The organism is Seohaeicola zhoushanensis, from assembly GCF_014656415.1.
GTDB classification, from domain to species: Bacteria; Pseudomonadota; Alphaproteobacteria; order Rhodobacterales; family Rhodobacteraceae; genus Seohaeicola_A; species Seohaeicola_A zhoushanensis.
Genome location: NZ_BNCJ01000001.1, coordinates 760,114 through 816,571, shown reverse-complemented (window position 1 = coordinate 816,571; position 56,458 = coordinate 760,114). Strand labels below are relative to the sequence as shown.

General features: G+C 65.9%; 54 protein-coding genes, 1 tRNA gene and 1 pseudogene (2 of these 56 running past the window's edge). 34 read left to right on the top strand and 22 right to left on the bottom strand.

Annotated elements, in window-relative coordinates; genetic code table 11:
- The 3 genes in view from IE266_RS04025 to IE266_RS04015 are tightly spaced (each overlapping or abutting the next) and all read left to right on the top strand, a layout consistent with a single transcriptional unit that may run on beyond the window.
- Positions 1–113, top strand: the 3' end of a protein-coding gene (locus IE266_RS04025) for an SIR2 family protein (protein WP_189678734.1). It extends 1,645 nt beyond the left edge of the window; 113 of the gene's 1,758 nt are visible here — the last part of the coding sequence; its start codon lies beyond the left edge, outside the window; the stop codon is at positions 111–113.
- Complete coding sequence (locus tag IE266_RS04020) at positions 110–745, top strand: hypothetical protein (RefSeq protein ID WP_189678733.1); 636 nt, start codon at positions 110–112, stop codon at positions 743–745. The genes IE266_RS04025 and IE266_RS04020 overlap by 4 nt, the downstream gene beginning before the upstream one ends.
- Positions 742–3,174 (top strand): AAA family ATPase, encoded by a 2,433-nt coding sequence (locus IE266_RS04015; RefSeq protein ID WP_189678732.1) that lies wholly within the window; start codon positions 742–744, stop codon positions 3,172–3,174. The genes IE266_RS04020 and IE266_RS04015 overlap by 4 nt, the downstream gene beginning before the upstream one ends.
- A gap of 356 nt (positions 3,175–3,530) precedes the next feature.
- Here the strand turns inward: IE266_RS04015 and IE266_RS04010 are convergent, their stop codons facing one another.
- The 4 genes from IE266_RS04010 to IE266_RS03995 form a co-directional block, all read right to left on the bottom strand.
- Positions 3,531–4,802, bottom strand: a complete 1,272-nt coding sequence (locus tag IE266_RS04010; protein ID WP_189678731.1) for a TRAP transporter large permease — start codon at positions 4,800–4,802, stop codon at positions 3,531–3,533.
- Positions 4,802–5,377: a TRAP transporter small permease gene (locus IE266_RS04005; RefSeq protein ID WP_189678730.1), complete on the bottom strand. Its 576-nt coding sequence runs from the start codon at positions 5,375–5,377 to the stop codon at positions 4,802–4,804. The genes IE266_RS04010 and IE266_RS04005 overlap by 1 nt, the downstream gene beginning before the upstream one ends.
- Positions 5,378–5,442: 65 nt before the next feature.
- Positions 5,443–6,384, bottom strand: coding sequence for a TRAP transporter substrate-binding protein (locus tag IE266_RS04000; protein ID WP_189678729.1), 942 nt, complete (start codon positions 6,382–6,384; stop codon positions 5,443–5,445).
- 135 nt (positions 6,385–6,519) lie between these two features.
- Positions 6,520–7,422 carry a cupin domain-containing protein gene (locus IE266_RS03995; protein WP_189678728.1) on the bottom strand — a complete coding sequence of 301 codons (903 nt, stop codon included), beginning with the start codon at positions 7,420–7,422 and terminating at the stop codon, positions 6,520–6,522.
- A gap of 342 nt (positions 7,423–7,764) precedes the next feature.
- Here IE266_RS03995 and IE266_RS03990 point away from each other — a divergent pair, with 342 nt between their 5' ends.
- From IE266_RS03990 to IE266_RS03980, 3 genes are all read left to right on the top strand, one after another.
- Complete coding sequence (locus IE266_RS03990; protein WP_189678727.1) at positions 7,765–8,496, top strand: IclR family transcriptional regulator; 732 nt, start codon at positions 7,765–7,767, stop codon at positions 8,494–8,496.
- Positions 8,497–8,648: 152 nt separating this feature from the next.
- The gene (locus IE266_RS03985) at positions 8,649–9,569 is read left to right on the top strand and encodes a DUF6282 family protein (RefSeq protein ID WP_189678726.1); all 921 of its coding nucleotides are present in this window, start codon (positions 8,649–8,651) and stop codon (positions 9,567–9,569) included.
- Positions 9,570–9,578: 9 nt separating this feature from the next.
- Positions 9,579–10,361: an HpcH/HpaI aldolase family protein gene (locus tag IE266_RS03980; protein ID WP_189678725.1), complete on the top strand. Its 783-nt coding sequence runs from the start codon at positions 9,579–9,581 to the stop codon at positions 10,359–10,361.
- A 54-nt stretch (positions 10,362–10,415) separates the two neighbouring features.
- Here IE266_RS03980 and IE266_RS03975 read toward each other — a convergent pair.
- Positions 10,416–10,517, bottom strand: a pseudogene (locus IE266_RS03975) (IS5/IS1182 family transposase); the annotation flags it as partial.
- Between the two features lie 848 nt (positions 10,518–11,365).
- Between IE266_RS03975 and IE266_RS03970 the strand changes: the two are divergent.
- Positions 11,366–12,211, top strand: a complete 846-nt coding sequence (locus IE266_RS03970) for a hypothetical protein (RefSeq protein ID WP_189678724.1) — start codon at positions 11,366–11,368, stop codon at positions 12,209–12,211.
- A 147-nt stretch (positions 12,212–12,358) separates the two neighbouring features.
- On the opposite strand, the gene IE266_RS03965 is transcribed toward IE266_RS03970, so the two are convergent.
- Positions 12,359–12,445, bottom strand: a tRNA-Leu gene (locus IE266_RS03965).
- Positions 12,446–12,637: 192 nt separating this feature from the next.
- Here IE266_RS03965 and IE266_RS03960 point away from each other — a divergent pair.
- The 9 genes from IE266_RS03960 (at position 12,638) to IE266_RS03920 (ending at position 23,548) form a co-directional block, all read left to right on the top strand.
- The gene (locus IE266_RS03960) at positions 12,638–13,627 is read left to right on the top strand and encodes a complex I NDUFA9 subunit family protein (RefSeq protein ID WP_189678723.1); all 990 of its coding nucleotides are present in this window, start codon (positions 12,638–12,640) and stop codon (positions 13,625–13,627) included.
- A gap of 3 nt (positions 13,628–13,630) precedes the next feature.
- Positions 13,631–14,434 carry an undecaprenyl-diphosphate phosphatase gene (locus IE266_RS03955; RefSeq protein ID WP_189678722.1) on the top strand — a complete coding sequence of 268 codons (804 nt, stop codon included), beginning with the start codon at positions 13,631–13,633 and terminating at the stop codon, positions 14,432–14,434.
- Positions 14,435–14,598: 164 nt separating this feature from the next.
- Entirely contained in the window at positions 14,599–16,038 is a 1,440-nt protein-coding gene (locus IE266_RS03950) for an NAD(P)-dependent oxidoreductase (protein ID WP_189678721.1), read from the top strand.
- A gap of 126 nt (positions 16,039–16,164) precedes the next feature.
- A complete protein-coding gene (locus IE266_RS03945; protein WP_189678720.1) occupies positions 16,165–16,716 on the top strand; it encodes a Spy/CpxP family protein refolding chaperone in 552 nt (183 codons plus the stop codon).
- The gene (locus IE266_RS03940; RefSeq protein ID WP_189678719.1) at positions 16,709–17,122 is read left to right on the top strand and encodes a GFA family protein; all 414 of its coding nucleotides are present in this window, start codon (positions 16,709–16,711) and stop codon (positions 17,120–17,122) included. Before IE266_RS03945 ends, IE266_RS03940 begins: the two co-directional genes overlap by 8 nt.
- Positions 17,119–17,559, top strand: a complete 441-nt coding sequence (locus IE266_RS03935) for a GFA family protein (protein ID WP_229863879.1) — start codon at positions 17,119–17,121, stop codon at positions 17,557–17,559. The genes IE266_RS03940 and IE266_RS03935 overlap by 4 nt, the downstream gene beginning before the upstream one ends.
- Positions 17,556–17,981 (top strand): GFA family protein, encoded by a 426-nt coding sequence (locus IE266_RS03930; RefSeq protein ID WP_229863878.1) that lies wholly within the window; start codon positions 17,556–17,558, stop codon positions 17,979–17,981. Before IE266_RS03935 ends, IE266_RS03930 begins: the two co-directional genes overlap by 4 nt.
- The gene (gltB, locus tag IE266_RS03925; RefSeq protein WP_189678718.1) at positions 17,978–22,510 is read left to right on the top strand and encodes a glutamate synthase large subunit; all 4,533 of its coding nucleotides are present in this window, start codon (positions 17,978–17,980) and stop codon (positions 22,508–22,510) included. Before IE266_RS03930 ends, gltB begins: the two co-directional genes overlap by 4 nt.
- Before the next feature lie 147 nt (positions 22,511–22,657).
- A complete protein-coding gene (locus tag IE266_RS03920) occupies positions 22,658–23,548 on the top strand; it encodes a Hint domain-containing protein (RefSeq protein WP_189678717.1) in 891 nt (296 codons plus the stop codon).
- 3 nt (positions 23,549–23,551) lie between these two features.
- On the opposite strand, the gene IE266_RS03915 is transcribed toward IE266_RS03920, so the two are convergent.
- Complete coding sequence (locus IE266_RS03915) at positions 23,552–24,337, bottom strand: AraC family transcriptional regulator (protein WP_189678716.1); 786 nt, start codon at positions 24,335–24,337, stop codon at positions 23,552–23,554.
- A gap of 86 nt (positions 24,338–24,423) precedes the next feature.
- On the opposite strand from IE266_RS03915, the gene IE266_RS03910 reads away from it, so the two are divergent.
- The 5 genes from IE266_RS03910 to IE266_RS03890 all read left to right on the top strand — a co-directional run bounded on the left by IE266_RS03910 (position 24,424) and on the right by IE266_RS03890 (position 30,265).
- Entirely contained in the window at positions 24,424–25,620 is a 1,197-nt protein-coding gene (locus tag IE266_RS03910; RefSeq protein ID WP_189678715.1) for an MFS transporter, read from the top strand.
- Positions 25,621–25,679: 59 nt separating this feature from the next.
- Positions 25,680–26,411, top strand: coding sequence for a monofunctional biosynthetic peptidoglycan transglycosylase (gene mtgA / locus IE266_RS03905; RefSeq protein ID WP_189678714.1), 732 nt, complete (start codon positions 25,680–25,682; stop codon positions 26,409–26,411).
- Positions 26,412–26,467: 56 nt separating this feature from the next.
- Positions 26,468–27,133 carry an FtsZ-binding protein FzlA gene (gene fzlA / locus IE266_RS03900; RefSeq protein ID WP_189678772.1) on the top strand — a complete coding sequence of 222 codons (666 nt, stop codon included), beginning with the start codon at positions 26,468–26,470 and terminating at the stop codon, positions 27,131–27,133.
- A gap of 81 nt (positions 27,134–27,214) precedes the next feature.
- The gene (gene queG, locus IE266_RS03895) at positions 27,215–28,255 is read left to right on the top strand and encodes a tRNA epoxyqueuosine(34) reductase QueG (protein WP_189678713.1); all 1,041 of its coding nucleotides are present in this window, start codon (positions 27,215–27,217) and stop codon (positions 28,253–28,255) included.
- Between the two features lie 3 nt (positions 28,256–28,258).
- On the top strand, positions 28,259–30,265 hold the full coding sequence (locus IE266_RS03890; RefSeq protein ID WP_189678712.1) for a hydantoinase/oxoprolinase N-terminal domain-containing protein: 2,007 nt from the start codon (positions 28,259–28,261) through the stop codon (positions 30,263–30,265).
- A gap of 128 nt (positions 30,266–30,393) precedes the next feature.
- Here the strand turns inward: IE266_RS03890 and IE266_RS03885 are convergent, their stop codons facing one another.
- Together IE266_RS03885 and IE266_RS03880 are read right to left on the bottom strand one after the other, a co-directional pair.
- Positions 30,394–31,542 (bottom strand): WD40/YVTN/BNR-like repeat-containing protein, encoded by a 1,149-nt coding sequence (locus IE266_RS03885; protein ID WP_189678711.1) that lies wholly within the window; start codon positions 31,540–31,542, stop codon positions 30,394–30,396.
- 90 nt (positions 31,543–31,632) lie between these two features.
- Positions 31,633–32,076, bottom strand: coding sequence for a hypothetical protein (locus tag IE266_RS03880; protein ID WP_189678710.1), 444 nt, complete (start codon positions 32,074–32,076; stop codon positions 31,633–31,635).
- A 137-nt stretch (positions 32,077–32,213) separates the two neighbouring features.
- Here IE266_RS03880 and IE266_RS03875 point away from each other — a divergent pair, with 137 nt between their 5' ends.
- A complete protein-coding gene (locus IE266_RS03875; RefSeq protein WP_189678709.1) occupies positions 32,214–33,362 on the top strand; it encodes a Fic family protein in 1,149 nt (382 codons plus the stop codon).
- A gap of 26 nt (positions 33,363–33,388) precedes the next feature.
- On the opposite strand, the gene IE266_RS03870 is transcribed toward IE266_RS03875, so the two are convergent.
- The 11 genes from IE266_RS03870 to IE266_RS03820 all read right to left on the bottom strand — a co-directional run bounded on the left by IE266_RS03870 (position 33,389) and on the right by IE266_RS03820 (position 41,585).
- Positions 33,389–34,060, bottom strand: coding sequence for a hypothetical protein (locus tag IE266_RS03870; protein WP_189678708.1), 672 nt, complete (start codon positions 34,058–34,060; stop codon positions 33,389–33,391).
- 22 nt (positions 34,061–34,082) lie between these two features.
- Positions 34,083–34,859: a succinate dehydrogenase iron-sulfur subunit gene (locus tag IE266_RS03865; protein ID WP_189678707.1), complete on the bottom strand. Its 777-nt coding sequence runs from the start codon at positions 34,857–34,859 to the stop codon at positions 34,083–34,085.
- A 22-nt stretch (positions 34,860–34,881) separates the two neighbouring features.
- Complete coding sequence (locus IE266_RS03860) at positions 34,882–35,196, bottom strand: hypothetical protein (RefSeq protein WP_189678706.1); 315 nt, start codon at positions 35,194–35,196, stop codon at positions 34,882–34,884.
- A gap of 2 nt (positions 35,197–35,198) precedes the next feature.
- Positions 35,199–37,004, bottom strand: a complete 1,806-nt coding sequence (gene sdhA, locus IE266_RS03855; protein WP_189678705.1) for a succinate dehydrogenase flavoprotein subunit — start codon at positions 37,002–37,004, stop codon at positions 35,199–35,201.
- Positions 37,005–37,020: 16 nt separating this feature from the next.
- A complete protein-coding gene (gene sdhD, locus IE266_RS03850; RefSeq protein ID WP_189678704.1) occupies positions 37,021–37,392 on the bottom strand; it encodes a succinate dehydrogenase, hydrophobic membrane anchor protein in 372 nt (123 codons plus the stop codon).
- Between the two features lie 11 nt (positions 37,393–37,403).
- Entirely contained in the window at positions 37,404–37,793 is a 390-nt protein-coding gene (gene sdhC / locus IE266_RS03845; RefSeq protein WP_189678703.1) for a succinate dehydrogenase, cytochrome b556 subunit, read from the bottom strand.
- Positions 37,794–38,099: 306 nt separating this feature from the next.
- Positions 38,100–38,741: a TorF family putative porin gene (locus IE266_RS03840; RefSeq protein ID WP_189678702.1), complete on the bottom strand. Its 642-nt coding sequence runs from the start codon at positions 38,739–38,741 to the stop codon at positions 38,100–38,102.
- A gap of 182 nt (positions 38,742–38,923) precedes the next feature.
- Positions 38,924–39,955 (bottom strand): MaoC family dehydratase, encoded by a 1,032-nt coding sequence (locus tag IE266_RS03835; RefSeq protein WP_189678701.1) that lies wholly within the window; start codon positions 39,953–39,955, stop codon positions 38,924–38,926.
- Complete coding sequence (locus IE266_RS03830; protein ID WP_189678700.1) at positions 39,955–40,161, bottom strand: DUF1737 domain-containing protein; 207 nt, start codon at positions 40,159–40,161, stop codon at positions 39,955–39,957. The genes IE266_RS03835 and IE266_RS03830 overlap by 1 nt, the downstream gene beginning before the upstream one ends.
- Positions 40,158–40,721: an NnrU family protein gene (locus IE266_RS03825; RefSeq protein ID WP_189678699.1), complete on the bottom strand. Its 564-nt coding sequence runs from the start codon at positions 40,719–40,721 to the stop codon at positions 40,158–40,160. Before IE266_RS03825 ends, IE266_RS03830 begins: the two co-directional genes overlap by 4 nt.
- A 6-nt stretch (positions 40,722–40,727) precedes the next feature.
- Positions 40,728–41,585 (bottom strand): HpcH/HpaI aldolase/citrate lyase family protein, encoded by an 858-nt coding sequence (locus IE266_RS03820; protein ID WP_189678698.1) that lies wholly within the window; start codon positions 41,583–41,585, stop codon positions 40,728–40,730.
- A 335-nt stretch (positions 41,586–41,920) separates the two neighbouring features.
- Here IE266_RS03820 and IE266_RS03815 point away from each other — a divergent pair, with 335 nt between their 5' ends.
- Positions 41,921–42,235, top strand: coding sequence for a hypothetical protein (locus IE266_RS03815; protein ID WP_189678697.1), 315 nt, complete (start codon positions 41,921–41,923; stop codon positions 42,233–42,235).
- Positions 42,236–42,542: 307 nt separating this feature from the next.
- Here the strand turns inward: IE266_RS03815 and IE266_RS03810 are convergent, their stop codons facing one another.
- Positions 42,543–43,298 (bottom strand): sulfite exporter TauE/SafE family protein, encoded by a 756-nt coding sequence (locus IE266_RS03810; protein ID WP_229863877.1) that lies wholly within the window; start codon positions 43,296–43,298, stop codon positions 42,543–42,545.
- 159 nt (positions 43,299–43,457) lie between these two features.
- Between IE266_RS03810 and mdh the strand changes: the two genes are divergently transcribed.
- The 11 genes from mdh to IE266_RS03755 all read left to right on the top strand — a co-directional run bounded on the left by mdh (position 43,458) and on the right by IE266_RS03755 (position 56,328).
- Positions 43,458–44,420, top strand: a complete 963-nt coding sequence (mdh, locus tag IE266_RS03805; protein ID WP_189678696.1) for a malate dehydrogenase — start codon at positions 43,458–43,460, stop codon at positions 44,418–44,420.
- A gap of 84 nt (positions 44,421–44,504) precedes the next feature.
- Complete coding sequence (locus IE266_RS03800) at positions 44,505–45,701, top strand: hypothetical protein (RefSeq protein WP_189678695.1); 1,197 nt, start codon at positions 44,505–44,507, stop codon at positions 45,699–45,701.
- A gap of 170 nt (positions 45,702–45,871) precedes the next feature.
- Positions 45,872–47,065, top strand: a complete 1,194-nt coding sequence (gene sucC, locus IE266_RS03795; RefSeq protein WP_189678694.1) for an ADP-forming succinate--CoA ligase subunit beta — start codon at positions 45,872–45,874, stop codon at positions 47,063–47,065.
- A 77-nt stretch (positions 47,066–47,142) separates the two neighbouring features.
- Positions 47,143–48,027, top strand: a complete 885-nt coding sequence (gene sucD / locus IE266_RS03790) for a succinate--CoA ligase subunit alpha (protein ID WP_189678693.1) — start codon at positions 47,143–47,145, stop codon at positions 48,025–48,027.
- Between the two features lie 247 nt (positions 48,028–48,274).
- A complete protein-coding gene (locus tag IE266_RS03785) occupies positions 48,275–51,232 on the top strand; it encodes a 2-oxoglutarate dehydrogenase E1 component (RefSeq protein WP_189678692.1) in 2,958 nt (985 codons plus the stop codon).
- 4 nt (positions 51,233–51,236) lie between these two features.
- A complete protein-coding gene (gene odhB / locus IE266_RS03780; RefSeq protein ID WP_189678691.1) occupies positions 51,237–52,739 on the top strand; it encodes a 2-oxoglutarate dehydrogenase complex dihydrolipoyllysine-residue succinyltransferase in 1,503 nt (500 codons plus the stop codon).
- Between the two features lie 82 nt (positions 52,740–52,821).
- Positions 52,822–53,064, top strand: coding sequence for a hypothetical protein (locus IE266_RS03775; RefSeq protein WP_189678690.1), 243 nt, complete (start codon positions 52,822–52,824; stop codon positions 53,062–53,064).
- A gap of 113 nt (positions 53,065–53,177) precedes the next feature.
- On the top strand, positions 53,178–53,564 hold the full coding sequence (locus tag IE266_RS03770; RefSeq protein ID WP_189678689.1) for an MAPEG family protein: 387 nt from the start codon (positions 53,178–53,180) through the stop codon (positions 53,562–53,564).
- 84 nt (positions 53,565–53,648) lie between these two features.
- Positions 53,649–54,038, top strand: coding sequence for an MAPEG family protein (locus IE266_RS03765; RefSeq protein ID WP_189678688.1), 390 nt, complete (start codon positions 53,649–53,651; stop codon positions 54,036–54,038).
- A gap of 95 nt (positions 54,039–54,133) precedes the next feature.
- Positions 54,134–55,522 (top strand): dihydrolipoyl dehydrogenase, encoded by a 1,389-nt coding sequence (gene lpdA, locus IE266_RS03760; RefSeq protein ID WP_189678687.1) that lies wholly within the window; start codon positions 54,134–54,136, stop codon positions 55,520–55,522.
- Positions 55,522–56,328 (top strand): arylamine N-acetyltransferase family protein, encoded by an 807-nt coding sequence (locus IE266_RS03755; RefSeq protein ID WP_189678686.1) that lies wholly within the window; start codon positions 55,522–55,524, stop codon positions 56,326–56,328. The genes lpdA and IE266_RS03755 overlap by 1 nt, the downstream gene beginning before the upstream one ends.
- Here the strand turns inward: IE266_RS03755 and IE266_RS03750 are convergent, their stop codons facing one another.
- Positions 56,329–56,458: the final stretch of a pyridoxamine 5'-phosphate oxidase family protein gene (locus IE266_RS03750; protein WP_189678685.1), read on the bottom strand. It continues 488 nt past the right edge of the window; only the last 130 of its 618 coding nucleotides appear in the window; its start codon lies off the right edge, out of view — the gene reads right to left on this strand; it ends in the stop codon at positions 56,329–56,331.

Below are 56,458 nucleotides of genomic sequence, written 5' to 3'. Positions count from 1 at the left end.
CGGGTCGAACCGGGCATGTCGGCGAGACACATGTCAGCCTTGGCGACCTGCTCACACGCTGCGGCGATGCCGCGACGCTCCAGCGTGAATTCATTGCGGAGATGATGCTATGAGCAGTTCGCCCCTTGTCCATGCGATCCAAGAGCGCCTCCGTGAAGCCGGATACAGCGATCTGCCGACGCCATTCAAAGTTGCGGGCGTCGAATTTGCTTTCACCGGCGCGATGCGCGGACGCGACGGTCGGGCGCTCGACCTCGTGCTTCTAGTCGACACCACAACTGGCGACTATGGCGACCGCGACGGCGGCCGTGTTCGCCAACGCCTAGAAGCCTTGAGCCGAGCGCTCGACGTTACCGGCTCGCGCTACGTAGTAACCGCGGTTCTCGCCGGTGCCGTGCTGGCGGAAGGGATCGAGGCTCTGTCGGAGACATGCCGGGTACTTCAGGTCGAAGGTATCAACCTCGAAGATCAAGGAAAGCCTGCAGACGACGAGGCCAAACGCCAGCTCGATGATCGAATCCGAGTGCTTCTTCCTCTCACTCTGCCCCCTTCCGTGGTCGAAGCCCAGAACGGCAGCGGCTCCGCTATGGATCAACTCGTTCGCGCACTTCCCGCAGATACCGACGCCGCCCTCCTTGATGCCTTGATCAACGCCTCCAATGACGGGGAGCAGGCAGTGACCGATGCGGTTGCACTGGCGATCGACAGTGCGTTTCAGCCCGTTCCAGAAGAGGACCAATCGTGAGTGACCTCATCCTCAGAAGCCTCGATATCAGCAACTTCCGAAGCATTCGGGGGCAAATCCATGCGCCCCTCGACGCCAAGGTGGTTCTCGTTCATGGCGAAAATGGCGCGGGAAAGACGAGCCTATTGTCAGCTTTGGAATTCGCGCTTACCGGAATGGTTCAGTCGTTGGAGCGTGCTGACCCTGGCTATGAGAAGCAGTTGCTGCATCGTTCTGCGACCGAAGGCAGAGTCTTCCTCAAGGCTTTGGCCGGCACGGCGGAACAGAGCTTCAGTGCAGTGCTGAGCGGAACTGGTCCACAGTCGATCAGTGCGCTTGACGATCAGCGAGCCTCCTTCTTCCGGGAGCGGGTATTTCTGCCGCAAGCACTGCTCGGCCAGTTGCTGCAGATCTATCAAGATGCAAGCAACGACGCAGAATCACCACTGGCGAAGTTCGTGACTAAACTGCTCGGGCTTGATAGGCTGGATGCTCTGGAAGCTGGGTTGAAGCCTCTGGCGGATGTGCGCAATGTCCGCAAGATCATCGACGGCTGGGCGGGTGTCGAGGCCGACAAATCTCGATTGGACCGGCTTCTCTCCGATGAACGCAAAATACGCGAGGGGTTAAGTGAGCAAATCCGGAGTGCGCTGAGCGACCTTGCCTCGCTCTGCTCCAAGCTCCAGCTACCCACTGATGTGCGGGAGGATACGCTAGACAACGTGGCGGCGGTTCTTTCGGAAGGCAGCGATACGGACGCGTTCGCGCGCCTGACGGATCAGCAGCGAAGACTTGCCTCTATCAGACGCGAAATCGACGCGGCACAACGCGCGTCGCTCTCCAATGGCGCCGCCACTCCGACCGGATCGGAGGAGGCTCGCGCGGCGTTTGCACGCTGGGAAACCGATCACGGCGCGCGCGTCGGCAATGTTCGCGGTCGTATTGAGGCCTTCCTACCCGACATCTCGCTGCCAAGCGATCCGGAACGGTTTGCTGAGGTGACGCTAGCGCGCCTGCGCACCGAGAAAAAGCAGTTGGGTGATCGCACATCGCAAGCGCGTGCCGACATAGCGCGGTACGCTTTGGCGCAAAATGAACGCGATGTTTCGCTGCGCCAACGCGATACCATCGATCAAGAACTCGCTCGCATGCCCAGCAGTGCCGGCAGTCTCGGTTCGGCACTGGCGGAGTTGACGTCGTTCATTACCGACAACGTCTGCCCAGTTTGTGATCGAGATTTCGGAGAACAAGGCGAAGGATCGCTCAGCGACCATGTCCACAATAAAGTAAGGACATTATCCGCTTCGGCGGAGCGGCTACTTACTTTGGGGCGGACCCGCAGTGAAGTGCAGATTATGGTCGAGCGTTTAGAACGTGAGATCGAGGCCATTGGAACTCGAAGACTTGACGAAGAAGCGCTGGCCGACCTCGATCGGCGAACGGCGTCAGCGGACACGCTCATAACCGAACTTGAAAGTCTGCATGATGCGCTACGCGAGGGAACGCAATTGCGTGCGGCCGATGTTGCGGCGCGACGCGCTTTGAGCGAAGCGCAGTCACGCAATGTCGCGCTTGCGGCTGCACGCGACACGCTGAGCGACTTTGCCGGTTCGATAGGTGCGCCTGAACTTGAGGACGATGAATCATTCGAAGCGGCCGTAGTGCGGCTGGAAAACCTGTTGGCAGCCGGCGCGACACACCTTGAGCAACGGCTTGCCATGCGGCGCGAAGGCTCTGATCACGTCGCTACAATCCGCACGGCAATCTTACGCTGCGGGGAGGTCGACCAGCGGATTGCGGAAGATCTTGCATCCTGGCAACACGCTGATCAGGCGTTGGCGCGAGCCCAGATCCTTCGCGATCAGGGTAACGCAATTCGCAACGCGGTCGACAAGGTGCGTTCAGCCATCATTCGACGCGAGTTTAATGACCGGCTCAATCGCGTGTGGCGCGACCTGTTTGTGCGGCTGGCGCCGGGAGAGCCTTTCGTTCCCGCGTTCAGAATCCCCCAATCGTCTACCCAGAAACTTCAGCCTAGGCTAATCACCGAGCATCGGGATGGCGGCGAGGCTGGTGGAACTCCGGGCGCCATGTTGAGCGCGGGCAACCTCAATACCGCAGCGTTGACCCTGTTCACCGCGCTTCATCTCTCCGTGCCCAAAGAACTTCCCTGGCTGATCCTCGACGATCCGGTACAGTCGATGGATGACATTCATATTGCTCATTTCGCGGCCTTGCTTAGGACGCTGTCCAAGGAGCATGGACGGCAGGTGATAATTGCTGTGCATGATCGACAACTCTTTGAGTACCTCAAGCTCGAGCTAAGCCCAGCGTTTTCGAATGACAGCTTGCTGACCCTTGAACTATCGCGGGGCCCCCGGAGGGACACCGTCTGCATCTCGAGGCGTTTCTCGTACAAGGAAGAGACAGCGCTTTTCTCGGCAGCATGACCGGTCGCCATTCCACGTCCGCTTCCGGAATGCACGAACGTGCTGCGTAATGACTGAAATGGGCGTAAAGCGGACGTTGCATTTGAAGAGGTCGTGTGTCCGCATTGGGCCGGAAGCGTCATATTGCTCCGCCTGGATGGTCACGGAGTCTGCCGCGGCGCGGCATGACCGCTTCGAGCCCACTTCAACCGATGCTGCAATTTGCACCAATGTCTGCCAAGCGCAGTTGGCGACCTTGCTTTCCGGTTCATAGCTCTCGGGACACTCGAAGATTTCTGCCCTGAGCGATCTATCTGGCCCGCGGGCAAAACAGGTGATCCTGGCTTTCTAATAACCAGTCCTTCGTTGCGACCGCGTCAAAACAGCGCTCGCGGGAAGAACAATGTAAGCTGCGGGACCAGCGCGATCAGCGCCAGAACGACCAGGCAGATCCCGATCAGCGGCAAGGCTTCGCGGATCACCCGCGTCACCGGCTCGCCGGAGATGGCCGAGGCGATGAACAGCAGGATGCCCACCGGCGGCGTCGCCATGCCGATCACGACGTTCAGCACGACCACGGTGCCGAACTGCACCGGGTCCATCCCGATCATCGCCTGGAACTTCAGCAGGATCGGCATGGTCAGGATCAGGATCGAGATCGGCTCGAGGAACATGCCGAGGATCAGCAGGAAGATGTTCAGCAGCAGCAGGATCATCCAGGGGTTATCGGTCAGCGACAGCATCGCGTCGGCGATCAGCTGCGGCACCTGTTCCAGCGTGAAGACGAAGGACACGATGCTCGCCATCGACGTGATGAACAGGATCGAGGCCGAAACCAGCGCAGTGGCGATCAGGGACTCCCAGACCCGCGCGACCGTCAGGTCGCGGTAGATGAACCCGATGACCAGGGCATAGGCAACCGCGACCGCGGCGGCCTCGGTCGGGGTGAAGATCCCCGCCTTGATGCCGACCAGGATGATCAGCGGCAGGATCAGCGCCGGCAGCGTGCGCTTGGTCGCCGCAAGCCTTTCGCGCGCATTGACGCGCGGGGTCACGGGAAAACCGTCTCGCTTGGCCCGATAGGTGGCATAGATCAGCAGCCCCGCAGCGATGCCGATACCGGGCACCACCCCGGCAAGGAACAGCTGCCCGATCGAGGCCCCCGACAGCACACCATAGATGATCATCGTGATCGACGGCGGAATGATCGGCCCCATGACCGAGCTGACCGCGATCAGCGCCGCCGCATAGGCAGGGGGCATCCCCTGCTTCGACATCGAGGGTATCAGGATGGCACCGAGAGCCGAAGCCTCGGCGGTCGCGCTGCCCGAGATGCCGGCGAAGAACCCCGACGACAGGATCGAAACCGAGGACATGCCACCGCGCCGGTGCCCCACCATTGCGCGGGCGAAGGTGACGATGCGCTCGGTGACGCCGCCCACGTTCATCAGGGCGCCGGCCAGCAGGAACAGCGGGATGGTCAGCAAGACGAACTGGTCGATTCCGGCGATCATCCGCTGCGGCAGCATCAGCAGCATCATCGCGTTGCCGGAGAGGTAGAGATAGGCGGTTCCCGCGATGCCAAGCGCCAGGGCGATCGGGATGCCGGACGCCAGGAACCCGGCGAAGAGAATGAAGAAACTGGCCATCAGGCTGCTGCCTCGGTGTTGGGAGTGCTCGGAGTATCGGGCGCGTTTTCGACGAACTGGCGGCGGAAGGTGACGACAAGATCTGCCACCACATGCGCCGCCATCAGCGCCAGGCCGACGGTCACCGACACGTAGACCCACTTGATCGAGAGGCCGAGGGCCGATCCGGTCAGCGAGGTCCAGATGAAATCGATCGCGGGGATCGTTTGCCGGTCAAACCGCGACGCGAAGTCATAGCCGTACCAGGCCAGCACGATCAGGAAGATGATGACCGGCACGGCCATAACCGCGCGCAGGATCCAGCGCCCGCGTGGCGCCAGGCTCGACGGCAGGAAATCCAGCGAGACGAACTCGCCCCGTGAATAGGCGAGCCCGAGCACGAGAAACGTCTGCCAGATCAGCAGATAGCGGCAAAGTTCCTCGGCCCAGATCAGGCTTCCGCCAAGGACGTAACGGTAGAAGACCTGCGCGATCATCACCGCCACGATCAACGCCATGCAGAGCCCGGCGAGGAACCGGATCAGCCGGACATACCAGGTCACAAGGCGCGAAAGCGCACCGGTGCGGTCACTCATGGCGGGAATCCCATAGGCTTGGTTGGCGGATGGGCCGGGCGGAACGGGCCACCCGGCCTCATGGTTTACGACGACGCGCCGGTCGCGGCGACGAAGTTGGCGATCAGCGGGTCCTTGGCGGCCCATTCCGAGGTCAGCGCCGACACGCGCTGGCGCATCGCGTCGAGATCGGTCAGTTCGACGATCTCGACGCCCTTGCCCTTCAGCTGCTCGCGGCCTTCCAGGTCCTGCGTCTTGGCATAGGCCAGCGTCTTGGCGATCGAGCGCCGGCCGGCCTCGGTCACGGCCGCTTTCTCTTCGTCGTTGAGATCATCCCAATACCGCTGCGACATCACCGTGGCCATGTGCCAGGGGTAATGGCCGGTCAGGGTGAAATGCTTGCCGACCTCCCAGAGGTTTTCGCCCAGCATCGATGAGACGTTGATTTCGACGGCATCGATGACACCGGTCTCCAACGCACCATAGACCTCGCCATAGGGCAGACCGACCGGCGCGGTGCCCACCGTTTCCCAGATCTGCTTGTGCAGTGGGACGGGAACGATGCGGGTCTTCAGGCCGGCGAAGTCCGGCACCGAGGTTACGGTATTCTTGACCGACAGGAAGTTGCGCTGGCCGGTATCCGCAGTCGCCAGACCGATCAGGCCCGCCTCGGCCAGGTCCGCCTGGATCTTCTGGCCGACCTCGCCCAGCGCCAGTTCCCCGAAATGGTCGTAGTCGCGCACCAGGAAAGGCAGTTGCCAGGCATTCATGGCCTGCCGACCGGTGACAAGCGGGATCAGCACGCCCGAGACGGCGGTGACATCCATGGTGCCCGCGACGGCGCCTTCGAGCAGCTGCTTGTCATCGCCCAGCTGGCGGTTGGGGAAGATCTGGACGTTGAACCCGCCGGGCATCAGCTCTTGCAGGCCTTCGGCAAAACTGGTGGCCAGGATGTGGCCCGGATGAACCTCGTTCGCCGCGTGGGCGATCCGCATGGTCCGCCCCGCCGCGCGGGCTACATAGGGCATGCTCAGGGTTGCACCCAGTGCGGCGCCGGTCCGGAGCAGAGTTCTTCTTGTAATCATTTCGGGTTTCCTCCCTGGGGGTCGTATCGGCCCGGCCGCGATTGGTTGCGGTCGGGCGGGGGTGTCCGTTGGGCCGGCTCAGTCCGGCATGGGGTAGTCGTCGGCGTTCAGCACCCAGCCCGGTTTCAGCGAGAAGTCCTCGCGCGGCGGGCTGAAGATATCGACAAGCAGGTTCGTCCCCGCGCCGGTCGCACGGGTCGTGTGAATGACCGGCGGCGGGATCACCAAAAGCGAGGGCGACGCCATCTCCAGTGCCTGGTCGTCCCGCCAATCCGCCATGTCGCTGGTCCAGGTCCAGCGGAGGTAATGCGTGAACTCTCCGGCCAGGGCGAGCGAGCCTTGCTCGAAATCGTCGTGGTGGTGTGGCGACATCTTCGAGGCATCTCTCGGCCCCTCGTATGGGTCGAGCACGTTCACCATGAGCGTGGTGCACCGGAAGATTCGACCGAACCGACCCTCCTTTTGCGCGACGTCCAGTGAATAGACCCGCACCTTCCAGCCGCCGTTGGGCTCCGGCCAGGGCTGAAACGGCGGAATATGCGCGCGTGGCACGTCATAGCCCCGCGCATTTCCGCAAGCTTCGGCAAGATCGCCGTTCTGCGTCGAGAAGAGCCGGACCAGTTCGCCGCCACCCGTCACGGTGACGCTGCTGTTGCCGGGCGGCACGAAGGCGATGGAGTAACCCGGCACCTCGGTCCTCTCGCCATTCCAGACGATGCTGCCGCCGGCCTTCGGAAGAAGAACGCAATACTCATCGACCTGGCCGACCCGTTCGAAGGGCATCCCGGCTGCCGCCTCGGAATAGGCCACCAGGAAATTGTGACCGCGATGCAGCCAGGTCTTGCCCGTCGCATCCACGATCTGGGGTGCGGCCTGGTAGAACCGCGCCACCTGCGGCTCGGCCACGAGTCCGGTCTGACTGAGCAGGCTGCCCGCCTTGGCGGGAGCAAGCGACGCGCGGGGATCCGACTTGTCGTACATGGTCTTCCTTTCAGCGACGCAGGCGCGACCGGCTTGGTGTGTTGGGAGGGGCACGTCTGCGGGCTCTCAAGGTGGTGGCCACCCGCATCACCAGCATTGTTGCCGGTCAGCGGGGACCCTTCCGGCCCTGCAGTTACGCTCCGAGTTCTCCTCCCCGGCCAATCTCTCGTCTCGCAATGCGATACATCGTTCTCTGAGACGGAACATACTTGTGCGATGTTCAATCTGTCAAGTATTCTGTGTTCACGGCGATCAGCGGATCCTGTTAAGACGAACCCACCGGAGGATTGACCAGTGACATCAGAGAGTTCAGACAGGTCGGACACGATCCAGAGCGTCGCAATGGCGCTGCAGGTGCTCGAAACCCTGGCCAATGCGAATGGCGACATGGGGGTGACCGCGCTGGCCTCTGCCCTCGGCACGACCAAGAGCCGAATCCACCGGCATCTGCGGAACCTGGTCGCCCTCGGCTACATCTCGCAGTCGGAACAGACCGAGCGCTACCGTATCGGCGCGCGCCTCATCGCGCTTGGCCGCGCCGCGTCCGGCTCGGCCGATTTCACCTCGGTCGCGATGCCGCACATGCGGACGCTGCGGGACGTCACGGGGCAGGCCGTCAGCCTGGGCCAGGTCGAGAAAAACGGGATCCGGATCCTCAATACCCTGAACGGCACGATGCAGATCGAGGTCGGCGTTAGACCGGGTTCGCTGCTGCGCTTTCACAATTCCGCCCAGGGCAAGGTCGCGCTGGCGTCGATGCCGGCCGAACGCCGCGAAGCGTTGATCCCCGACCCGATCGTGCCCTCGACGGAATTCACCATCACCGACAGGGCAGCCCTCGCCCGCCACATTTCCGAGGTTGCGGACCAGGGCTGGGCCACCGCGCCGAATGAGACCATGCTGGGCCTCAACGCCCTGGCCTGCCCGATCTTCAACGCCGATGGCGAGGCGGTCATCACGATCGCCATCGTCAGTCTGACCCAGTACATCGGCACGCCCCCCGATCCGGCGCAGATCGAGGCCGTCCGCACCGCCGCCGCCCATATCTCGGCCGAACTCGGCTACGCGGCCTGACCATTCCCCAGGACCTGGGTCGCGAACTTGCCCGGCAAGTTCGTCTTGACATGTCGGTTGCCAAAAAATAGCTCTATGAGTGTTCCGCTTGTCAGAACATCGGATCGCAATGCGATACATATGCATGTGCAAAGGCCCGGGGAGGACCAACCATGACGACCATCCAGACAATTGCGCTCGAGCAGTCCGACCGGATCGGCGAGATCCTGAAAGGCGCCGTCGACCCGCATGTGCACTCCGGTCCATCCATGGCGCCGCGCGCGATCGACCATCTCGACCTGGCGCGGATGTATTCCGATGCCGGCTTCGCCGCGATGGTGTCGAAGGACCACGACTATTCCGGCGTCATCTGTGCCAAGCTGATCACCGATCATCACCCCGAGCTTGCGACCAGGATCTTTTCCGGCATCGTGCTGAACAACGTGGTGGGCGGCATCAACCCCTACGCGGTCGAGCACACCGCCGCCTGCGGCGGCAAGATCGTCTGGCTGCCGACCCTCGCCGCCGAGAATCACCTCGAATGGGAAAAGAACTCCGGCTGGCAGCACCCGGCATCGACCCAGAAGATGCGGCACGCATCGCCGGTACCGCTTTTCGAAGACGGCAAGCTGCGGCCCGAAGTGCTCGACCTGCTCGACGTCGTGGCGGCAACCGGCATGGCGCTCGCCAGCGGGCACATCCACGTCTCCGAGACCAAGATCGTCTTCCGCGAAGCCCGCAACCGCGGGGTCGAGCGGCTGATCTTCACCCACCCCGAGGACATCGTCGGCGCTTCGATGGACGATACCAGGGAGATCGCGTACATGGGCGCATATGTCGAGCACTCGCTGGCCTTCTTCCTCGAAGGATCGAAATTCCGCACCCGTTCCAACGAGGACCTGAAGGCCTTCATCGACCTCGTTGGCGCCGAACGCACCATCCTCTGCTCAGACCTCGGCCAGGTCGGGACGCTGAACCCGCTGGAGGGCTTTCAGCTCGGAGTTGCGACCTGCCTCTCGCTGGGCTGCACCGAGAACGAGATCCGCGCGATGGTCGCCACCAATGCGGCCGACGTCATCGGCCTGTCGGACTGAGGCCCGACCATGACCCAGACACTCAGAGCCCGCATCCGCGCCGGGGATTTGCTGATCGGAACGTTCGTCAAGACGCCCGCACCGCATGTCGTCGAAATCCTGGGCCACGCCGGCCTGGACTTTGCCGTCATCGACCAAGAACACGCCCCAATCGACCTCAGCCAGATGGACATGATGGCCATGGCCGGGCGCGCGGTTGGCCTGCCCCTGCTGTCCCGCCGCTGGGGCAAGGAGCGCGACTGGATCGCCCCCCTGCTCGACCTCGGGCTGACCGGGGTCATGGTCCCGCACGTCATGAACAAGCCCGACGCCGAAGCCGTTTGCGACGCGATCCGCTTCGCCCGCCGCAAGCGTGGCCTCTCTCCCTCGCCTCGCGCGGGGAACTACGGCGGCATGTCGATCCCGGACTACCGTGAGGCCTCCGATGCCGCCGGCATTGCCGTCGTACAGATCGAGGACGCCAGCGCCCTCGACCAACTCGACCAGATCGCGTCCATCCCCGACGTCGACATGATGTTCATCGGCCCGGCCGACCTGTCGCAATCCATGAGCGTCGCTTTCCCCTCCCCGGACCTCGACGCCGCAATCGAACGGATCATCGAGGCAGGCAAGCGCAACGGAATGGCGGTGGGTCTCTTTGTCGGCGATGCGGCCCAGGTGCCCGTGTGGCACGCCAGGGGCGTTACGGTGTTCGTCTGTGGCTCCGACCAGGCAATGCTGCGCAAGGCGGCGATCCAGATGATGGATCAGGGACAATCGGCAGCGGCTCAGAAGGAAATCGTTCGAACATGATACTTCTTTGCTGTTCGTGGAGGGTTTCCGAAAGTGGGCGCAACGAGAGTTGCAGCCGTTCAGAACAGCGATGCGGACCAGTAGCTCAGCGACCTGACGGTCGAATTCTCGCGCAATGAGCCTTTCGCCCAGAAGCTTCAGACAATGCTTCTTCGATCCAGGCGCTCTGCGGTTGCTGCGTTGTGGTAAGGATCTTTACCAGTTTGCGTAGGTTCTAGGCGGTCGCGACGAGGAGGAGTTCGTCACTTGCGCTGCATTCCAGCATTTCAGGGGGATTCATTGATACATCGAATAGGACAATAGCCGGCCCCCGCTCCTTCCCCCCGCTCTACAGAGGAAGGCCCTTCGCTTTCAGGTTCGTATCCACGCGATGCCTTTTTTTCGGGGGCCAGCCGCTTCCCCGCAGGCTTCTCACCTGCCCCGCATGGACTGAGCACAGTCCAAGCAGTCCCCGATACGCCGATCGCACATTGGTGATCGGTGTCCGGTGGGTTCCGTTGTCGCGTTTCTGCGCCGGACCAGAAGGGGTCGCGTCGGCGCGGGATGGGGTAGTCCCCGAACCATCGTTCCCTATTGGAGGCCGGTAAGGGAACACACCGTGGTCGCCACTTTTTCCAGATCGTTCGCCAGGGAAAGCAGCAAGTGTAAACCAGGCAGAACGGAGTCGGGCAGAAGCCCTTCTCGGCCTGGAACGTCCAATTTTGCGACTCTTCGGACTAAGTGTATTGATCTCCAAATTTTGGTGTGAGTCAGCTTACCAAAGCGAGATTGAGCGCAACATCAGCTGGCCCGAAGCGACGGAGCCCTCAAGTCGCGCAGGCGGTTCGGGCCAGCATCTTTTCTGGCGCTGCGATTGTTCTTGGTTGCTTTTCTGCCGCCGACGATTGGTGCAACATGCGAGTCTTGGCGGGCGGTCGACGCCCGCACTCTTCTCAGCATGGCCCAGCGGTGAACAGGAGACCCGCCGCTCGAGAATAGTGTGCAACGCCAATCACGAGTACTATTTGGAGAAGATTACGGTGACGACCCGTGAAGCTGGAAATTCCGATGATCTAGGCTTCGATGAGCCTGTAGAAGACTACTCGATCTATCTTCATAAGGATGGCCTCAGACCGCATGGCACACCGCCTTGGCGGCTTGGCAACTACGGTGAGACAGGCGCCCTTTCAGAGGGCATGAACGCTCACCTGTGTGCCGCTTTCGACTTTGATGAAGATATCGTGCGGCGACTGTCCGTTGAGCTGGGCCACTGCCTAAACAACGATGACGACGTTTTGGTCAACCTGTTCGAAGTTAACCGATTAGAAGCGATCAAGCGTGCGCAACCCACCCTCAAACGGCTGAAACGATTTGCCAAAGCGCAGGCCATTTCGCCCGCAAGACTTCGAGATCACTTGACCGGACTGTCCACACAGTTTGCTCCCACACCCGAAGTCGCGTCGCTGTTGCCGGAACTCATAGCCGAGTTGGATGGAGCCGAGGCCATCGCACCGGGCATCGTGGCCGCAATCGACCTAATCCTTGAGACACCTGGCTCTGCTGCCGACATGTCACCGCTCGACAAACGCGCGACTCGAGACAAGCGTCGGCAGTACATCGTGGAAACATGCTGCTATGCATGGCAGGACGCTGGTAGGAGGGTTACCTACACCACGGTTTCCGATGGCAGCAAGGTCGGACAACGGCATGGGAAGTTGTTAGAGTTCATCCAAGCCGTTGCGATGATGGTCACAGCGCCGAGCACGGAACTGAATGGTGAGACGGTCCGTAAAGACATAGACCGCTTCACCAATGATCCGAAAGACAATGTCGAAGACTGGGGACCGCCAGAATTCGGCAACCAATACTAGAAATTGCAGAGAGCCTGAAGTTGCGTAGCGGAGTTGGCCGGTGAGGGCTTCATGCTGCCAACACAAAAAGAGGTGGATAAAAGGGTGGATGAATGCCGGAGGTCACCCATTTAAGTTACTGAATTGAAAGAAAATTTTCTGGTTTTGTGGTGCCCAGGAGAGGACTCGAACCTCCACGACCGTTAAGCCACTGGTACCTGAAACCAGCGCGTCTACCAATTCCGCCACCTGGGCACAGGCTGCGTGGAGGGGCGTGTAACTCTGGCGCGGGGGGCTGTCAACGGGGGTCGTGAAGAAAGATTTGAGAAGCATGTAGTTGCCGTTGCGGCAGCCTTGTTGAAGGTAGCGACAAAGCGACGGACTGCCGCCTTGTCGTTGGCCTCTGTCGGGGCTAATGAGGGATCGGACCGGTCCGGAGGCTTATTCATGTCGAAACTCGTCACCATCTACGGCGGCTCTGGCTTCGTCGGGCGCTATGTGGCGCGGCGGATGGCCAAGGAGGGCTGGCGCGTCCGCGTCGCCGTCCGCCGTCCGAACGAAGCGATATTCGTACGCCCCTACGGCGTGGTCGGCCAGGTCGAGCCGGTGTTCTGCAACATCCGCGACGATGCCTCGGTTGCCGCCGCGATGGCGGGGGCGGATGCGGTGGTGAACTGCGTCGGCATCCTGAACGAATCCGGCGCCAATACCTTCGAGGCCGTGCAGCACGAGGGCGCCGGGCGTATCGCCCGCATCGCAGCGGCCCAGAGCGTGGCGCAGATGGTGCACCTCTCGGCCATCGGCGCCGATCCCGAGGCCGCCAGCGAATACGGCCGCACCAAGGCGGCCGGCGAGGCCGCGGTGCTGGAGCATTTCCCGAGTGCCGTGATCCTGCGCCCCTCGATCATCTTCGGGCCCGAAGACGGCTTCTTCAACCGTTTCGCCGGCATGGCGCGGCTTGGCCCGATCCTGCCGGTCGTTTCCGGCGGCACCCTGTTCCAGCCGGTCTACGTCGATGACGTGGCCCAGGCCGCGGTGAAGGGCATCAAGGGCGAGGCCGCTCCGGGTGTCTACGAACTCGGCGGGCCGGAAGTGCTGAGCTTCCACAAGCTGATGGAGCAGATGCTGCAGGTGATCCACCGCCGCCGCGTCCTGCTGCCGCTGCCGCATTTCGTCGCCGCCATCATCGCCTTTGCCTTCGACTGCCTGCAGGGCGTGACCATGGGGCTGGTGAGCAATGGCGTACTGACCCGCGACCAGCTGAAATCGCTGGGTCGCGACAATGTCGTGGCGCCGGGCGCCAGGGGCCTGTCCGAGTTGGGCATCCTGCCCGCGGCGCTGGAATCGGTGCTGCCGGACTACCTATGGCGGTTCCGCCCGTCGGGGCAGTACGACGCGATCAAGGATTCGGCCCGCAATCTGCGCAAGATCGGCTGAGCCTTGACTGAACATACCCTGCTGGTCGCATTGGTCCTCGGCCTGATCGAGGGCCTGACCGAGTTCATCCCGGTCTCTTCCACCGGCCACCTGCTGCTCGCCGGCCATTTCCTTGGCTTCGAGAGCGCGGGCAAGACCTTCGAGGTGGTGATCCAGCTGGGCGCCGTGCTGGCGATCCTCACCGTCTATTCAGCCAAGCTGATCGGCGTTTTCTCCGCCGCCCCGCACGATCCGGCGGCGCGGCGGTTCATCCTCTCGGTGCTGATCGCCTTTCTGCCGGCCGTGGTGATCGGGGTGCTGGCGCATGACTTCATCAAGACCGTCCTGTTCGAGACCCCCCGGCTGATCGCGCTGATGCTGCTGCTGGGCGGATTCATACTGCTTGCGGTCGACCGTATTTCCCCGCCGCCCCGGCACGAGGACGCCATGAAGTTGCCGCTCGGCACGGCGCTGGCGATCGGAGTGATCCAGTGCCTGGCGATGATTCCCGGCGTCTCGCGCAGCGGTGCTACGATCGTCGGCGCCCGCCTGCTGGGCACGGGACGGCGCGCCGCCGCCGAGTTCTCGTTCTTCCTGTCGATGCCGACGATGGCCGGCGCCTTTGCCTATGATTTGTACAAGACGCGGCACATGCTCGATGCAAGCGCTGTAAACGAGATCATCGTCGGCTTTGTCGCCGCCTTCGTGGCCGCCGTGCTCGTCGTGCGCTGGCTGCTGGACTATGTTTCCCGCAACGGCTTCGCGGTCTTCGGCTGGTGGCGAATCATTGTCGGCGGGGTGGCTTTGGTGGCACTTTCGCTCACCTGACCACGCGTTAGGTAACTTATACTGACCTAAAAATTGATACACGAGTGAATTTCTTTCCCCAGCGGCCTCCGTTTTGCCCATTTAGGTCAGCATTGCTGACTTTTAATTTCTCCAGCCCCGTTCTAGTAAGGCGCACCGTGCGGTACCGAAGAAGGGATGGCCAGATGGCAAAGGAACGGATGCTGAAATTCGTGGCTCTGGGTCGCGAGATGCCTGCGAAGCGTCCGGCCGAGGAGCGGTCGCACGATTTCCACGAGATCTACGCCGAATTCGCCAAGGCCAAGGCCGAGGAGCAGGCGAGCCGCTGCAGCCAGTGCGGCGTGCCCTATTGCCAGAGCCACTGCCCGCTGCAGAACAACATCCCGGACTGGCTGCGCCTGACCGCGAGCGGACGGTTGCAGGAAGCCTACGAGATCAGCCAGGCGACCAACACCTTCCCCGAGATCTGCGGACGGATCTGCCCGCAGGACCGGCTGTGCGAGGGCAACTGCGTTATCGAGCAGTCGGGGCATGGCACCGTGACCATCGGCTCGGTCGAGAAATACATCACCGACACCGCCTGGGAGAATGGCTGGGTCAAGCCGGCGGCGCCGGCGCGTGAGCGCAAGGAAAGTGTCGGGATCATCGGCGCGGGCCCCGGCGGGCTGGCGGCGGCGGACATGCTGCGGCGGGCGGGCGTGCAGGTCACGGTCTATGACCGCTATGACCGCGCCGGCGGGCTGCTGACCTATGGCATCCCCGGCTTCAAGCTCGAGAAGGACGTGGTGACGCGGCGCAATGACCAGCTCGTGGCGGGCGGCGTGACCTTCAAGCTGAACTGCGACGTGGGCGTCGACATCTCCTTCGCCGACATCCGGGCGGCGCATGATGCGGTGATCATCGCAACCGGCGTCTACAAGTCGCGCGACCTGGGGGGACCCGGCAGCGGGTCGGCCGGGATCGAGCGGGCGATCGACTATCTCACCGCCTCGAACCGCAAGAGCTTTGGCGATGCGGTGGCCGAGTTCGACTCGGGGCAGATGGATGCCAAGGGCAAGCGGGTGGTGGTGATCGGCGGCGGTGACACGGCGATGGACTGCGTGCGGACCGCGATCCGGCAGGGCGCGACCAGCGTGAAGTGCCTCTATCGCCGGGACCGGGCCAACATGCCGGGGAGCCAGCGCGAGGTTCAGAACGCCGAGGAAGAGGGCGTGGTCTTTGAATGGCTGTCGGCGCCGAAGGGCTTCACCGACAAGGGTGGCCGCGTCAGCGGCGTGATGGTTCAGAAGATGCGGCTGGGCAAGCCGGATGCGAGCGGGCGGCAGGCACCGGAGGTGATCGAGGGGGCCGACTATGTCGAGGAGGCCGACCTGGTGATCAAGGCGCTGGGGTTCGAGCCGGAAGAGCTGCCGACGCTCTGGGGCGAGCCGGGGCTGACGGTGACCCGCTGGGGCACGGTGCGGGCCGAGTTCACCTCCGGGCGGACCGATCTGCCGGGGGTCTACGCGGTGGGCGATATCGTTCGCGGGGCCTCGCTGGTGGTCTGGGCGATCCGGGACGGACGCGACTGCGCGGCGGCGATTCTGAAGGATTTCGCGGCCCCGAAAGCGGTCGCCGCGGAGTGATTTTGGGGTGTCCTAGCTAGGACACTTCGTAACTCGCTGAAAACAAACACCGATTCCGGGGAGTGGATTCGGGACACCTGAAAACCCCAGCCGGTGCGCCGGCCATCGAGACGGAGGAAGGGAGCCATGATACGCACTCTGACGCTGACCGCGACGGCCTTGGTGGCGCTGGCGGGGCTGGCCGCCAGTGCGCAGGCCAGCGCCCAGCCCTATGCCGGTCAGCAGAGCCGCGAGATCGCGGCGCTGTCGGCACAGGACGTGGAAGACCTGCTCGCCGGGCGCGGCTGGGGCCTGGCAAAGCCGGCCGAGCTGAACGGCTATCCCGGTCCGGCGCATGTTCTGGAACTCGCCGACGACCTGGACCTCGACCCCGCCCAGCGCGCGGCGATCAAGGCCATTTTCGACGCCATGCAGGCCGAGGCCAAGCGCCTTGGCTCCGAGTTCGTCGATGTCGAGGCCCGGCTGAACGCCGCCTTCGCCGAGGGCGCCATCGACACCGCCCGGCTGACTGCGCTGACCGCCGAGGCGGGCCGCATCCGTGGCGAGTTGCGCGCGGTGCACCTCGCCGCCCACCTCGACGTCAAGCCGTTGCTGACCCACCACCAGATCATGACCTATCAGCGCTTGCGCGGATATGACGATGGCCACGCCGGCCACGGAATGCACGGCCATGACTGAGCGGAGCGGAGGATGCCTGTGCGGCGCGGTGAGATTCACCCTGCGCGACGCGCCGGAGAGCTTCGGCGCCTGTCATTGCACGATCTGCCAGCGGATCAGCGGCGGGGTGAACCTGTCTTTCAACGTCGAGGCCGCGCAGATCGAGATCACCGGGCTGGATGCGGTGCGCAGCTATCGCTCGTCCGAATGGGCCGAGCGCAGCTTCTGCGGCACCTGCGGCGCGAACCTGTGGTATCGTTCGGTGACGCCTTCGGATGCGCCGCACGGCTATTCCATCGCCTTCGGTGCGCTCGACGACAAGAGCGGCATGGTCTTCGCCAAGGAGATCTGCGTCGAGACCAAGCCGGCCGCCTATGCCTTTGCCGGCACGCATCCGCGTCTGACCAGCGAGGAGGCCTTTGCATGAGCACGCGAACCGGACAATGCATGTGCGGCGCGGTGACGTTCACCGCGAAGGACGTGCCCGCGACCTATGGCGCCTGCCACTGCGAGATGTGCCGCCGCTGGACCGGCTCGGCGCTGCTGGCCGTTTCGGTGCCAGCCGCCGGGATCACCTGGACCGGCGAGGCGCATATCAAGGCGCTGCATTCCTCGGATTGGGCCGAGCGGGCCTGGTGCCAGCGCTGCGGGTCGGGGCTGTATTACCACGTGACCGCCGAAGGGCCGATGTCGGAGCACTACGAGATTCCGGTCGGGCTGTTCGACGATGCCAGCGGCATGGAGCTGGTGAGCGAGATCTACATCGACCACAAGATGCCCGGCTGGGCCATTGCGGGCGATCACAAGCGGCTGACGCGCAAGGAGATCCTGGCCAAGTTCGGAATCCCGGAGGATGGGCCGTGAGCGCGCTTCAGCATGGACGCTGCCTTTGCGGCGCGGTGACCATCGAGGCGGTGCTGGCCCCGGAGATGGGCGCCTGCTTCTGCGACATGTGCACCCGCTGGAGCGGGTCGGCTATGATCGGCGTGGATGCCGAGGCCGAGACGGTCACGGTCCGGGGGCCGGTGAAGACCTATCGCTCGTCCCCCTTTGCCGAGCGCGCCTGGTGCGACACCTGCGGATCGAACCTGTGGATCCGCGATGACGGCAAGCAATACGAACTGATGCCGGGCCTGTTCCCCAATGCCGGCGGCGCGCGGCTGACCCATGTGGTCTATGCCGACCGTGCGCCGGAGGGATGGAACTATGCCGGCGAGATCACGCGCATCAGCGCAACAGACTACGAAAAAGCCAACCCGTTCGTTTCCGAAGGAGACATGCCATGACCAAATACGATGAAGCCTGGGTTCTCGAGGAAGAGACCAAGCGCAAGTGGATGGCCGAGAACGGGCTGTATCGCGAAGAGGAGGAGCATTCCTCCTGCGGCGTTGGTCTTGTCGTTTCGGTCGATGGCAAGGCGAGCCGGTCTGTCGTCGAGTCGGGCATCAAGGCGCTGAAGGCGATCTGGCACCGTGGCGCCGTTGACGCCGACGGCAAGACGGGCGACGGCGCGGGCATTCACGTGCAGATCCCGGTCCCCTTCTTCTATGACCAGATCCGCCGCACCGGCCACGAGCCGAAGATGGACCAGCTGATTGCCGTCGGTCAGGTCTTCCTGCCGCGCACCAACTTCGCCGCGCAGGAAACCTGCCGGACCATCGTGGAAACCGAAGTGCTGCGCATGGGCTATTACATCTATGGCTGGCGCCACGTGCCGGTGGATGTGACCTGCCTGGGCGAAAAGGCCAATGCGACGCGCCCCGAGATCGAGCAGATCCTGATCTCGAACTCGAAGGGCGTCGACGAAGAGACCTTCGAGCGCGAGCTTTACGTGATCCGCCGCCGGATCGAGAAGGCGGCGATTGCCGAGGGCATCGCGGGCATGTATCTCGCCTCGCTGTCCTGCCGGTCGATCATCTACAAGGGCATGATGCTGGCCGAGCAGGTCGCCGTCTTCTATCCCGACCTGATGGACGAGCGGTTTGAATCGGCCTTTGCGATCTATCACCAGCGCTATTCGACCAACACGTTCCCGCAGTGGTGGCTGGCCCAGCCGTTCCGGATGCTGGCGCATAACGGCGAGATCAACACGCTGAAGGGCAACGTCAACTGGATGAAGTCGCACGAGATCCGCATGGCCTCGGGCACGTTCGGGGACATGGCCGAGGACATCAAGCCGATCATCCCCGGCGGGTCGTCGGATTCGGCGGCGCTGGACGCGGTGTTCGAGGTGCTGGTGCGCGCGGGCCGGTCGGCCCCGATGGCCAAGACCATGCTGGTGCCGGAGAGCTGGTCGAAGCAGGCGGTGGAACTGCCGCAGGCCTGGCGCGACATGTATTCCTACTGCAACTCGGTGATGGAGCCCTGGGACGGACCGGCGGCGCTGGCGATGACCGACGGGCGCTGGGTCTGCGCCGGGCTTGACCGGAACGGTCTGCGGCCGATGCGCTATGTCGTCACCGGCGACGGGCTGCTGATCGCGGGTTCGGAAGCCGGCATGGTGCCGGTCAACGAAACGACCGTGGTCGAGAAAGGCGCGCTTGGCCCCGGCCAGATGATCGCCGTGGACATGAAGCGCGGGCAGCTGTTCCACGACACCGAGATCAAGGACCAGCTGGCGGCGAACCAGCCGTTCGGCGAGTGGGTCGGCAAGATCAACGACGCCGACGAGGTGCTGGCGGGCGTGTCCGAGAAGGCGCTGTTCAGCGGCAAGGAGCTGCGGCAGCGGCAGATCGCGGCCGGCTATACCATCGAGGAGCTGGAGCAGATCCTGGCGCCGATGGCCGAGGACGGCAAGGAAGCGTTGGCCTCGATGGGCGATGACACGCCCTCGGCCGTGCTGTCCAAGCAGTATCGCCCGCTGAGCCACTTCTTCCGGCAGAACTTCAGCCAGGTGACCAACCCGCCGATCGACTCGTTGCGGGAATTCCGGGTGATGAGCCTGAAGACGCGCTTCGGCAACCTCAAGAACGTGCTGGACGAGGATTCGAGCCAGACCGAGATCGTCGTGCTGGAAAGCCCCTTCGTGGGCAACGCGCAGTTCGAGGCGCTGATCGGGCAGTTCAACGCGCCCTTCACCGAGATCGACTGCACCTTTGAACCGGGCGAACGCTCGTTGCAGAAGGGGCTGGCGCGGATCCGCTCGGAAGCCGAGGACGCGGTGCGTTCGGGGGCCGGGCATATCGTGCTGACCGACCAGCATTCGGGGCCGGGCAAGGTGGCGATGCCGATGATCCTGGCGACCTCCGCGGTGCACAGCCACCTGACGCGGCAGGGTCTGCGGACCTTCTGCTCGCTTTCGGTGCGGACGGCGGAATGCATCGACGCGCATTACTTCGCGGTGCTGATCGCCTGCGGCGCGACGGTGGTGAACCCCTACCTGGCCGAGGATTCGATTGCCGACCGGATCGAGCGCGGGCTGCTGGACGGGCCGCTGACCGAGGCGATGGCGCGCTATCGCAATGCGATCGACCAGGGGCTGCTGAAGATCATGGCGAAGATGGGGATCTCGGTGATCTCCTCCTATCGCGGCGGTCTGAACTTCGAGGCGGTGGGCCTGTCCCGCGCCATGTGCGCCGAGTATTTCCCCGGCATGACCAGCCGGATCTCGGGCATCGGGGTGAGCGGCATCCAGCACAAGGCCGAGGAAGTGCATGCCAAGGGCTGGGAATCCGGCCTGGACGTGCTGCCGATCGGCGGGTTCTACAAGGCCCGGGCCAGCGGGGAGACCCACGCCTGGGAAGCCACCTCGATGCACATGCTGCAGACGGCCTGCTCGACCGGCAGCTTCCAGATGTGGAAGCAGTATTCGGCCAAGATGCAGAGCAATCCGCCGATCCACCTGCGCGATCTGCTGGACATCAAGCCGCTGGGGCCTGCCGTTCCGATTGAAGAGGTCGAGAGCATCACCTCGATCCGCAAGCGGTTCGTGACGCCGGGCATGTCGCTCGGGGCACTCAGCCCCGAGGCGCACAAGACGCTGAACGTGGCGATGAACCGGATCGGCGCCAAGTCCGACTCGGGTGAGGGTGGCGAGGATCCGGCGCACTTCCTGCCGGAGCCGAACGGCGACAACCCCTCGGCCAAGATCAAGCAGGTGGCCTCGGGGCGTTTCGGCGTCACCGCCGAATACCTGAACCAGTGCGAGGAACTGGAGATCAAGGTTGCGCAGGGTGCCAAGCCAGGCGAGGGTGGCCAGCTGCCGGGGATGAAGGTCACCGACCTGATCGCCCGTCTGCGCCATTCGACCAAGGGCGTCACGCTGATCTCGCCGCCGCCGCACCATGACATCTACTCGATCGAAGACCTCGCGCAGCTGATCTACGACCTCAAGCAGATCAACCCGCGCGCCAAGGTGACGGTCAAGCTGGTGGCAAGCTCGGGCGTGGGCACCATCGCGGCGGGCGTGGCGAAGGCCAAGGCCGACGTCATCCTGATCTCGGGCCACAATGGCGGCACCGGGGCCTCGCCGGCGACCTCGATCAAATATGCGGGTCTGCCGTGGGAGATGGGCCTGACCGAGGCGCATCAGGTGCTGGCGATGAACAAGCTGCGCGAGCGGGTGACGCTGCGCACCGACGGTGGCCTGCGCACCGGGCGCGACATCGTCATGGCGGCGATGATGGGCGCCGAGGAGTTCGGGATCGGCACCGCCGCCCTGATCGCCATGGGCTGCATCATGGTGCGCCAGTGCCAGAGCAACACCTGCCCCGTGGGCGTCTGCACGCAGGACCCTGCCCTGCGCCAGAAGTTCACCGGCAATGCCGACAAGGTGGTGAACCTCATCACCTTTTACGCCCAAGAAGTGCGCGAGCTGCTGGCGGCCATCGGTGCGCGCAGCATCGACGACGTCATCGGCCGGGCCGACCTGCTGGCGCAGGTCAGCCGGGGGTCGGCGCATCTGGACGATCTCGACCTCAACCCGCTGCTGATCACGGTCAGCGGCGCGTCGGATATCGTCTATGACCGCGACAAGCCGCGCAACCCGGTGCCCGACACACTGGACGCCGAGATCGTGCGCGACGCGGCGCGGTTCCTGAAGGACGGCGAGAAGATGCAGCTTTCCTACGCGGTGCAGAACACGCACCGCACGGTGGGCACCCGCACGTCGAGCCTGATCGTGCAGAACTTCGGGATGCGCAACGCCTTCCAGTCGGACCACCTGACGGTCAAGCTGCAGGGGTCGGCCGGCCAGTCGCTGGGCGCCTTCGCGGCCCCCGGCCTGAAGCTGGAAGTCAGCGGCGATGCCAACGACTATGTCGGCAAGGGCCTGTCGGGCGGCATCATCGTGGTGCGTCCGCCGATGTCGAGCCCGCTGGAAGCCAGCGAGAACACCATCATCGGCAACACCGTGCTTTACGGCGCGACCGACGGCTATCTCTTCGCCGCCGGCCGGGCGGGCGAGCGTTTCGCTGTCCGCAACTCGGGCGCGAAGGTGGTGATCGAGGGCTGTGGGTCGAACGGCTGCGAATACATGACCGGCGGTGTCGCCGTGATCCTGGGCGAGATCGGCGCGAACTTTGGCGCCGGCATGACCGGGGGCATGGCCTATCTCTATGACCCCGCAGGCCAGGCGCAGACGCTGATGAACATGGAGACCCTGGTGGTTTGCCCGGTGACGGTCGAGCACTGGGAGAACCAGCTCAAGGACCTGATCGAGCGCCACCTGAAGGAGACCGGCAGCCGCCGCGCCGCCGATATCCTCCAGCACTGGGAGATCGAGCGGAAGAACTTCGTCCAGGTCTGCCCGAAGGAGATGCTGATCCATCTCGCCGCTCCGCTGAGCGTCGAAGGCACGGCGATCCCGGCGGAGTAACCAAAAAGAAGACAATCCCGCGCAATTTCAAAAGATTGCGCGGGATTTGCCCCAAAAGGGACACAGATTGCGGGTGTTGTCGGCGTGTGACCTCGTCACCCCGCGCAGCCACGAGGCGCACGGGTCCTTGGTGGGAATCCGGCTGCCTTGTCTACACTTTCCATGATGGCCCAGGATGTGAACGGCGACCCGGCCCAGTTGGGTGGCACGATCAACATCGTCACGGGCGGCGCATCGCAGCTGACATTCATCGAGACCGACCAGCCGAACGCGTCGATGGAGTGGTCGGACTATGTCTCGCTGGATGGCGGCACCACCAAGCTGACCTATGAATTCCTCGGTTACGGCGACGTTCGGGGCGACGCGCAGCAACATGCCGGGTTCATCCGGGTGCATATGCCGAACGGCGAGGCCCGGACCTTTGCCATCGACATGAACGCCGATGGCGACAACACCGCCGACCTGACGAACGGCAATACCAAGCTGACGGTCAATGACCTGACCAAGCCTTCGGCGCCGGTCTATGCCGAGCCGGCCTGTTTCACCACCGGGACGCTGATCGAGACCGCGCGGGGCGAGGTCGCGGTCGAGGATCTGCGTGCCGGCGACATGGTGCGGACGATGGACCACGGGTTGCAGCCGCTGCGCGCGGTACTGTCCGAAACGATGCTCGCCGAGGGTGCGCTGGCGCCGATCCGCTTCGAGGCGGGGGCGCTGGGGAATGCCCGGCCGCTGCTGGTCTCGCCGCAGCACCGGATGCTGATCGCCGACTGGCGCGCGGACCTGTTCTTTGGCGACAGCGAGGTTTTCGTGGCGGCCAAGCACCTGGTGAACGACATCACGGTGCGGCGGGTTCCGGGGGGACGGGTGACCTATTGGCACCTGGTCTTCGACCGCCACGAGGTGGTCTTCTCGGAAGGCGTCCCCAGCGAGAGCCACCTGCCGGACGAACCTGAACTGGCGGCGCGGTTCCCTCAGATGGTGCAGGCGGCGCGGACTCAGATCCGCGCGCGCGACGCCCTGCTGGTGGCGGTCTGAGCGCTAACGCCTGGCGTAGGCGCGCGGGGTTTCGCCCAGCATCCTGCGGAACATGGTGGTGAAGGCGGCCGGGCTGTCATAGCCGAGGTCGAGCGCCACGGTGGTCACCTTCTCTCCCTCGATCAGGCGCGGCAGCGCGGCGAAGACGCAGGCCTGCTGGCGCCAGTGATCCAGGCTGAGGCCTGTCTCGGTGCGGAAGTGGCGCGACAGGCTGCGCCGGCTCATGCCCGCGCGGGTGGCCCAGTCGTCGAGCGAGGCGCGGGCGTCGGGCGCGGCGATGAAGGCGCGGCAGAGGCGGAGCAGGCGCGGTTCGACCGGCAGCGGCAGGGCCAGGGGCTGTTCCGGCAGGCGCGGGATCTCGGTCAGCAGCAGCTCGGCGACGAGGCGGTCGCGGAAGGCCTCCTCGGGACGGTTGGCCATGCCCACCGCCTCGACCAGCAGGGCGCGGACCAGTGGGGTCATGCCGAGCACGCGCGGGCTGTCCTGCGCGGCGATGTCGCCGGGGCGGACATAGACCGAACGCATCCGGACCGCGCCCAGCATCTCGACCCAATGGGTGCAGCCCGCCGGAATCCAGAGCGCGTGTTCGGGCGGCACGATCCAGTGGCCGGCGGGGGTGGAGACCATCAGCACGCCGGAAAGCCCGTGCATCAGCTGGTGGCGGTCGTGGCTGTGCGGCGGCACCTGGGTGCCGGCGGGGTAGTCGGTTCCGGCGGCGAAGATGGCACCCTGCGCTTCGGCGATGGCGCGCATGTTGGCGGCGATGGTGGAGGTGACGTCGTGACTCATCTTTGGCCCGATCACGAAGATAATTGACCAAACCACGAAAGCACGCGATCCGCAAGCGGGGTATCCCGTCGCGGAAGGAGACTGCCATGACCGACGCCACCCTGCCCTCGCACCGGGCCGATACCACCACCTATGCGATCCTGCTGTCGATCAGCCTGTGCCACATGCTGAACGACGTTATGCAGTCGCTGCTGGCGGCGATCTACCCGATGCTGAAGGACGAGTTCACGCTGGATTTCTGGCAGATCGGCCTGCTGACCTTCTGCTTCCAGGTCACCGCCTCGCTGTTGCAGCCGGTGGTCGGCATCGTCACCGACCGCAAGTCGCTGCCCTATTCGCTGCCGGTCGGCATGGGGTCGACGATGTTCGGGCTGGTGCTGCTCTCATCGGCGCAGAGCTACCCGATGCTGATCCTGGGCGCGGCGATGATCGGCGTCGGCTCGGCGGTGTTCCACCCCGAGGCGAGCCGGGTGGCGCGGTCAGCCTCGGGCGGGAAGTTCGGGCTGGCGCAGTCGGTGTTCCAGGTCGGGGGCAACTTCGGCTCGGCCGCCGGCCCGCTGCTGGCCGCCTTCGTGGTGGTGCCCTTCGGGCGCGGCAGTGTCGGCTGGTTCGCGTTGATGGCGCTGACCGGGATGCTGATCCTCACGCTGATCAGCCGCTGGCACGTGCAGGCGCAGGCCGCGGCGCGCAAGCGGCCGGCCAAGCCGGCGCCGCAGCTGGAGCGGCGCAAGGTGGTGCTGGCGCTGACCATCCTGGTCACGCTGATCTTCTCGAAGCATGTCTACATGGCCTCGATGGGCAGCTATTACACCTTCTTCCTGATCGACCGCTTCGGCCTCTCGACCGAGGAATCGCAGCAGATGCTGTTCCTCTTCCTCGCCGCCGCCGCCTTCGGCACGGTGATCGGCGGGCCGGTGGGCGACCGGATCGGGCGGCGGACGGTGATCTGGGTCTCGATCCTGGGCGTGCTGCCCTTCACCCTGCTGCTGCCCTATGCCAGCCTGTTCTGGACCGGCGTGCTGAGCGTCATCATCGGCGTCATCCTCGCCTCGGCCTTCCCGGCCATCGTGGTCTTTGGCCAGGAGCTGCTGCCGGGCCGCGTCGGCATGGTCGCCGGGCTGTTCTTCGGCCTTGCCTTCGGCATCGGCGGGATCGGCGCGGCGGCGCTGGGGGTGCTGGCGGATATCGAGGGCATCTCCTTCGTCTTCGGCCTCTGCGCCTTCCTGCCCGCGCTCGGCGTGCTGACGGTGCTGTTGCCGAGCCGCCGCGACATGCTGGGCTAGGGCTGCGGCGGCGCGCTTTTGGGGATGCCGCCGCCGGCGCGCGCCGATAGACTGCGCGCATGGCGAAAGGCACGAAGACCAGGGGCAAGCGGACCGCGAAGACCGCGAGGAAGGAGCTGTCGCCGGGGCAGCGGCTGGTGCGGCTGTTCCTGCGCGCCGGGCTGGGCCTGGTCGGTTTCGCCGTGCTGCTGGTGGCGCTGTTCAGCGTGGTGAACCCGCCGACCACCCATACCATCTGGAGCGAGGGCTGGCGGCTGGGCGGGGTCGATCACGACTGGGTCGCGCTGGAAGACATCGCGCCCGAGATGGCGCGGTCGGTGGTTGCCGCCGAGGACGCCAATTTCTGCAATCACTGGGGCTTTGACGTGCAGGCGATCCGCGCCGCCATCGAGGATGGCGGCAACCGGGGCGCCTCGACCATCAGCCAGCAGGTAGTGAAGAACGTCTTTCTCTGGCAGGGGCGCAGCTGGTTCCGCAAGGCGCTGGAAACCGCGATGACCCCGCTTGTCGAGGCGCTGTGGAGCAAGCGGCGGATCGTCGAGGTCTATCTCAACGTGGCCGAAATGGGCGAAGGCGTCTTCGGTGTCGGTGCGGCGGCGGAGGTCTTCTTCAAGACCACGCCCGACAAGCTGAGCGCGCAGCAGGCGGCGCTGATCGCCGCCGCCCTGCCCTCGCCCAAGACCCGATCGCCCGCGAAACCGACCGCCGCCATGAAGAAACGCGCCGCCCAGATCCGCGACGGCGCGGCCACCATCCGCGCAGATGGCCGCGCGGGCTGTTTCGAGGATTGATAATTCCGCCCGCGCTTGGCATTGCTGATGGACCCTATCCTGACATGAACGCACCCATGGCCCGCCTGTTTCACGTTCCCCTCTCCCCGTTCTGCCGCAAGGTCCGTCTGAGCCTGGCCGAGAAGAAGATCGAGGTGGAGCTGGTGGAGGAACGCTATTGGGAGGCGGACCCGGATTTCCTGCGGCGCAACCCGGCGGCCAAGGTGCCGGTGCTTCGGCTGGACGGCAAGCTGATGGCCGAGAGCGCGGCGATCTGCGAATACCTGGAAGAGACCCGGCCCGAGCCGCCGCTGATGCCGAAGGACCCGGAGGGCCGCTTCGAGGTGCGCCGGCTGATCGGCTGGTTCGACGACAAGTTCCACCACGAGGTGACGGCCAAGCTGCTGTACGAGCGGGTCAACAAGAAGGTGATGAAGACGGGATACCCGGACAGCCGCAACGTCAAGGACGGGGCCAAGGCGATCAAGTATCACCTCGATTACATGACCTGGCTGCTGGATCACCGCCGCTGGCTGGCCGGGGACAACATGACGCTGGCCGATTTCGCCGCCGCCGCGCATCTGTCTTCGCTCGACTATATCTCGGATGTGGACTGGAACCGCTCGGCCGCGGTGAAGGACTGGTATGCGAAGATCAAGTCGCGGCCCGCCTTCCGGTCGATCCTGGCGGACCAGATCCCGGGCTTCCGCCCGCCGCCGCATTATGCCGACCTCGATTTCTGATCCGTGGCGGAGCCGGGGGGCTGTCTGCCACCCATCGCCTGCGGCGATTCCCCCCGAGGATATTTCCCGCAAGAGGAAGCCATGGACGCGCTGAAGGAGCGTCTGGTGGCGCGGGCGCTGGAGGAGGGCTTTGTCGCCTGCCGCATCTGCCGGCCCGGGGACATTCCCGAGGTGGCGGGGCGGCTGGAGCAGTTCCTGGAGGCCGGCCGGCACGGGCAGATGGGCTGGATGGCCGAGCGCAGCCATTGGCGCGGCAATCCGGCGGCGCTCTGGCCCGAGGCGCGGTCGGTCGTGATGCTGGCCGAGAGCTATACGCCCGAACATGACCCGCTGGAGGTGCTGGGCCGGCCCGACCGGGCGGCGATCTCGGTCTATGCGCAGGGCAAGGATTACCACGACCTGGTGAAGAAGCGGCTGAAGCGGCTAGCGCGCTGGTTGATCGAGGCTGCGAAGCCGTTGGCGTCGCCGGAAGTCAAGGTGTTCGTCGACACGGCGCCGGTGGCCGAGAAGCCGCTGGGACAGGCGGCTGGGCTGGGCTGGCAGGGCAAGCATACCAACCTGGTCAGCCGGGACTGGGGCAACTGGGCCTTCCTGGGCGCGATCTTCACCACGCTGGAGCTGCCGGTGGATGCGGCGGAGCGGGATCATTGCGGTTCGTGCCGGGCCTGCCTGGACGCCTGCCCCACGGAGGCCTTTCCGGCGCCCTACCAGCTCGACGCGCGGCGGTGCATTTCCTACCTGACCATCGAACACCGGGGGCCGGTGGAGGAGGAGCTGCGGGCGCGGATGGGCAACCGGATCTATGGCTGCGACGATTGCCTGGCGGTCTGTCCCTGGAACAAGTTCGCGGTGGCGGCGCGGGATATCGGCTATGCCGCGCGCCCCGGACTGGTGGCGCCCGAACTGGCGGAACTGGCGGCGCTGGACGATGCGGCCTTCCGGGCGCGGTTCGCAGGCTCGCCGATCAAGCGGATCGGGCGCGACCGTTTCGTGCGGAATGTGCTTTATGCGATCGGCAATTCGGGCGAGCCTGCGCTGCGCGCGGTGGCCGCGCGGCTGGTCGGGGACCCGGACGAGGCGGTGGCGGATGCCGCCCGCTGGGCGGTGGAGCGGTTGGAGTAACACATGGCGATCCTCCTGGGCGTGGATACCGGCGGCACCTATACTGATGCGGTGCTGCTGCGGGACGAGACCGAGGTGATCGCCTCGGCCAAGGCGCTGACCACGCGGCATGACCTCGCCATCGGGGTTGGCGGCGCGGTGCGGGCGGTGCTGGAGCAGTCGGGCGTGTTGCCGGGCGAGATCGCGCTGGCCTCGCTCTCGACCACGCTGGCCACCAATGCGCTGGTCGAGGGCCAGGGCGGGCGTGTGGCGCTGGTCTATGTCGGGTTTGCCGAGGGCGACCTCGAGGCGCATGGGCTGACCGAGGTGCTGCGCGGCGACCCGAGCCTGGTGCTGGCGGGCGGGCACAACCATGCGGGCGCCGAGGCGGTGGCGCTGGATCTCGATGCGCTCGACGCCTTTCTCGAGGCGCAGGCGGGCAAGGTTTCGGCCTTTGCGGTCGCGGCGCTCTTTGCCACGCGCAACCCGGCGCATGAGCTGGCGGTGGCGGAGCGGATCCGCGCCCGCACGGCGGCGCCGGTGACCTGTTCGCACCAGCTCTCGGCGCGGCTGAACGGGCCGAAGCGGGCGCTGACGGCGGTGCTGAACGCGCGGCTGGTGGGGATGATCGACCGGCTGATCGGGCGGGCGCAGGACACGCTGGTCGACCTGGGGATCGGTGCGCCGATGATGGTGGTGCGCGGCGATGGGGCGATGATGTCGGCCGAGCAGGCGCGGATGCGGCCGATCGAGACGATCCTGTCCGGCCCGGCGGCCTCGCTCGTCGGCGCGCGCTGGCTGACCGGGGCCGAGACCGCGATGGTCAGCGACATCGGCGGCACTACCACCGACGTGGCGATGCTGAAGGACGGGCGCCCCGCGATCGACCCGGCGGGCGCGCAGGTCGGGGGCATGCGCACCATGGTCGAGGCTGTGGCGATGCGCACCACCGGCCTGGGCGGCGACAGCCAGATCCAGGTGAACGCCGAGGGGCTGGCGGGCGGTATTCGCCTTGGTCCGCGCCGGGTCGTGCCGGTCTCGCTGATCGCCATGGAGGCGCCAGACGTGGTACATCGCGCGCTCGACGCGCAGCTGCGCGCGCCGGTGGTGGGCGAGCATGACACCCGTTTCCTGCGCGCCGTGCCGGGGGTGGCGCGGGACGGGCTGGGCGCACGCGAGATCGCCCTGCTGGAACGGATCGGCGAGGGCGTGCACCCGCTGGGCGAGGTGTTGAAGAACCGGATGGAACAGGGCGCGCTGGGGCGGCTGGTCGACCGGGGCATCGTGCAGATGGCCGGGCCGACGCCTTCGGATGCGAGCCATGTGCTGGGGCGGCTCGACGACTGGGACAGCGAGGCCGCCCGCAAGGCGATGGAGCAGCTGGCGCGGCGGCGCACCGGGTCGGGCAACCGGCTGGCGGCGGACGCGGAAAGCATGGCGCGGATCGTCATCGACCAGCTGACCGAACAGACGGTGCAGGCCCTGTTAGAGACTGCTTTTGCCGAGGAGGCCGAGCCCTTCGAGACCGCGCCCGAACTGCTGGCGAAGGCCGAACTGATCCGCCGCGGGCTGGCCGGGCACCGCGGGATCGTCGCGCTGGACGCGGGGCTGAACGTCGACGTGATCGGGCTGGGCGCCTCGGCGGCGAGCTATTACCCGGCGGTGGGCGAGCGGCTGCGCTGCCGGATGGTGCTGCCGCAACACGCCGGGGTTGCCAATGCCATTGGCGCGGTGGTGGGGCGGGTGACGATGCGCCGGAGCGGCACGGTGACCTCGCCCACCGAGGGGCGCTACAGGGTCTATCTTGCCGCCGGGCCGCAGGATCTGAACAGCGCCGAGGCCGCGCTTGCGCTGCTGGAGGCGGAGCTGCGCGCCGAGGCGGAGGCCGAGGCGCTGGCGGCGGGGGCCGAGGGGCTGCAGGTGGTGGCGCATCGCGACGTCAAATCGGCGCGCACCGAGGCGCGCGAGGTCTTCATCGAGGCCACCGTCACCGTCGAGGCGAGCGGGCGGCCCAGGGTCGCGGTGGGCTGAGGGCCGCGCCCCTGCCCGGCGTCCACGCCCTGGCCCGGCTGTAGCTGTTCGGGGGCTTTGCCCCCGCCGCGCGGAGCGCGCGGCCCCCCCAGAGGTATTTGGAAAGAAGAGAAATCAGGAGCGCGGCGTCAGTGTTGCAGCACCTCGACCCCGAGCACGGTGGGGAGGTGGCGGGCGATTTCCTCCCAGCTCTCGCCCTCGTCGAGGCTGGCGAAAATGCTGCCGGTATTGGTGCCGAAGTAGAGACCGGCCGGGGTGGCGCGGTCGATCGCCATGGCCTGGCGCAGCACGGTGAAGAAGCAGGTCTTCTGCGGCAGGCCGGCGCGCTTGGCTTCCCAGCTCTGGCCGCCGTCGGTGGTCTTCCAGACCGCGGCGCTGGCCTCGGGCGGGTAGCGCCCCTCGGTATCGCCGTTCAGGGGCAGCACCCAGGCGGTCTGGCCGTCGCGGGGATGCACGGCGATGGGGAAGCCGAAGGTGGAGGGCAGCCCCTCGGTGATGTCGTCCCAGCTGCGGCCGCCGTCGGCGGAGCGGAAGACGCCGTGGTGGTTCTGCTGGTAGAGCAGGTCGCCCTCGGGGGCGCGGGCGATGTTGTGGACGCAGTGCCCGGTCTCGCCGCCGCGCGGGGCGGCGGGGTGGTCATGGTGGGCATGGGCCTCGGCATTGGACATGCGATTGCGGCGTTCCCAGCTTTCGCCGCCGTCCTCGGAAGCGAAGACGCCGGAGGAGGAGATGCCGAGCCAGAGCTTCTTCGGGTCATCCGGGTCGGTGACGATGGAATGCAGCACGAGGCCGGCGGCGCCGGGGTTCCACGTGTCGCGGTCGGGGAAATTCGCCAGAGCCTCGGATTTCTCCCAGGTCACGCCGTCGTCGGTGCTGGCGAGCAGCTGCGCGGGGCGGGTGCCGGCGTAGAGCCTGCCGTGGGCGTGGTGCAGCGACCAGACGGAATCGGCGAGGCCGTCGAATTTCGTCTCCGTGGGCGTCCAGTTCATGAACCTGGCCATCTCGGGATCGTTCGCGGCCCATTCGTCGACCTGGCCCTTCGAGAGCTTGGCGAGCGTCCAGCTTGCGCCGCCGTCGGTGGAGCGCCAGACCCCTGCCCCGCTCCACGGGCCGCCGCCGCCGGCCCAGATGGTGCCGGTCTCGGGGTCGCCCAGGACGTGGTTGATGGGCCAGCCGTCGCAATGGGGGCCGCTGAGCGACCAGCCCTCGCGGCCCTTGCCGCTGAGCAGGAAGGCGCCCTTGGTGGTGCCGATCAGGATGGTGGTGGATTCGCGCATGTCAGGGTCTCCTCGGGGAGGAGGCTAGCAGCGCGGGGGGCGTCCGGCAATATTGGGTTGATATAAACTTATTCTTGCGCAAAAGCCGGCTCAGGGGCTGCGGCCCACCGCCAGGGTGCGGGTGTCGATGGCCCAGCGGGTGGGCACGCTGGGGCAGCAGCGAGGGTCGTTGGGCCCGGGCATGGTGGTGGTGATGTCGACCTGGCCCTCGGTGAAGAGCGGATCGCGCGGGTCCTGGCCGTAGACCGGGACCAGGCCGAGGAAGCGCCAGCCCTCGGCGTCGCGCTGGAACAGGCCGACGTTGAGCATGGTGGCGTTGCCGCCCTCGCGGTTCTCGAAATAGTGGAAGATGAGGCTGGAGTTGGCGACGCCGGGGTCGGGGTGGTTGGCGAAGAGGATCGGCGCGCCGTCGCCCGGGCGGACATCGAGGGTTTGCGCGGTGAGCGGGGAGAGGAAGGACCAGTCCTGGGCGGCGGCGGGGGTGGCGAGGGAGAGGAGGGCGAGGTGGAACGGAAACAAGACTTGCCGCATCATGATAGTGTTGTTGTCCGATATGCTGATACGAAATGTGGGACTACACTTCCAAGCAAACTTGGAACCGAACAGGTCACTTTATAGTTTTCATGCCCAAAGCTATAAAGCTCCACCCTCGAATCATGGAAAGTTTGGAAGTGCGCTACGCTGATTTTGAGAATAGCCCGTCAGGCACGCTCGTACCAACAGTGTATGGACAAAGAGCCTACGTTCCGAACCCCTTGCCACCGACAGTCGACCTTGGCGCGGTCATCGCACAGCTTGCCACGGCCATGGCCGCAATCGGCGAGCTCAAGGGCGCCTGCCACCTGCTGGCAAACCCCTTTATACTGATCCGCCCGCTACAGCGCCTGGAAGCGCAGACATCGTCGGCGATGGAAGGAACCCACACAACAGCAGACGCGCTTGTCATGGCGGAATCCGGCATCGACAAGGAACCGACCCTGGAAGCCGTGGAGGTCAACAACTACACGCGGGCCTTGTCCTGGGCGGTCGGGCAGCTGGACTCGCTACCCGTTTCGACAAGGTTGCTCAAGGGCGCCCATGCCAGGCTGCTGGCCGATGTCGGCAGGGATCGGGGCCAGGACAAGCAGCCCGGGGAATTTGCACGAGATCAGAACATGATCGGTGGAAGCTCGATCGAGACCGCGCGGTTCATACCGGCGCCGCCAACAGAGACGGCCGAGGCCATGAGTGCGCTGGAGAAATACATCAACCGGCAGGACAAGTCCGCCGCGCTTGCCCTGATCGACATGGCGATAGTTCACTACCAGTTCGAGACCATACATCCATTCGCCGACGGCAATGGCCGGGTTGGCCGGATGCTGATTTCACTGATGGCGATCAGCGAGGGACTCCTCGACCTGCCCGCGCTCTACATGAGTCCCGAGCTTGAAAGGAGGAAGGACACCTATATCGACCAGATGTATGACGTCTCGAGCAAGGGAACCTGGGAAAGCTATATCGCCTTCTTTCTCGATGTGGTTGCCGACAGCAGCAAACGTGCAACGGCCACCGTTCACCGCCTGCTTGATCTTCAGAAGAGCTATCATGCGACCGCGCGGGCAATTTCGCGCAGCAACAACATGAACACGGTTGTCGATATGCTCTTCGAGTCACCTGTCATACAGCCGCCCGACATCATCAAGCGGGTCGGCATAACCGATGCCGCCGCCCGCAACCTTTTGCGACAACTGACCGAAGCGGGGATATTGTTCGAGATGACAGACCGCTACCCGACGGTCTGGGTCGCGGGCGAGCTACTCGACGTTTCCCGCCCGCAGTAGCGCACGGCTCGCATTTCGGTTCGCGGTCAGCGCCGGCAATAGGAATCGAAATCGTCCGCTCGCTGCCCCTGGGCCTTTGTCGGCTCGGGCTGGACGAATGCGCCTTGCCAATAGCTCCAGAGCAGGGCCTTGCCGTCGATGCAGGCGATGGCATGGGGTCTGCCGCGAGGGGAAGCCGCCGAAAGGTGGGACTGGAAGCCATAGTGGAGGGCAAGCTCCGCCCCGATAACGCTCGCCGCACGTTCGATGCGTGCTCGGGTCACGACCGATTGGGCGGCTATGGCGGCGGCTATGGCGGCCAGCATGGCAATTGCTCCGGCCATCGCGGCGGCGAGCAGCGCGGCGCGCGGACCCAGGCGCCCATACAGGTGCCGGCTGAGGAACCAGCAGGCGGCGCCGGTGACAAGTCCGGGCCAAAGGCCAAATTCGAGGGCGAGCCGGAGGGCATTGACCGCGAAAGAGGGGAGCAAGGCAGCGTAAACCGCCAGTTCGCCAAGGCTGCGGCCCCAGCGGAAGCCCGAGACCGTCTCCACCACCGCACCAAGCGTCGCGAAGGCCGCGAGGAGGAACAGGCCATTGGCGACGAAGCTGCGCGTCCTGGGGCCGGCCTCGCCCCGCCACAGCAGACTGACCAGCAGCCAGAGGAACAGACCGTAGAAGGCGACGGTCGCGAGACAGATGAAAACCAGAAGCTCCATCCCGCGCACCGCCGGGGTGCCGTCACACCGCGCGTTCGACCATCATCTTCTTGATCTCGGCGATGGCCTTCGCCGGGTTCAGGCCCTTGGGGCAGGTCTTGGTGCAGTTCATGATGGTGTGGCAGCGGTAGAGCTTGAACGGGTCTTCCAGCTGGTCGAGCCGTTCGCCGGTGGCCTCGTCGCGGCTGTCGATGATCCAGCGGTAGGCGTGCAACAGGGCGGCGGGGCCGAGGTAGCGGTCGCCGTTCCACCAGTAGCTCGGGCAGGAGGTCGAGCAGGAGGCGCACATCACGCATTCATAGAGGCCGTCGAGCTTCTTGCGGTCCTCGATGGACTGGCGCCATTCCTTGGCCGGGCGGTTGGTCTTGGTTTCCAGCCAGGGCATGATCGAGGCGTGCTGCGCGTAGAAATGCGTAAGGTCGGGGATCAGGTCCTTGACCACCGGCATGTGCGGCAGCGGGTAGATCTTCACGTCGCCCTTGATCTCGTCCAGGCCGAAGATGCAGGCGAGCGTGTTGTGCCCGTCGATGTTCATCGCGCACGAGCCGCAGATGCCTTCGCGGCAGGAGCGGCGGAAGGTCAGGGTGGGGTCGATCTCGTTCTTGATCTTGATCAGCGCGTCCAGGACCATCGGGCCGCACTTGTCCATGTCGAGGAAATAGGTGTCGACCCGCGGATTGGCGCCGTCGTCCGGGTTCCAGCGGTAGATCTGGAACTTGCGGATATTCTTGCCTTCGGGCTTCGGCCAGGTCTTGCCGGTGATCACGCGCGAATTCTTGGGGAGGGTAAGCTGAACCATGTCGCGTCTCCTGTATGGCCCGTCAGGCCTTTTGTCTCATGCAGGCGACGGTTTCGGGCCGCCGCAGGATATCGTTGACCATCGTCACGATGGCCTCGTTCACGCCGGTGACCGAGGCTTTGGCCAGTTCGCGAACCTCCATCGCCTGGGCGTAGGTGCCGACGCATTCGATGGCGGGCGAGACCAGCTCCTTGGGGATGCCGGGCACGCGGGTGCCGATCACCTCGGCGATCACCGGGCTGGCCATGTCGCGGCCCGCCCGGTCGGTCCGGTCCTCGATGTCATCGCAGGCGGCGAGGGCCACCAGCGCGAGCGGGAGGAGGAACGCCCGGCGCATCGTCAGAACGTCCGCGCCTTGGGCGCGATCTTCTTGAGCGAGATGCCGCCCTCGGCCTCGGTCGTCAGCGGGTCCTTGACCACGTCACGGTAGGTCAGGGTCACGGTCTTGCCGTCGACATGCGCGATGGTGTGCTTGCGCCAGTTCTCGTCGTCGCGGTTGGCGAAGTCCTCGTGGGCATGGGCGCCACGCGATTCCTTGCGGGCCTCGGCGCCGACGATGGTGGCGAGCGCGTTGGGCATGAGGTTGGTCAGCTCCAGCGTCTCCATCAGGTCCGAGTTCCAGATCAGCGAGCGGTCGGTGACCTTGAGATCGTCCATCTTGGCGGCGATGGCGTCCATTTTCTCGACGCCTTCGGCCAGCGTCTTGGAGGCGCGGAACACGGCGGCGTCGGACTGCATGGTGCGCTGCATCTCGAGCCGGAGTTCGGCGGTCGGGACGGTGCCCTTGGCGTTGCGCAACCCGTCGAAACGGTCGAAGGCCTTGTCGATGCTCGACTGGTTCGGCGTTGCGGCCTTGGATTCGCGGTCGACCACCTGGCCGGCGCGGATGGCAGCGGCGCGGCCGAAGACGACGAGGTCGATCAGCGAGTTGGAGCCGAGGCGGTTGGCGCCGTGGACCGAGGCGCAGCCGGCCTCGCCCACCGCCATGAGGCCTGGAACGATGGCGTTCGGGTTGTCGGCGGTCGGGTTCAGGGCCTCGCCCCAGTAGTTGGTCGGAATGCCGCCCATGTTGTAGTGCACGGTCGGCAGCACCGGGATCGGCTCCTTGGTCACGTCAACGCCGGCAAAGATCTTGGCCGATTCCGAGATGCCCGGCAGACGTTCGGCCAGCGCCTCTTTCGGCAGGTGCGACAGGTTCAGGTGGATGTGGTCGCCATGTTCGCCGACGCCGCGGCCTTCGCGGATCTCCAGCGTCATCGAGCGGCTGACGTAGTCGCGCGGTGCCAGGTCCTTGTAGGTCGGCGCGTAGCGTTCCATGAACCGCTCGCCTTCCGAGTTGGTCAGGTAGCCGCCTTCACCGCGGGCACCCTCGGTGATGAGGCAGCCCGAGCCGTAGATGCCGGTGGGGTGGAACTGGACGAATTCCATGTCCTGCAGCGCCAGGCCGGCGCGCGCCACCATGCCGCCGCCGTCGCCGGTGCAGGTATGGGCGGAGGTCGCCGAGAAATAGGCGCGGCCGTAGCCGCCGGTGGCGAGCACGGTCATCTTCGCATTGAAGACGTGCATGGTGCCGTCGTCGAGCTTCCAGCAGACCACGCCCTGGCAGCGGCCGTCATCGGACATGATGAGGTCGATGGCGAAATATTCGACGTAGAATTCGGCGTTGTTCTTCAGCGACTGGCCGTAGAGCGTGTGCAGGATCGCGTGGCCGGTCCGGTCGGCGGCGGCGCAGGTGCGCTGCACCGGCGGGCCTTCACCGAATTCGGTGGTGTGACCGCCGAAGGGACGCTGGTAGATCTTGCCCTCTTCGGTGCGCGAGAAGGGCACGCCGTAATGTTCGAGTTCGTAGACCGCCTTGGGCGCCTCGCGGGCGAGGTATTCCATGGCGTCGGTGTCACCCAGCCAGTCCGACCCCTTGACGGTGTCGTACATGTGCCACTGCCAGTTGTCCGGGCCCATGTTGGCGAGCGAGGCGGCGATGCCGCCCTGGGCGGCAACGGTGTGCGAGCGGGTCGGGAAAACCTTGGTCACGCAGGCGGTGCGCAGGCCCTGTTCGGCCATGCCGAGGGTTGCCCTCAGGCCCGCGCCGCCGGCGCCGACCACCACCACGTCGTAATCGTGGGTTTCATATGCGTAAGCAGCCATTTCTGTTGCTCCGGTCTTAGAGGGCGAGTTTGGCGATGGCGTAGACGCCGGTTGCCGCGATGGCATAGGCGAGGCACGTCACCAGGATGATGGTCAGACGGCCGGTGAAGCCGTGGACATAGTCCTCGATCGCCATTTGGGCGCCGTTCTTGAAGTGCACCATGCCGACCCAGAGCGTCAGCGCGGCGACGATGGCCGGGAAGGGACGCGAGTAGTAGGCGACGACCTCTTCATAGGGCGCGCCGAGGATGCAGCCGAAGGTGAAGACGAACAGCGGGACGAGGATGATCAGCGCGATCGAGCTGACCTGCATGGACCAGTGATGGCCGGTGCCGGACTTGGCGGCCCCGAGGCCCACGGCGCGCTTGCGGTCGGTGAGGTAACGCATGGCGGCTCTCCTCAGACGATAATGACGGTCAGGACGGTCAGGACGACCGAGCCGATGATGACGATCCAGCCGAGGCGATCTGCCTTCTCCATCTCGAGGCAGTAGCCCTGGTCCCAGATCAAGTGCCGGATGCCGGCCAGGGTGTGATACCACAGGCCGAGGGTCGACAGCACCAGGACGAGGTAGCCGAGCGGGCTGGTCAGAAGCCAGTTGACGGTGGCGAAGTATTCAGCGCCGGTCGCGGCGGCGAGCAGCCACCAGGCGATCAGCACCGCGGCGACGATCAGCGCGTTGCCGGTGATCCGGGTCAGGATCGATGTGACCGAGTTGAGCTGGAACCGGTAATATTTCCCGAGCATGAAGGGCGAAAGCGGGCGATTGCCCCGATTGACATCGGCCATGATGGCTCCTTTCCGGTTGGCTGCCCCGTTATTAGCGAATTTTACACCGCTGTCACGAGGGCGGCGGTCCCAAATCGGAGGTATTTTGGGGGCTGTCGGAACAAAATGCGGGAAATCGTGATCACACGGACAATTCATGTGATCACTAAAGGTGATCACTTAGCCGGATCGGACGAATCTTGCTGATATCATTCGGATTCACCATTCCCCTGCGGGCGGGGCGGTGAAGGCCTTGGTGCATCGCGGTTGCGGCGACCCGACCGCGGAGCGGATCGCCGGGCCGCGCGGAACGCGGCCCGGTTGTGTTCAACGGATGTTGAATGCGGTGTCGAGCGAGACGACGAAGGTTCCGTCGTTCACGTCGTTGTCCTGCCAGGATCCGGAGATCGAAACGGTGTCGTTGATGGCGTAGGCGCCGCCGACGCTCCAGTAGTCCACGCCGCCGTTGCTGACCGAACCATAGGTGGCCGAGAGGCCGAACTTGTCGTTCAGGGCGACGTCGACGGTCAGGCCGGTGTCGACGTAATCGGCGACCGGATCGCGCGCGAAGGCGAGGCTGAAGGCGAGGTTGTCGGTCGGGGCATAGCCCAGGGTGAGCAGCTGCTCGCCGCAGCAGTTCACGCTCGGGTTCTTGTAGTAGTAGCGGGCGTAGCCGACATCATAGCTGAACTTGCCGATTTCGCCGCGATAGCCGACGGTGACGTCGATCTCGGCGCCGCTGCCAACCAGCGACTTGGCGGTGTTGGAAGCCCAGAGGTTGAGGTAGAAGCCGCGGTATTCGGCTTCGACCCAGGGCTGGAAGGCCGCCCCGGTGGTCTGGTCGAACCCGTTCGAGACATAGCGGCTGACGATGCTGAAGCCGCCGGTCACGGTCAGGTCTTGTGCGGACGCGAGGCCGGGCGCCGCGACGCCAAGGGCGAGCGCGGAGGCCGCGAGAAGGTTACGCATGTTTTCCCCATTCATTAGCGCGTAAAGACAGAGACCCGCCCATTCTCTGTGACACGCCACGCCTGTAACGCGCCTGAGCAGACCTCCAGACTCCAGTCTAGTCTGCTTTCCGACCAAAAAAGTCAATTTTTTAGACGCCGCGATTGCTGCAACGCGGCGTCAACCGGGAATTTGCCTCAAAATCAGGCAGGTATGAGCGCCCAGTAGTCGAGATCGAGCAGCACGCCGGGCAGATATCTGCCGGTTTCGTCCTTGAGCTTGCCGACCGAGGCGTCGGAGGTGGCCACCAGCCGCAGCCGGATCGCGCCGACGCCGGGGGCCGAGGTCTCGGCCTTGTCGAGCACTTCGGACCAGGCCTTGACGGTGGTGCCGGCAAAGCAGGGGTTGGCATGGGCACCGCCGTTCAGGCCGACGATCATCTGCGCGTTGGCCAGTCCGTTGAACGAGAGCGCGCGGGCCATGGAGATGACGTGGCCGCCATAGATCAGCCGCTTGCCGTCGTCGCGGAAGGTGGCGTCGAAATGCACCTTGGCGGTGTTCTGCCAGAGGCGCGTGGCGATCATGTGCTCGGCCTCCTCGATGGTGACGCCATCGACATGGTCGATCACCTCGCCGATCTCGTAGTCGGCCATGCGGTGCGGCTCGCCCGCGAGGGTGAAGTCGTAGGCGCTGAAGTCGAGGCCCGGCGGGATCGCCAGCGTCTCGGGCGCGACGACCTTGGCCAGTTCGGGCACCACCGCCTCGGGCGCCGGGGCGTCGAGGTTGTTCTTCCGCACCATCACCCAGCGGACGTATTCCATCACGGTCTCGCCGCGCTGGTTAAGGCCGCGGGTGCGGACATAGACCACGCCGGTCTTGCCGTTGGAATTCTCCTTGAGGCCGATCACCTCGGAGACCGAGTTCAGCGTATCGCCGGCCATTACTGGCCGCAGCCAGCGGCCCTCGGCATAGCCGAGGTTGGCGACGGCGTTCAGAGAGACGTCGGGCACGGTCTTGCCGAAGACGATATGGAAGGCGGCGAGATCGTCGAGCGGCGAGGCCGCCAGGCCGCAGGCGCGCGCGAATTCGTCGGAGGAATAGAGCGCGTGGCGAGCCGGGTAGAGCGCGTGGTAGAGGGCGCGTTCGCCCCCGGACACCGTGCGCGGCACCGCATGGGTCAGCACCTGGCCGATGCGGTAATCCTCGAAGAAGCGTCCGGGGTTCGTCTTGGCCATCATTGCTGTCCCAGTTTCATCTCGGGTGTATAGGGCGCCGCGATCTCCTTGGTCACGGCCTGGGCGCAGCGCATCACGCCGCGCGCGGAATCGAAGGCGTAGGAGGGCGAGCCGTAAAGGGACCAGCCCTTGGAAAGCGCCTCGGAAACCTTGTGGCAGAAGGCCGAGGTATCGTCCTCGGTCAGCAGGCGGTAGATGGTGCTCATGACGGGAAGGGCCTCACTCCGAGCCAGAGGTGGATGCCGACGATGACGGCGTAGACCACCAGGGTGATCACCGCGAGCACCACCAGCTTGCGGGCGGGGGCCTTGGGCGGTGGGGTCCAGGCCGGTTCGGCGCGGTTGATGACGATGACCTCGACCACCGCCCAGGCGAGCATCGCGCCGAACAGCAGGATCGAGGCGAGGTCGCCGTTGACCAGCAGGTGGGCCAGCGCCCAGGTCTTGACGGCGGTGAGCTGCGGGTGGCGGATGCGGGTGGCCGGCCAGACCTTGCCGCCGCGGATCTCGCTGGCGCCGAAGGTCCAGACGGCGAGCAGCATCAGCAGGTTGTTGACGTGCCAGAGCCAGACCGGCGGGAACCAGACATGCACCATGTCGGCCCAGCGGTAGCCGAGCACGATGAGCACCAGCGAGACCAGCAGCGCCAGCGCCACCGGGCCGCGGCCCTTGTCGCCCATCGCGGCGCGGCGCGCCGGCGCCAGCCGCTTGAACAGATGCGCAGCGAACCAGAGCGCGATCCCGATGATCAGGAGAATGAAACCCATGCCGGATTACCCCGCTTGCAGTGCCTCGATTGCCTCTGCTTTTGCCAGCACTTCACGGGCCGTGGCAACATGCAGGTTCTCGACGATGCGGCCGTCGACCACGGCAACCCCCTGCCCCGAGGCGCGGGTTTCCTCGAAGGCGGCGATCTGGCGGCGGGCCAGGTCGACCTCGGCCTCGGAGGGCGCATAGGCGGTATTGGCGACGGCGACCTGCGCCGGGTGGATCAGCGTCTTGCCGTCGAAGCCCATGTCGCGGCCCTGGTCGCATTCGGCCTTGAGACCCTCTTCGTCGAGATAGGCGTTGTAGACGCCGTCGACGATGACCAGCCCCTCGGCCTTGGCGGCGAGCAGGCAGAGGCCGAGGCCGGCGAGCAGCGGCAGGCGGTCGGCGCGGAAGCGGGTCTGCAACTCCTTGGCGAGGTCATTGGTGCCCATGACCATGCCTTCGAGCTTTGGGTGCGCGGCGATGGCGGCGGCGTTCAGCATCCCGCGGGGGGTTTCCATCATCGCCCAGATCGGCAGGTCGCCGGTGATCGCCGCCAGCGCGGCGAGGTCGGCGGGGCTGGAGACCTTGGGCAGCAGCACGGCGTCGGCGTCCATCTCGGTGACGGCCTTGGCGTCGTCCCGGCCCCATTCGGTGTCAAAGCCGTTGATCCGCACGATCCTGAGCCGCTTGCCGTAACCGCCCTTGGCCAGTTCCGCCGCCAGCGTGGCGCGGGCGTTGACCTTTTCCTCGGGGGTCACGGCATCCTCGAGGTCGAAGATGATGGCATCGGCGGCAAGGCCGCGCGCCTTTTCCAGCGCCCGTTCCTTCGAACCGGGAATATAGAGGACGGAACGACAGGGGCGGGTGCGGGGGTCCATGGGCTGCTCCTCGGTCTCATGGCGGCGCGCGCGGCGCGGAATTCCGTGGCGGAGCGCAGGCTGCGAATCCGCCGCGGCGCAGCATGGTCGGTTTTGGCGGCGCTCTGCAAGACGCCTTGTTGGCTAAAATGCACCCTATCGCCCGATCCGTTAACCATTCCTCAGCCTCCCTTGGGCAAGCTTGCCGGGCCGCATCCCCTTTGAAGGACCGGTTCGGTCGGGCCGCCGAGCACACGGACAGAGGATTCGACGTCACTGAACATTGGCCTGCCGCCTGGCGCACCGGATCTCCGGCGGGCCTGACCGGGCGGCAGCCTGGCGAAAGGGTTTGACCCATGAAGAGAGCACTGTTCCAGTTGATGACCGGCCTCGGCCTGGCGCTGATTGCCGCCACCGGACTGGCCGCCCAGACCCGGAACTGCGCGCCGCGCGACATCGTGGTGGAGCGGCTGGCCGACGGTTACGGCGAGTCGCGCCAGAGCATCGGACTCGGTGCGCAGGGCGCGGTGATCGAGGTCTTTGCCTCGAACGACACCGGCACCTGGACGATCACCGTGACCACGCCGGCGGGGCTGACCTGCCTGGTCGCCTCGGGGCAGTCGTTCCAGGCCCTGGCCGAGGTGCTGCCGAAGAAGGACAAGGGGGCCTGAAGGCCCCCCCTCACCCCGGCCCTCTCCCCCGCGGGGAGAGGGGGCGGCTTTGCCGGAGGTTGGTGATTGGGGGTGGAGGTAGTGCCCCCTCACCCCGGCCCTCTCCCCCGAGGGGAGAGGGGGCGGCTTTGCCGGAGGTTGGTGATTGGGGGGGGAGGAGGTAGTGCCCCCTCACCCTGACCCTCTCCCCCGCGGGGAGAGGGGGCGGCTTTGCCGGAGGTTGGGGCTTGGGGGTGAAGGTAGTGCCCCCTCACCCTGACCCTCTCCCCCGCGGGGAGAGGGGAATTGGGCCATGGCCGCGGGGGCGTCAGGTCAGGGCGTCCCAGATCAGCTTGAGGCCGGTCAGGGTGAGCAGGACATAGGTGATCGCGAAGAAGGCCCGTTCAGGGACGTGGCGGTGGGCGATCACCCCGAGCCAGACGCCGAAAAGCGCGAAGGGGGCGAGGATCAGGTCGGCCTTCATCGTCTCGGCGGTGAACAGGCCGAGATAGGCATAGGGCGGGAATTTCACCGCGTTGATGATCCAGAAGACCAGCACCGTGGTCGCCTGGAACTCGGTCTTGGAGAGGCGGCGGGACAGCAGGTAGATCGCCACCGGCGGGCCTCCGGCGTGGCTGACGAAGCTGGTGAAGCCGGCGAAGGCCCCGGCCAGCGCCCCGGCCCAGGCCGGCATCGGCCGTTCGGCGATGCGCACCAGCCCGGCCGAGCGCGCGCCCTGCCAGGCGACGAAGGCCAGCGCGATGATGCCGATCAGCAGGCGGAAGACATCGGGCGAGGCGACCCGGTAGAGCCAGCCGCCCAGCGCCAGCCCCGGCAGCGCGCCCAGGATGAGCAGCAGCGCGGCGCCGGTGTTCCACCTGCGCCAGTAGGCGCGCATGGTGGCCAGGTCCATCAGCATGAGCAGCGGCAGCATGATGCCGAGCGCGATGCCCGGCCCCACCAGCACCGCCAGAATCAGCGAGGCGACGAAGCCCGCGCCGCCGCCGAAACCGCCCTTGGACATGCCCGCGAAGATCACCGCCGGGCCTGCCATGGCCAGGAAGCTCCAGCTCAGATCCAGCACGTGCGCCCCTCGTTCCCGCCGCTCCTGCCGAGCGTTTTAACCGATGTGAAAGGCTTGTGACAGAGACTGCGGCCACCTATGCTGCAGCGCAGAAGCCTTGCGCCCAAGGCCGGAAGGCACTAGGCAACGCGCGAAATTCATCGGGACGGAGAAGATTCCATGGCCAGACCCAAAATTGCCCTGATCGGCGCCGGTCAGATCGGCGGCACGCTTGCGCACCTCGCCGCCATCAAGGAGCTCGGCGACGTCGTTCTGTTCGACATCGCCGAGGGCACCCCGCAGGGCAAGGCGCTCGACATTGCCGAATCCGGACCGTCGGAAGGCTTTGACGCGACCCTGAAGGGCACCAACTCCTATGCCGACATCGCCGGTGCTGATGTCTGCATCGTGACCGCCGGCGTGCCGCGCAAGCCGGGCATGAGCCGCGACGACCTGCTGGGCATCAACCTCAAGGTGATGAAGTCGGTCGGCGAAGGCATCCGCGACCACGCGCCGAACGCCTTCGTGATCTGCATCACCAACCCGCTAGACGCGATGGTCTGGGCGCTGCGCGAATTCTCGGGCCTGCCGCACGAGAAGGTCTGCGGCATGGCCGGCGTGCTCGACTCGGCCCGTTTCCGCCACTTCCTGGCGGTCGAGTTCGGCGTCTCGATGCGCGACGTCACCGCCTTCGTGCTGGGCGGCCACGGCGACACCATGGTGCCACTGGCCCGCTATTCGACCGTTGCCGGCATCCCGCTGCCCGACCTGGTCAGCATGGGCTGGACCACGCAGGACAAGCTCGACGCGATCGTCCAGCGCACCCGTGACGGCGGCGCCGAGATCGTCGGCCTGCTGAAGACCGGCTCGGCCTTCTACGCCCCGGCCACCTCGGCCATCGAGATGGCGGAAGCCTATCTCAAGGACCAGAAGCGCGTCCTGCCCTGCGCGGCCTATGTCGACGGCGCGCTCGGCCTGAAAGGCATGTATGTCGGCGTGCCGACCGTGATCGGCGCCGGTGGCATCGAGAAGGTCATCGACATCAAGCTGACCAAGGACGAGCAGGCGATGTTCGATCACTCGGTCAACGCGGTGAAGGGCCTGGTCGAGGCCTGCAAGGGCATCGACCCCTCGCTCGCATGAGGCGATGACCGGGCCGGGAAAACCGGCTAGGATTTCGGGGCGTCCCTCGCGGGGCGCCCTTTTTCGTTTCCGGGAGGATTTGTCATGACGCGTCTGCTTTGTGTGATCGCCCTGCTGGTGCCCGGATGGGCCGCGGCGCAGGAGGATGTCTCGGCCAGGATCGCTGCGCAGGGTCTGAGCGCGGTCGAGGGAGAGCTGGCCGCCCTGCCCGCCCCGACCCCGACCGAGCGTTTCGCCCTGGGTGGGGTGCGGTTCCTGCGGGCGATCGAGGCGACGTTGCAGCTGCGCTGGCGGATGGGCATGTCGGGCCGCACGATGGACCTGCCGGTGCTGCGCCTGCCGGTGGCCGAGAACCCGAACCCCGAGCCGTTCGATCCGAAGTTCGTCGAGGTCATGGCCACCGACCTTCTGGCCCGCATGGCCGAGGCCGAGGCGCCGCTGGACGGGATCGCGGATGCCGACGAGGTTGCGCTGCGGGTGAACCTGGCCGACCTCTGGTTCGACGTGAACATGAACGGCGCGCGCGACAAGGGCGAAGGCGTGATCGAGATCGCCGCCGGCACGGTGCTGCCGCGCCGCTTCCGCTCGTCCGGGGAAACGGTGCCGCCGACGATCCGGTTCGACACCGCCGACGCGGCCTGGCTGCAGGCCTATACACACATGCTCTCGGCCATCGCCGAGCTGGTGCTGGCCTATCCGCCGTCGCAGGCGATTGCCGAGGTGGGCGCGGCCACCGCCGCGATGAACGAGGTGGCGGGCGATGCGCCGCCGACCAATGCGCTGGCCTTCATGTTCGAGGACGAGGTCGATGCGGCGGCGGCGCTGCTGCTGGCGCTACGCCAGCAGCCCGATCCGGCGCATACCCGCGCGGCACGCGAGCACGCGCTGGCGACGATCCGGTTCAACCGCCAGTTCTGGGCCCGGCTGGACGCCGAAACCGACAACGATGCCGAGTGGATCCCGAACGCGCGGCAGACCTCGGCCTTGGGCGTGGCGCTGCCGGAACAGGTGGCGAAGGCCTGGCAGGCGATCCTGGCGGATGCCGAGGACATGCTCGAGGGGCGCAAGCTGATCCCCTACTGGCGGCTCAAGAGCGGGGCCGGGCTCAACCTGAAGAAGCTGCTGGAGGAGCCGATCCCGGTGGACCTGATCGGCTGGGCGCAGGGCAAGGACCTGCTGCCCTATGCCGAGCGGGGCGAGCGGCTTAGCCCGTTCAACTGGCGCGAATTCACCCGGATGATGCGCGGCGAATCGATGCTCTACGTGCTTCTGCTCAACTGATCCGGCGCAATTCCGCCAATTTCGGAGCTTTGTGATCACACATTTCGACGTGTGATCACAAAGTGCGTTTTTTTGTTCGCAATGCCTGACTTGCGAATTTTTTTGCATTAACGCCGAAGCAAGCGGGTCGGTATAGGCCATGCGAACGCAACTGCGACGGGACCAGATTCATGAACATCCACGAATACCAGGCGAAAGCGCTTCTGCGCAGCTACGGGGCTCCGGTCTCGGACGGCCGCGTGGTTCTGAAGGCCGAAGACGCCAAGACCGCGGCGGGCGAGCTTGACGGACCGCTCTGGGTGGTCAAGGCGCAGATCCATGCCGGCGGACGCGGCAAGGGCACCTTCAAGGAAGCCGATGCCGGCGAGAAGGGCGGCGTGCGCCTGGCCAAGTCGGTGGAAGAAGCGGCCGAAGAGGCCAAGAAGATGCTCGGCCGCACCCTGGTAACCAAGCAGACCGGCCCGGCCGGCAAGCAGGTCAACCGCATCTACATCGAGGATGGCTCGGGGATCGAGCGCGAGCTCTACCTCGCCCTGCTCGTCGACCGGCAGACCAGCCGCGTCTCCTTCGTCGCCTCGACCGAGGGCGGCATGGACATCGAGGATGTCGCGCATTCGACCCCCGAGAAGATCCTGTCCTTCTCGGTCGACCCGGCCACCGGCTACCAGCCGTTCCACGGCCGCCGCATCGCCTTCTCGCTGGGCCTCGACGGCAAGCAGGTCAAGCAGTGCGTCGCGCTGATGGGCACGCTCTACAAGCTGTTCCTCGACAAGGACATGGAGATGCTCGAGATCAACCCGCTGATCGTGACCGATGGCGGCGACCTCAAGTGCCTCGACGCGAAGATGGGCTTTGACGGCAACGCGATGTATCGCCACGCCGATATCGCCGAGCTGCGCGACACCACCGAGGAAGACCCGAAGGAACTGGCGGCGTCGAAGTTCGACCTGAACTACATCGCGCTCGACGGCGAGATCGGCTGCATGGTGAACGGTGCGGGCCTGGCCATGGCGACGATGGACATCATCAAGCTCTACGGCGCGGAACCCGCCAACTTCCTCGACGTCGGCGGCGGCGCCACCAAGGAGAAGGTGACAGAGGCGTTCAAGATCATCACGAGCGATCCGAACGTGAAGGGCATCCTGGTCAACATCTTCGGCGGCATCATGCGCTGCGACGTCATCGCCGAGGGCGTGATCGCCGCGGTCAAGGAAGTCGGCCTGAAGGTGCCGCTGGTGGTGCGCCTGGAAGGCACCAACGTCGAGAAGGGCAAGGAGATCATCGCGACCTCGGGCCTGAACGTGATCGCCGCCGACAACCTCGCCGATGGCGCGCAGAAGATCGTCAAGGCGGTCAAGGGCTGAATGCGTAGGGCGGGGTTCACCCCGCCTTTCCCGGACATAATGGCGGGGGAAACCCGCCCCACCGAAGGAGGCCCCGAATGGCCGTACTCGTCAACGAAAACACCAAGGTCATCTGCCAGGGCATCACCGGCTCGCAGGGCACCTTCCACACCGAACAGGCCATCGCCTATGGCACCAAGATGGTCGGCGGCGTGACGCCGGGCAAGGGTGGCACCACCCACCTCGACCTGCCGGTCTTCAACTCGGTCCACGAGGCCAAGCATGTGACCGAGGCCAATGCCACCGTGATCTACGTGCCGCCGCCGTTCGCGGCCGATTCGATCATGGAAGCGATCGACGCCGAGATGGAGCTGATCGTCTGCATCACCGAGGGCATTCCGGTGCTCGACATGATGAAAGTCAAGCGCGCGCTCATCAATTCCAAGTCGCGCCTGATCGGGCCGAACTGCCCCGGTGTCATCACCCCCGGCGCCTGCAAGATCGGCATCATGCCGGGCCACATCCACAAGCGTGGCTCGGTGGGCGTCGTCTCGCGCTCGGGGACGCTGACCTACGAGGCCGTCAAGCAGACCTCGGACAGCGGGCTGGGCCAGTCCTCGGCCGTCGGCATCGGTGGCGACCCGATCAAGGGCACCGAGCACATCGACGTGCTGGAAATGTTCCTCGCCGACCCCGAGACCCAGTCGATCATCATGATCGGCGAGATCGGCGGTTCCGCCGAAGAGGAAGCCGCACAGTTCCTGGCCGACGAGAAGAAGCGCGGCCGCTGGAAGCCGACCGCCGGTTTCATCGCCGGCCGCACCGCCCCTCCGGGCCGCCGCATGGGCCACGCTGGCGCCATCGTCGCCGGTGGCAAGGGCGATGCCGAGAGCAAGATCGAAGCCATGAAGTCGGCTGGTATCGTCGTCGCCGACAGCCCGGCGGGCCTCGGCGAGGCCGTGCTGAAGGCGATCGGCAAGTGATCCCGTCCCGGGGCCTGCCCCGGGACAGAACCCGCAAGGCCCCGGACAGGCCCCGTACAGGGCTGGGGCACGGAACATGAAGATGGCAGAACGCGCCACGTCAGGTCCGAGGACTGCGAAACCCCGCCGGGACACGGCGGGGCGTCGGCCATTCGAGGCCGGCTTTTCCGTCTCGGGCCGCGGGTGCGGCTGTCCGATACCAATCAACTAATCCAACCGGCGACCCATTCAGAGGGGAAACCACGCCATGACCGAGCAAAACAACGCGCAGTTCCATGCCTCCTCCTTCATGCAGGGGGCGAACGCCGAGTATCTCGAACAGCTCTACGCCCAATATGCCGGCGACCCCAATGCGGTGGACGCGGCCTGGGCCGAGTTCTTCCGTGCCCTGGGCGATGCCGAGCTGGACGTGAAGGCCGAGGCGCAGGGCCCGTCCTGGGCACGCCCGGACTGGCCGCCGGTGCCGAACGACGACATCACCGCCGCGCTGACCGGGGAATGGCCCGCGCCGGCCGAGGCCAAGGCCGCGGGCAAGAAGATCGCCGCCAAGGCCGCCGAGACCGGCGCCGCCCTGTCGGACAAGCAGATCCAGCGCGCGGTGCTCGATTCCGTGCGGGCGCTCATGCTGATCCGCGCCTATCGCATCCGCGGCCACCTGGTGGCCGACCTCGACCCGCTGGGGATGCGCGACCAGACCCCGCACCCGGAGCTGGACCCGAAATCCTACGGCTTTACCGAGGCCGACATGGACCGGCCGATCTTCATCGACAACGTGCTGGGGCTGCAGGTTGCCTCGATGCGGCAGATCGTCGAGATCGTGAAGCGGACCTACTGCGGCACCTTCGCGCTGCAATACATGCACATCTCGGACCCCGAGCAGGCCGGCTGGCTGAAGGAGCGGATCGAGGGCTTTGACAAGGAGATCACCTTCACCCGCGAGGGCCGAAAGGCGATCCTGAACAAGATGGTCGAGGCCGAGGGCTTCGAGAAGTTCTGCCACGTCAAGTTCATGGGCACCAAGCGGTTCGGTCTCGACGGCGGCGAGGCGCTGATCCCGGCGATGGAGCAGATCATCAAGCGCGGTGGCGCGCTGGGGATCCAGGACATCGTCATCGGGATGCCGCACCGCGGCCGCCTGTCGGTTCTGGCCAACGTGATGGGCAAGCCCTACCGCGCGATCTTCAACGAATTCCAGGGCGGCAGCTTCAAGCCCGAGGATGTCGACGGGTCGGGCGACGTGAAATACCATCTCGGCGCCTCCTCGGACCGGACCTTCGACGGCAACACGGTGCACCTGTCGCTGACCGCCAACCCGAGCCACCTGGAAGCCGTGAACCCGGTGGTGCTGGGCAAGGTCCGCGCCAAGCAGGACCAGCTGTCGGACAGCGACCGCACCAAGGTGCTGCCGGTGCTGCTGCACGGCGACGCGGCCTTTGCAGGCCAGGGCGTTGTGGCCGAGGGCTTCCAGCTCTCGGGCATCAAGGGCCACCGCACCGGCGGGACGATGCATATCATCGTCAACAACCAGATCGGCTTCACCACGGCGCCGCACTTCTCGCGCACCTCGCCCTATCCGACGGATATCGCCCTGATGGTCGAGGCGCCGATCTTCCACGTCAACGGGGATGACCCCGAGGCCGTGGTGCACGCTGCCAAGGTCGCCACCGAGTTCCGCCAGAAGTTCCACAAGGACGTGGTCATCGACATCTTCTGCTATCGCCGCTTCGGTCACAACGAAGGCGACGAGCCGATGTTCACCAACCCGATCATGTACAAGCGGATCAAGACCCACAAGACGACGCTCAGCCTCTATACCGACCGGCTGGTGAAGGACGGGCTGATCCCCGAGGGCGAGATCGAGGACATGAAGGCGGCCTTCCAGGCCCGCCTCAACGAGGAATTCGAGGCCGCCAAGGACTATCGCCCGAACAAGGCCGACTGGCTGGACGGGCGCTGGTCGCACCTGGACCGCAACCAGGAGGAATACGTCCGCGGCGAGACGGCGATCACCAAGAAGACGCTGAAGGAAATCGGCCAGGCGCTGACCCGTGGTCCCGAGGGCTTCCCGTTGCACAAGACGGTGGAGCGGCTGCTGGAGACCAAGAAGGAGATGTTCTCCTCGGGCAAGGGCTTTGACTGGGCCACCGGCGAGGCGCTGGCCTTCGGCTCGCTGCTGACCGAGGGCTACCCGGTCCGCCTTGCCGGCCAGGACGCGACGCGCGGCACCTTCAGCCAGCGCCACTCGGCCTTCATCAACCAGGACACCGAGGAACGCTATTACCCGCTGAACCACATCCGCGCCGGCCAGTCGCAATACGAGGTCATCGACTCGATGCTCTCGGAATACGCAGTGCTCGGGTTCGAATACGGCTATTCGCTGGCCGAACCGAACGCGCTGGTGATGTGGGAAGCCCAGTTCGGCGACTTCGCCAACGGCGCGCAGATCATGTTCGACCAGTTCATCTCGTCGGGCGAGAGCAAGTGGCTGCGGATGTCGGGCCTCGTCTGCCTGCTGCCGCACGGCTTCGAGGGCCAGGGCCCCGAGCACAGCTCGGCCCGCCTGGAGCGGTTCCTGCAGATGTGCGGCCAGGACAACTGGATCGTCGCCAACTGCACCACGCCGGCGAACTACTTCCACATCCTGCGCCGCCAGATCCACCGCAGCTTCCGCAAGCCGCTGATCCTGATGACGCCCAAGTCGCTGCTGCGCCACCGGCTGGCGATCTCGACCGCCGAGGATTTCACCAAGGGGTCGAGCTTCCACCGCGTGCTGTGGGACGATGCCGAAAGGGGCAATTCGGACACCAAGCTGAAGCCCGACGCCAAGATCCGGCGCGTGGTGATGTGCTCGGGCAAGGTCTACTTCGACCTGCTGGAAGAGCGCGACAGGCGCGGCATCGACGACGTCTACCTGCTCCGGATCGAGCAGTTCTATCCCTTCCCGGCGATCTCGCTGGTCAAGGAGCTGGAACGCTTCAAGGGGGCAGAGATGCTCTGGTGCCAGGAAGAGCCCAAGAACCAGGGCGCCTGGAGCTTCATCGAACCGAACATCGAATGGGTGCTGCAGCGCATCGGGGCCAAGCACCAGCGGCCGCGCTATGTCGGACGCGGCGCCTCGGCCAGCCCGGCAACCGGTCTCGCCAGCCAGCACAAGGCACAGCAGGAAGCGCTCGTCGACGAGGCGCTGACCATCGAAGGAAACTGATCCAATGACCACCGAAGTCCGCGTCCCGACCCTGGGCGAATCCGTTACCGAAGCCACCGTGGCCACCTGGTTCAAGAAACCGGGCGATGCCGTCGCGGTCGATGAGATGCTCTGCGAGCTGGAAACCGACAAGGTGACCGTCGAGGTGCCGAGCCCCGCCGCCGGCGTGATGGGCGAGATCGTCGCCAAGGAAGGCGACACCGTCGGCGTCAACGCGCTGCTGGCCACCATCGCCGCCGCGGGCGATGCCCCGGCACCCAAGGCCGAGGCGCCCAAGGCCGCCGAGAAACCCGCCGCCAAGGGCGCGGGCGGCAAGGTCGACGTGATGGTGCCGACGCTGGGTGAATCGGTCACCGAGGCCACCGTCTCGACCTGGTTCAAGAAGGTCGGCGACACCGTCGCGCAGGACGAGATGCTCTGCGAGCTGGAAACCGACAAGGTCAGCGTCGAAGTGCCGAGCCCGGCCGCCGGCGTACTGGTCGAGATCGTCGCCGCCGAAGGCGCGACGGTGCAGGCCAGCGGCAAGCTCGCCGTGATCTCGGGCGAGGCGGGCGCGACTGCCTCTGCCCCGGCAGCGGCCCCGGCGGCCGAGGCCCCGGCGGCGAAGAAGGCCGTCGAGGACGCGCCCTCGGCCAAGAAGGCCATGGCCGAGGCCGGCATGAGTGCCGACCAGGTCACCGGCACCGGCCGCGACGGGCGCATCATGAAGAGCGACGTGCAAAGCGCCATCGCGGCGGCCAAGTCGGCCCCCGCCCCGGCGGCCGAGGCCCCGGCGATCCCGCGCGCCCCGGTGCCGGCGGATGACGCCGCGCGCGAGGAGCGGGTCAAGATGACCCGCCTGCGCCAGACCATCGCCCGCCGCCTGAAGGATGCGCAGAACACCGCTGCCATGCTGACCACCTACAACGAGGTGGACATGAAGGCGATCATGGACCTGCGCAACGAATACAAGGACCTGTTCGAGAAGAAGCACGGCGTCCGCATGGGCTTCATGTCCTTCTTCACCAAGGCCTGCTGCCACGCGCTGAAGGAGGTTCCCGAGGTCAACGCCGAGATCGACGGCACCGACATCGTCTACAAGAACTTCGTGCACATGGGCATCGCCACCGGCACGCCCACCGGCCTCGTCGTTCCGGTGATCCGCGACGCCGACAAGATGGGCTTTGCCGAGATCGAGAAAGCGATCGCCGAGAAGGGCCTGCGCGCCCGCGACGGCAAGCTCTCGATGGCCGAGATGCAGGGCGGTACCTTCACCATCTCGAACGGTGGCGTCTACGGCTCGCTGATGTCCTCGCCGATCCTGAACCCGCCGCAGTCCGGTATCCTCGGGATGCACAAGATCCAGGACCGCCCGGTCGTGGTGAACGGCCAGATCGTCATCCGCCCGATGATGTATCTCGCGCTCAGCTACGATCACCGCATCGTCGACGGCAAGGGCGCCGTGACCTTCCTGGTGCGGGTCAAGGAAGCGCTGGAGGATCCGCGCCGGCTGCTGATGGATCTCTGAGGATGGCGCGCGGCGGGCTGCACCCTACATCCGCTGTAGGGTGCGCGCCTGCCGCGCACCGCCCCCTGGTCCGGAGATCACCATGCACCTGCTCACCGAGACAACGGCCCCCGACTTCGCCACCTGGAAATCGGCCTTCGACGCCGATACCGAGGACCGCGGCACCGCCGGGCTGACCCTGCTCCAGATGTGGCGCGGCGCCGACGATCCGAACGCCGTCACCTGCCTGTTCGAGGTCAATGACCGCGACCGCGCGCAGGCCTGGCTCGACAAGGAGGCCGCGCTTGGCCATGGCGTTTCGGCGCGTTTCCTGCGGACGGCCTGAGGGCGCGCCCGTGTCCTGCAATCCACCCTCCCGCGCGGATTTTTCCGCCCCGCGTCGCGCTGCGCGCCATCGTGCTATGCTGGCCCCACTCGCAACAGTGGGAGACACAAGCGATGTCCAGTGAACTGTCCATTCTCGCCCTCTACGGGCTTGTTGTGATCGTGACGATTCTGATCCAGGTTCTCGCCGCCGCAGGCCAGGTCGGGTTGGTCCCGCTGGCCGGCAACCGCGAGGGGATGGACCAGCTGCCCGGCATGGCCGGCCGGCTGGACCGGGCGCAGCACAACTCGGTGATCGCGCTGGCGCTGTTTGCGCCGGCGGTGCTGATCCTGCAGGCCAAGGGCGGCTTCTCGGCCTCGACCCTGCTGGCCGCGCAGGTCTTCCTGCTGGCCCGGATCGCCTATGTGGTGGTCTACGCGGCGGGCGTGCCCTGGGTGCGCACGCTGGTCTGGGTCGTGGCCTTCCTCGCCACGCTCTACCTCTACATCGCGGCGATGTGAGACCGGCATGGGCGTGGCACACAGACAATCTTCACCGGCCCCGACGGGCCGCGCCACGCCCGGCCAATCCCGGCAGGGGGCGCGATGACCCCCGAAGTGACCGTTCTCGCCCTCGCCGGCCTGCTGCAGGTCGCGCAGTTCCTCCTCTACTCGGTGCTCGCCAACCGCCAGGTCGGCAGCCGCTATGCCCTCGGCCCGAGGGACGAACCGCGCCAGCTCACCGGCTTTGCAGGCCGGGCGCAGCGCGCGCTCAGCAACCATTTCGAGGGGCTGGTGCTCTTCACCATCGCCGTCGTGGTCGTCACGCTCGGCGGCCAGTCCACCGCCTTCACCGCCGCCTGCGCCTGGGTTTACCTCGTAGCGCGGCTGCTCTACGTTCCGGCCTATCTGTTCGCGCTCTCGCCCTGGCGCTCCGTCGTCTGGAGTGTCGGCCTCGCGGCGACGGTGCTGATGCTGCTGGCGGCGCTGACCTGATGCTTCTTCTCTTTCCAAATACCTCCGGGGGGAGTCGCCCGCAGGGCGGCGGGGGGCAGCGCCCCCCTCCCCGGCCAATCAGAGGACTATGACCCATGGCAAACTATGACGTGATCATCATCGGCGCCGGCCCCGGCGGCTATGTCTGCGCGATCCGCTGCGCGCAGCTGGGGCTGAAGACCGCCTGCGTGGAAGGGCGCGAGACGCTGGGCGGCACCTGCCTGAACGTCGGCTGCATTCCGTCGAAGGCACTGCTGCACGCCAGCCACATGCTGCACGAGGCCGAGCACAACTTTGCCGCCATGGGCCTCAAGGGCAAGGCGCCCAGCGTCGACTGGCCGCAGATGCTGGCCTACAAGGACGAGACCATCGGCACCAATACCAAGGGCATCGAGTTCCTGTTCAAGAAGAACAAGGTCGACTGGATCAAGGGCTGGGCCTCGATCCCCGCGGCCGGCAAGGTCAAGGTCGGCGAGGAGGTGCATGAAGCCAAGGCGATCATCATCGCCTCGGGCTCGGAACCGGCCTCGTTGCCGGGGGTCGAGGTCGACGAGAAGACCGTCGTGACCTCGACCGGCGCGCTGGCGCTGGCGAAGGTGCCGAAGTCGATGGTGGTGATCGGCGCGGGCGTGATCGGGCTGGAGCTGGGCAGCGTCTATGCCCGTCTCGGCGCCGAGGTGACGGTGGTCGAATATCTCGACGCGATCACGCCGGGCATGGATGGCGAGGTGCAGAAGACCTTCCAGCGGATCCTCAAGAAGCAGGGCCTGAACTTCGTCATGGGCGCGGCGGTGCAGAAGACCGAGGTGAACCGCGGCAAGGCCAAGGTGACCTACAAGCTGAAGAAGGACGACAGCGAGCATGTGCTCGAGGCCGAAACCGTCCTCGTCGCCACCGGGCGCAAGCCCTACACGCAGGGCCTCGGCCTCGACGCCCTGGGCATCGAGATGACCAAGCGCGGCCAGATCGCCGTTGGCAAGGACTGGCAGACCAGCGTCAAGGGCATCTACGCCATCGGTGACGTGATCGAGGGGCCGATGCTGGCCCACAAGGCCGAGGACGAGGGCATGGCGGTGGCCGAGCAGGTCGCCGGCAAGCATGGCCACGTCAACTATGGCGTTATCCCCGGCGTGATCTACACCACACCCGAGGTGGCGACCGTGGGCGCGACCGAGGATTCGCTGAAGGCGGCGGGCGTTGCCTACAAGGTGGGCAAGTTCTCGTTCATGGGCAATGCGCGGGCCAAGGCGGTGTTCCAGGGCGAGGGCTTCGTCAAGCTGCTGGCCGACAAGGAAACCGACCGGGTTCTGGGCTGCCACATCATCGGGCCCGGCGCGGGCGACCTGATCCACGAGATCTGCGTGGCGATGGAGTTCGGCGCCTCGGCCGAGGACGTGGCGCTGACCTGCCACGCGCACCCGACCTTCTCGGAAGCCGTGCGCGAGGCGGCGCTGGCCTGCGGCGACGGCCCGATCCACAGCTGATGGAAGGCTTCGACCTCGGGGGGTGGCTGGCCCGCACGGGCGCCGTCCGCGCGGCGCCTTCTCCTGCCGCGCTGGCCGCGCTGCAGGAGGCGCAGATGCGGGCCATTCCCTTCGAGACCTTCGATCCCTTCCTGGGCACGACGCCGGACCTCTCGGGTCCGGCGATCTTCGACAAGACCGTCACGCGGCGGCGGGGCGGCTATTGCTTCGAACTGAACGGCCTGTTCGGCGCGGCGCTGGTCGCGCTTGGCTATGATGTCCGCCGCGCGCTGGGGCGCGTGCGGAACGGCGCGGCACAGGGCGGCGCGCGGTCGCACCTGGCCTTGCAGGTGACGCTGGGCGGCATCCGCTACCTGGCCGATGCGGGTTTTGGCGGGCATACGCCGCTGGTCCCGCTGGAGATCGACCGGGACGGCGAACAGAAGGCGCCGAACGGTCTTTACCGCATCACCGAAGACCCGGTCAGCGGCGAAAAGGTGGTGGAGCGGCGGACCGGCGGGGAGTGGACTTCGCTTTACGGTTTCGACGATGCCTGGGTCGGCGAGACCGAACTTGCGGCGGCGAACTGGCTTTGCGCCAACTGGCCGATGACCGTCTTTCCCAACCACCTCATGCTGGCCGGCCATGACGGCGACACGCGCATCGGCGTTTTCGACCGAACCGTGACGCTGACCGGGCCGCAGGGCCAGACCCGCGAGGATCTGGCCGACCATGCCGCCTTCAGCGCGCTTGTGCGCGGCCGGCTGGGCCTGGATATCCCGGATGACCTGCTGGACCGCGCCTGGGCGCGGATCGCAGCGGCCTGATCACCACATCGTGGCGGCGGCGCGTCCGGGCCAGGCCTGGTCGTAGGCTTCGCCGTCGATGCCGCCTTCGGTCAACTCGGACAGGATCCGGCCCACGGAAGGCAGGTCCTCGGGCGCGCTCTGCTCGCCC

Bases quoted from the DNA above. Each gene is read 5' to 3' on its own strand.
- IE266_RS04020 (WP_189678733.1), top strand. From the start codon at position 110: ATGAGCAGTTCGCCCCTTGTCCATGCGATCCAAGAGCGCCTCCGTGAA.
- IE266_RS04010 (WP_189678731.1), bottom strand. From the start codon at position 4,802: ATGGCCAGTTTCTTCATTCTCTTCGCCGGGTTCCTGGCGTCCGGCATC.
- IE266_RS04005 (WP_189678730.1), bottom strand. From the start codon at position 5,377: ATGAGTGACCGCACCGGTGCGCTTTCGCGCCTTGTGACCTGGTATGTC.
- IE266_RS04000 (WP_189678729.1), bottom strand. From the start codon at position 6,384: ATGCCCTATGTAGCCCGCGCGGCGGGGCGGACCATGCGGATCGCCCAC.
- IE266_RS03995 (WP_189678728.1), bottom strand. From the start codon at position 7,422: ATGTACGACAAGTCGGATCCCCGCGCGTCGCTTGCTCCCGCCAAGGCG.
- IE266_RS03990 (WP_189678727.1), top strand. From the start codon at position 7,765: ATGGCGCTGCAGGTGCTCGAAACCCTGGCCAATGCGAATGGCGACATG.
- IE266_RS03985 (WP_189678726.1), top strand. From the start codon at position 8,649: ATGACGACCATCCAGACAATTGCGCTCGAGCAGTCCGACCGGATCGGC.
- IE266_RS03980 (WP_189678725.1), top strand. From the start codon at position 9,579: ATGACCCAGACACTCAGAGCCCGCATCCGCGCCGGGGATTTGCTGATC.
- IE266_RS03960 (WP_189678723.1), top strand. From the start codon at position 12,638: ATGTCGAAACTCGTCACCATCTACGGCGGCTCTGGCTTCGTCGGGCGC.
- IE266_RS03950 (WP_189678721.1), top strand. From the start codon at position 14,599: ATGGCAAAGGAACGGATGCTGAAATTCGTGGCTCTGGGTCGCGAGATG.
- IE266_RS03945 (WP_189678720.1), top strand. From the start codon at position 16,165: ATGATACGCACTCTGACGCTGACCGCGACGGCCTTGGTGGCGCTGGCG.
- IE266_RS03940 (WP_189678719.1), top strand. From the start codon at position 16,709: ATGACTGAGCGGAGCGGAGGATGCCTGTGCGGCGCGGTGAGATTCACC.
- IE266_RS03935 (WP_229863879.1), top strand. From the start codon at position 17,119: ATGAGCACGCGAACCGGACAATGCATGTGCGGCGCGGTGACGTTCACC.
- gltB (WP_189678718.1), top strand. From the start codon at position 17,978: ATGACCAAATACGATGAAGCCTGGGTTCTCGAGGAAGAGACCAAGCGC.
- IE266_RS03915 (WP_189678716.1), bottom strand. From the start codon at position 24,337: ATGAGTCACGACGTCACCTCCACCATCGCCGCCAACATGCGCGCCATC.
- IE266_RS03910 (WP_189678715.1), top strand. From the start codon at position 24,424: ATGACCGACGCCACCCTGCCCTCGCACCGGGCCGATACCACCACCTAT.
- mtgA (WP_189678714.1), top strand. From the start codon at position 25,680: ATGGCGAAAGGCACGAAGACCAGGGGCAAGCGGACCGCGAAGACCGCG.
- fzlA (WP_189678772.1), top strand. From the start codon at position 26,468: ATGGCCCGCCTGTTTCACGTTCCCCTCTCCCCGTTCTGCCGCAAGGTC.
- queG (WP_189678713.1), top strand. From the start codon at position 27,215: ATGGACGCGCTGAAGGAGCGTCTGGTGGCGCGGGCGCTGGAGGAGGGC.
- IE266_RS03890 (WP_189678712.1), top strand. From the start codon at position 28,259: ATGGCGATCCTCCTGGGCGTGGATACCGGCGGCACCTATACTGATGCG.
- IE266_RS03885 (WP_189678711.1), bottom strand. From the start codon at position 31,542: ATGCGCGAATCCACCACCATCCTGATCGGCACCACCAAGGGCGCCTTC.
- IE266_RS03880 (WP_189678710.1), bottom strand. From the start codon at position 32,076: ATGATGCGGCAAGTCTTGTTTCCGTTCCACCTCGCCCTCCTCTCCCTC.
- IE266_RS03870 (WP_189678708.1), bottom strand. From the start codon at position 34,060: ATGGAGCTTCTGGTTTTCATCTGTCTCGCGACCGTCGCCTTCTACGGT.
- IE266_RS03865 (WP_189678707.1), bottom strand. From the start codon at position 34,859: ATGGTTCAGCTTACCCTCCCCAAGAATTCGCGCGTGATCACCGGCAAG.
- IE266_RS03860 (WP_189678706.1), bottom strand. From the start codon at position 35,196: ATGCGCCGGGCGTTCCTCCTCCCGCTCGCGCTGGTGGCCCTCGCCGCC.
- sdhA (WP_189678705.1), bottom strand. From the start codon at position 37,004: ATGGCTGCTTACGCATATGAAACCCACGATTACGACGTGGTGGTGGTC.
- sdhD (WP_189678704.1), bottom strand. From the start codon at position 37,392: ATGCGTTACCTCACCGACCGCAAGCGCGCCGTGGGCCTCGGGGCCGCC.
- sdhC (WP_189678703.1), bottom strand. From the start codon at position 37,793: ATGGCCGATGTCAATCGGGGCAATCGCCCGCTTTCGCCCTTCATGCTC.
- IE266_RS03840 (WP_189678702.1), bottom strand. From the start codon at position 38,741: ATGCGTAACCTTCTCGCGGCCTCCGCGCTCGCCCTTGGCGTCGCGGCG.
- IE266_RS03835 (WP_189678701.1), bottom strand. From the start codon at position 39,955: ATGGCCAAGACGAACCCCGGACGCTTCTTCGAGGATTACCGCATCGGC.
- IE266_RS03830 (WP_189678700.1), bottom strand. From the start codon at position 40,161: ATGAGCACCATCTACCGCCTGCTGACCGAGGACGATACCTCGGCCTTC.
- IE266_RS03825 (WP_189678699.1), bottom strand. From the start codon at position 40,721: ATGGGTTTCATTCTCCTGATCATCGGGATCGCGCTCTGGTTCGCTGCG.
- IE266_RS03820 (WP_189678698.1), bottom strand. From the start codon at position 41,585: ATGGACCCCCGCACCCGCCCCTGTCGTTCCGTCCTCTATATTCCCGGT.
- IE266_RS03815 (WP_189678697.1), top strand. From the start codon at position 41,921: ATGAAGAGAGCACTGTTCCAGTTGATGACCGGCCTCGGCCTGGCGCTG.
- mdh (WP_189678696.1), top strand. From the start codon at position 43,458: ATGGCCAGACCCAAAATTGCCCTGATCGGCGCCGGTCAGATCGGCGGC.
- IE266_RS03800 (WP_189678695.1), top strand. From the start codon at position 44,505: ATGACGCGTCTGCTTTGTGTGATCGCCCTGCTGGTGCCCGGATGGGCC.
- sucC (WP_189678694.1), top strand. From the start codon at position 45,872: ATGAACATCCACGAATACCAGGCGAAAGCGCTTCTGCGCAGCTACGGG.
- sucD (WP_189678693.1), top strand. From the start codon at position 47,143: ATGGCCGTACTCGTCAACGAAAACACCAAGGTCATCTGCCAGGGCATC.
- IE266_RS03785 (WP_189678692.1), top strand. From the start codon at position 48,275: ATGACCGAGCAAAACAACGCGCAGTTCCATGCCTCCTCCTTCATGCAG.
- odhB (WP_189678691.1), top strand. From the start codon at position 51,237: ATGACCACCGAAGTCCGCGTCCCGACCCTGGGCGAATCCGTTACCGAA.
- IE266_RS03775 (WP_189678690.1), top strand. From the start codon at position 52,822: ATGCACCTGCTCACCGAGACAACGGCCCCCGACTTCGCCACCTGGAAA.
- IE266_RS03770 (WP_189678689.1), top strand. From the start codon at position 53,178: ATGTCCAGTGAACTGTCCATTCTCGCCCTCTACGGGCTTGTTGTGATC.
- IE266_RS03765 (WP_189678688.1), top strand. From the start codon at position 53,649: ATGACCCCCGAAGTGACCGTTCTCGCCCTCGCCGGCCTGCTGCAGGTC.
- lpdA (WP_189678687.1), top strand. From the start codon at position 54,134: ATGGCAAACTATGACGTGATCATCATCGGCGCCGGCCCCGGCGGCTAT.
- IE266_RS03755 (WP_189678686.1), top strand. From the start codon at position 55,522: ATGGAAGGCTTCGACCTCGGGGGGTGGCTGGCCCGCACGGGCGCCGTC.